The organism is Paractinoplanes pyxinae (assembly GCF_026626335.1).
GTDB classification, from domain to species: Bacteria; Actinomycetota; Actinomycetes; order Mycobacteriales; family Micromonosporaceae; genus Actinoplanes; species Actinoplanes pyxinae.
Window position 1 is genome coordinate 55560 of record NZ_JAPNTZ010000004.1, and the last position, 57671, is coordinate 113230.

At 71.9% G+C, this 57671-nt stretch carries 52 protein-coding genes and 1 pseudogene (2 of these 53 cut by a window edge); 33 read left to right on the forward strand and 20 right to left on the reverse strand.

What is annotated here, in order from left to right; genetic code table 11:
* Positions 1–291 carry the 3' end of a pyrroline-5-carboxylate reductase gene (gene proC, locus OWR29_RS11465; protein WP_267562675.1) on the forward strand. The gene continues 510 nt to the left of window position 1, outside the view, so only the last 291 of its 801 coding nucleotides appear in the window; the start codon falls outside the window, past its left edge; it ends in the stop codon at positions 289–291.
* Here the strand turns inward: proC and OWR29_RS11470 are convergent.
* Positions 278–943, reverse strand: coding sequence for a DUF429 domain-containing protein (locus OWR29_RS11470; protein WP_267562676.1), 666 nt, complete (start codon positions 941–943; stop codon positions 278–280). The genes proC and OWR29_RS11470 overlap by 14 nt on opposite strands.
* A 229-nt stretch (positions 944–1172) precedes the next feature.
* On the opposite strand from OWR29_RS11470, the gene OWR29_RS11475 reads away from it, so the two are divergent.
* From OWR29_RS11475 to OWR29_RS11490, 4 genes are all read left to right on the forward strand, one after another.
* The gene (locus tag OWR29_RS11475) at positions 1173–2654 is read left to right on the forward strand and encodes a glycosyl hydrolase family 18 protein (RefSeq protein ID WP_267562677.1); all 1482 of its coding nucleotides are present in this window, start codon (positions 1173–1175) and stop codon (positions 2652–2654) included.
* A 120-nt stretch (positions 2655–2774) separates the two neighbouring features.
* Positions 2775–4181, forward strand: coding sequence for a class II 3-deoxy-7-phosphoheptulonate synthase (locus OWR29_RS11480; protein WP_267562678.1), 1407 nt, complete (start codon positions 2775–2777; stop codon positions 4179–4181).
* Positions 4174–5199, forward strand: a complete 1026-nt coding sequence (locus tag OWR29_RS11485) for a threonine aldolase family protein (protein ID WP_267562679.1) — start codon at positions 4174–4176, stop codon at positions 5197–5199. Before OWR29_RS11480 ends, OWR29_RS11485 begins: the two co-directional genes overlap by 8 nt.
* Complete coding sequence (locus OWR29_RS11490; protein ID WP_267562680.1) at positions 5196–5690, forward strand: NUDIX domain-containing protein; 495 nt, start codon at positions 5196–5198, stop codon at positions 5688–5690. Before OWR29_RS11485 ends, OWR29_RS11490 begins: the two co-directional genes overlap by 4 nt.
* Here the strand turns inward: OWR29_RS11490 and OWR29_RS11495 are convergent.
* Positions 5671–6294, reverse strand: coding sequence for a thymidine kinase (locus OWR29_RS11495; RefSeq protein ID WP_267562681.1), 624 nt, complete (start codon positions 6292–6294; stop codon positions 5671–5673). The two genes, OWR29_RS11490 and OWR29_RS11495, sit on opposite strands and share 20 nt — an antisense overlap.
* 70 nt (positions 6295–6364) lie before the next feature.
* Between OWR29_RS11495 and OWR29_RS11500 the strand changes: the two genes are divergently transcribed.
* Complete coding sequence (locus tag OWR29_RS11500; protein ID WP_267562682.1) at positions 6365–6895, forward strand: SigE family RNA polymerase sigma factor; 531 nt, start codon at positions 6365–6367, stop codon at positions 6893–6895.
* On the forward strand, positions 6892–8259 hold the full coding sequence (locus OWR29_RS11505; RefSeq protein ID WP_267562683.1) for a hypothetical protein: 1368 nt from the start codon (positions 6892–6894) through the stop codon (positions 8257–8259). Before OWR29_RS11500 ends, OWR29_RS11505 begins: the two co-directional genes overlap by 4 nt.
* Here the strand turns inward: OWR29_RS11505 and OWR29_RS11510 are convergent.
* The 4 genes from OWR29_RS11510 to metF form a co-directional block, all read right to left on the reverse strand.
* Entirely contained in the window at positions 8216–9748 is a 1533-nt protein-coding gene (locus OWR29_RS11510) for an MFS transporter (protein ID WP_267562684.1), read from the reverse strand. The genes OWR29_RS11505 and OWR29_RS11510 overlap by 44 nt on opposite strands.
* A gap of 50 nt (positions 9749–9798) precedes the next feature.
* Entirely contained in the window at positions 9799–10266 is a 468-nt protein-coding gene (locus tag OWR29_RS11515) for a MarR family winged helix-turn-helix transcriptional regulator (protein ID WP_267562685.1), read from the reverse strand.
* Between the two features lie 301 nt (positions 10267–10567).
* Positions 10568–11215, reverse strand: coding sequence for a CDP-alcohol phosphatidyltransferase family protein (locus OWR29_RS11520; RefSeq protein WP_267562686.1), 648 nt, complete (start codon positions 11213–11215; stop codon positions 10568–10570).
* Positions 11216–11218: 3 nt separating this feature from the next.
* A complete protein-coding gene (gene metF / locus OWR29_RS11525) occupies positions 11219–12142 on the reverse strand; it encodes a methylenetetrahydrofolate reductase [NAD(P)H] (RefSeq protein ID WP_267562687.1) in 924 nt (307 codons plus the stop codon).
* Positions 12143–12180: 38 nt separating this feature from the next.
* On the opposite strand from metF, the gene OWR29_RS11530 reads away from it, so the two are divergent.
* Positions 12181–13248 (forward strand): polyprenyl synthetase family protein, encoded by a 1068-nt coding sequence (locus tag OWR29_RS11530; protein WP_267562688.1) that lies wholly within the window; start codon positions 12181–12183, stop codon positions 13246–13248.
* Here OWR29_RS11530 and OWR29_RS11535 read toward each other — a convergent pair.
* On the reverse strand, positions 13245–13595 hold the full coding sequence (locus OWR29_RS11535; protein WP_267562689.1) for an Rv2175c family DNA-binding protein: 351 nt from the start codon (positions 13593–13595) through the stop codon (positions 13245–13247). The two genes, OWR29_RS11530 and OWR29_RS11535, sit on opposite strands and share 4 nt — an antisense overlap.
* A 33-nt stretch (positions 13596–13628) precedes the next feature.
* On the opposite strand from OWR29_RS11535, the gene OWR29_RS11540 reads away from it, so the two are divergent.
* The 6 genes from OWR29_RS11540 (at position 13629) to OWR29_RS11565 (ending at position 20980) form a co-directional block, all read left to right on the forward strand.
* A complete protein-coding gene (locus tag OWR29_RS11540; RefSeq protein ID WP_267562690.1) occupies positions 13629–14339 on the forward strand; it encodes a hypothetical protein in 711 nt (236 codons plus the stop codon).
* 115 nt (positions 14340–14454) lie between these two features.
* Entirely contained in the window at positions 14455–16404 is a 1950-nt protein-coding gene (pknB, locus tag OWR29_RS11545) for a Stk1 family PASTA domain-containing Ser/Thr kinase (RefSeq protein ID WP_267562691.1), read from the forward strand.
* Complete coding sequence (locus tag OWR29_RS11550; protein WP_267562692.1) at positions 16395–17246, forward strand: deoxyribonuclease IV; 852 nt, start codon at positions 16395–16397, stop codon at positions 17244–17246. The genes pknB and OWR29_RS11550 overlap by 10 nt, the downstream gene beginning before the upstream one ends.
* 41 nt (positions 17247–17287) lie before the next feature.
* Positions 17288–17755, forward strand: a complete 468-nt coding sequence (locus OWR29_RS11555) for a hypothetical protein (protein WP_267562693.1) — start codon at positions 17288–17290, stop codon at positions 17753–17755.
* 60 nt (positions 17756–17815) lie between these two features.
* A complete protein-coding gene (locus OWR29_RS11560) occupies positions 17816–18991 on the forward strand; it encodes an MFS transporter (RefSeq protein WP_267562694.1) in 1176 nt (391 codons plus the stop codon).
* Between the two features lie 18 nt (positions 18992–19009).
* Positions 19010–20980, forward strand: a complete 1971-nt coding sequence (locus tag OWR29_RS11565; protein ID WP_267562695.1) for a hypothetical protein — start codon at positions 19010–19012, stop codon at positions 20978–20980.
* Here the strand turns inward: OWR29_RS11565 and OWR29_RS11570 are convergent.
* Positions 20959–22290: an FAD-dependent monooxygenase gene (locus tag OWR29_RS11570; protein ID WP_267562696.1), complete on the reverse strand. Its 1332-nt coding sequence runs from the start codon at positions 22288–22290 to the stop codon at positions 20959–20961. The two genes, OWR29_RS11565 and OWR29_RS11570, sit on opposite strands and share 22 nt — an antisense overlap.
* A 36-nt stretch (positions 22291–22326) precedes the next feature.
* On the opposite strand from OWR29_RS11570, the gene OWR29_RS11575 reads away from it, so the two are divergent.
* Positions 22327–22911, forward strand: coding sequence for a TetR/AcrR family transcriptional regulator (locus OWR29_RS11575; protein WP_267562697.1), 585 nt, complete (start codon positions 22327–22329; stop codon positions 22909–22911).
* 7 nt (positions 22912–22918) lie between these two features.
* Here the strand turns inward: OWR29_RS11575 and OWR29_RS11580 are convergent, their stop codons facing one another.
* The 3 genes from OWR29_RS11580 to OWR29_RS11590 all read right to left on the reverse strand — a co-directional run bounded on the left by OWR29_RS11580 (position 22919) and on the right by OWR29_RS11590 (position 26423).
* Entirely contained in the window at positions 22919–23665 is a 747-nt protein-coding gene (locus tag OWR29_RS11580) for a succinate dehydrogenase/fumarate reductase iron-sulfur subunit (protein ID WP_267562698.1), read from the reverse strand.
* Between the two features lie 81 nt (positions 23666–23746).
* A complete protein-coding gene (locus tag OWR29_RS11585; protein WP_267562699.1) occupies positions 23747–25693 on the reverse strand; it encodes a fumarate reductase/succinate dehydrogenase flavoprotein subunit in 1947 nt (648 codons plus the stop codon).
* A gap of 1 nt (position 25694) precedes the next feature.
* On the reverse strand, positions 25695–26423 hold the full coding sequence (locus tag OWR29_RS11590; protein ID WP_267562700.1) for a succinate dehydrogenase cytochrome b subunit: 729 nt from the start codon (positions 26421–26423) through the stop codon (positions 25695–25697).
* A 71-nt stretch (positions 26424–26494) separates the two neighbouring features.
* Between OWR29_RS11590 and OWR29_RS11595 the strand changes: the two genes are divergently transcribed.
* Positions 26495–27418, forward strand: a complete 924-nt coding sequence (locus OWR29_RS11595) for a LysR family transcriptional regulator (protein ID WP_267563247.1) — start codon at positions 26495–26497, stop codon at positions 27416–27418.
* 3 nt (positions 27419–27421) lie between these two features.
* Here the strand turns inward: OWR29_RS11595 and OWR29_RS11600 are convergent, their stop codons facing one another.
* Complete coding sequence (locus OWR29_RS11600) at positions 27422–28129, reverse strand: maleylpyruvate isomerase family mycothiol-dependent enzyme (protein WP_267562701.1); 708 nt, start codon at positions 28127–28129, stop codon at positions 27422–27424.
* 22 nt (positions 28130–28151) lie between these two features.
* Between OWR29_RS11600 and OWR29_RS11605 the strand changes: the two genes are divergently transcribed.
* Both OWR29_RS11605 and OWR29_RS11610 read left to right on the forward strand, forming a co-directional pair.
* The gene (locus tag OWR29_RS11605; RefSeq protein ID WP_267562702.1) at positions 28152–28907 is read left to right on the forward strand and encodes a class I SAM-dependent methyltransferase; all 756 of its coding nucleotides are present in this window, start codon (positions 28152–28154) and stop codon (positions 28905–28907) included.
* A 139-nt stretch (positions 28908–29046) separates the two neighbouring features.
* Positions 29047–30768, forward strand: a complete 1722-nt coding sequence (locus OWR29_RS11610) for a substrate-binding domain-containing protein (RefSeq protein ID WP_267562703.1) — start codon at positions 29047–29049, stop codon at positions 30766–30768.
* Between the two features lie 74 nt (positions 30769–30842).
* Here the strand turns inward: OWR29_RS11610 and OWR29_RS11615 are convergent, their stop codons facing one another.
* From OWR29_RS11615 to OWR29_RS11650, 8 genes are all read right to left on the reverse strand, one after another.
* A complete protein-coding gene (locus OWR29_RS11615) occupies positions 30843–32270 on the reverse strand; it encodes a phytoene desaturase family protein (protein ID WP_267562704.1) in 1428 nt (475 codons plus the stop codon).
* A 55-nt stretch (positions 32271–32325) separates the two neighbouring features.
* Entirely contained in the window at positions 32326–33417 is a 1092-nt protein-coding gene (locus OWR29_RS11620; RefSeq protein WP_267562705.1) for a glycosyltransferase family 2 protein, read from the reverse strand.
* Positions 33414–34202 (reverse strand): carotenoid biosynthesis protein, encoded by a 789-nt coding sequence (locus tag OWR29_RS11625; protein WP_267562706.1) that lies wholly within the window; start codon positions 34200–34202, stop codon positions 33414–33416. Before OWR29_RS11625 ends, OWR29_RS11620 begins: the two co-directional genes overlap by 4 nt.
* Positions 34189–34767 (reverse strand): GNAT family N-acetyltransferase, encoded by a 579-nt coding sequence (locus tag OWR29_RS11630; protein ID WP_267562707.1) that lies wholly within the window; start codon positions 34765–34767, stop codon positions 34189–34191. Before OWR29_RS11630 ends, OWR29_RS11625 begins: the two co-directional genes overlap by 14 nt.
* Positions 34768–34774: 7 nt before the next feature.
* Positions 34775–35416 (reverse strand): monooxygenase, encoded by a 642-nt coding sequence (locus OWR29_RS11635; RefSeq protein WP_267562708.1) that lies wholly within the window; start codon positions 35414–35416, stop codon positions 34775–34777.
* Positions 35416–35904 carry a YbaK/EbsC family protein gene (locus OWR29_RS11640; RefSeq protein WP_267562709.1) on the reverse strand — a complete coding sequence of 163 codons (489 nt, stop codon included), beginning with the start codon at positions 35902–35904 and terminating at the stop codon, positions 35416–35418. Before OWR29_RS11640 ends, OWR29_RS11635 begins: the two co-directional genes overlap by 1 nt.
* A 10-nt stretch (positions 35905–35914) precedes the next feature.
* The gene (locus OWR29_RS11645; RefSeq protein WP_267562710.1) at positions 35915–37177 is read right to left on the reverse strand and encodes a ferredoxin reductase family protein; all 1263 of its coding nucleotides are present in this window, start codon (positions 37175–37177) and stop codon (positions 35915–35917) included.
* Between the two features lie 74 nt (positions 37178–37251).
* Positions 37252–38049, reverse strand: coding sequence for an SDR family NAD(P)-dependent oxidoreductase (locus OWR29_RS11650; RefSeq protein ID WP_267562711.1), 798 nt, complete (start codon positions 38047–38049; stop codon positions 37252–37254).
* A gap of 40 nt (positions 38050–38089) precedes the next feature.
* Between OWR29_RS11650 and OWR29_RS11655 the strand changes: the two genes are divergently transcribed.
* From OWR29_RS11655 to OWR29_RS11725, 15 genes and pseudogenes are all read left to right on the forward strand, one after another.
* The gene (locus OWR29_RS11655) at positions 38090–38956 is read left to right on the forward strand and encodes a bifunctional helix-turn-helix transcriptional regulator/GNAT family N-acetyltransferase (protein ID WP_267562712.1); all 867 of its coding nucleotides are present in this window, start codon (positions 38090–38092) and stop codon (positions 38954–38956) included.
* Between the two features lie 148 nt (positions 38957–39104).
* Entirely contained in the window at positions 39105–40988 is a 1884-nt protein-coding gene (locus OWR29_RS11660) for a zinc ribbon domain-containing protein (RefSeq protein ID WP_267562713.1), read from the forward strand.
* A gap of 47 nt (positions 40989–41035) precedes the next feature.
* Positions 41036–42136, forward strand: coding sequence for a sensor histidine kinase (locus tag OWR29_RS11665; protein ID WP_267562714.1), 1101 nt, complete (start codon positions 41036–41038; stop codon positions 42134–42136).
* 2 nt (positions 42137–42138) lie between these two features.
* Positions 42139–42807: a response regulator gene (locus OWR29_RS11670; protein WP_267562715.1), complete on the forward strand. Its 669-nt coding sequence runs from the start codon at positions 42139–42141 to the stop codon at positions 42805–42807.
* Between the two features lie 76 nt (positions 42808–42883).
* Complete coding sequence (locus tag OWR29_RS11675; protein ID WP_267562716.1) at positions 42884–43996, forward strand: NAD(P)-dependent alcohol dehydrogenase; 1113 nt, start codon at positions 42884–42886, stop codon at positions 43994–43996.
* A gap of 1119 nt (positions 43997–45115) precedes the next feature.
* Positions 45116–45517 (forward strand): SAV_6107 family HEPN domain-containing protein, encoded by a 402-nt coding sequence (locus tag OWR29_RS11680; protein ID WP_267563248.1) that lies wholly within the window; start codon positions 45116–45118, stop codon positions 45515–45517.
* Positions 45518–45975: 458 nt separating this feature from the next.
* Positions 45976–46618 (forward strand): annotated as a pseudogene (gene imuA' / locus OWR29_RS11685) (DnaE2-dependent mutagenesis accessory factor ImuA'); the annotation flags it as partial.
* 1158 nt (positions 46619–47776) lie between these two features.
* On the forward strand, positions 47777–49579 hold the full coding sequence (locus OWR29_RS11690; protein WP_267562717.1) for a DNA polymerase Y family protein: 1803 nt from the start codon (positions 47777–47779) through the stop codon (positions 49577–49579).
* A gap of 8 nt (positions 49580–49587) precedes the next feature.
* Positions 49588–52947, forward strand: a complete 3360-nt coding sequence (locus OWR29_RS11695) for an error-prone DNA polymerase (RefSeq protein ID WP_267562718.1) — start codon at positions 49588–49590, stop codon at positions 52945–52947.
* Positions 52948–52982: 35 nt separating this feature from the next.
* Positions 52983–53360: an SSI family serine proteinase inhibitor gene (locus OWR29_RS11700; protein WP_267562719.1), complete on the forward strand. Its 378-nt coding sequence runs from the start codon at positions 52983–52985 to the stop codon at positions 53358–53360.
* Between the two features lie 32 nt (positions 53361–53392).
* Positions 53393–54127, forward strand: coding sequence for a methyltransferase domain-containing protein (locus tag OWR29_RS11705; protein ID WP_267562720.1), 735 nt, complete (start codon positions 53393–53395; stop codon positions 54125–54127).
* 31 nt (positions 54128–54158) lie between these two features.
* Positions 54159–55334: an alkaline phosphatase family protein gene (locus OWR29_RS11710; protein ID WP_267562721.1), complete on the forward strand. Its 1176-nt coding sequence runs from the start codon at positions 54159–54161 to the stop codon at positions 55332–55334.
* Between the two features lie 36 nt (positions 55335–55370).
* Positions 55371–56666, forward strand: a complete 1296-nt coding sequence (dinB, locus tag OWR29_RS11715) for a DNA polymerase IV (RefSeq protein WP_267562722.1) — start codon at positions 55371–55373, stop codon at positions 56664–56666.
* 100 nt (positions 56667–56766) lie between these two features.
* On the forward strand, positions 56767–57153 hold the full coding sequence (locus tag OWR29_RS11720; RefSeq protein ID WP_221376132.1) for an SCO2097 family morphological protein: 387 nt from the start codon (positions 56767–56769) through the stop codon (positions 57151–57153).
* Positions 57154–57342: 189 nt separating this feature from the next.
* On the forward strand, positions 57343–57671 hold the 5' portion of the coding sequence (locus tag OWR29_RS11725) for an STAS domain-containing protein (RefSeq protein WP_267562723.1). It continues 133 nt past the right edge of the window; 329 of the gene's 462 nt are visible here — the first part of the coding sequence; the start codon lies at positions 57343–57345; its stop codon lies off the right edge, out of view.

A 57671-nucleotide genomic window follows, 5' to 3' on the forward strand; every position in this document is an offset into this window, starting at 1 on the left:
CCGGCCTATCTCTACCTGGTGGTCGAGGCGATGGTCGAGGCCGGCGTCCTGCTCGGGCTGCCCCGCACGGTCGCCCACGACCTGGCCGTGCAGACCGCGGTCGGCTCGGCGGTGATGCTGCGCGACTCCGGCGAGCACCCGGCCCTGCTGCGCGAGTCGGTCACCTCGCCCGGGGGCACCACCGCCGCCGCGCTGCGCGAGCTCGAGGCCGGCGGCGTCCGGACGGCCTTCCTGAACGCCCTCGAGGCGGCCCGCGACCGGGCCCGGAGCATCGCCGCTAGTACCAAATAGCGATCTTGCTGCCGTTGTTCTCCTCGGGCGGGCTGGGGTGGCTCAGGGCCGTTCCGGTGGCCATGCGGTGGGCCGACCAGGCGACGGCGGCCGCGTCCAGAATGTCGTCCGGGGGCGCCTGGCCGGCCGGGCCGATCTGGTCGGGCAGCACGATGCCGTTGCGGGCCAGCAGTTCGCGGCGCCGGGCCTGACCGGTCCACGTCTTCTTCGCGTACTGCAGGGGTTCGCCCGCCATCGTGCGGAACGAGACCTCGGGGTGCGCCTCGAAGAGCAGGCCGGGGTGCCTTTCCCAGATCGCGTTGGCCTCGAGCAGCTTGGGCCGCAGGGCCCACGACTGCCGGCTCAGCCCGGCCCCGGTCAGCTCGCGGCAGAGCCGGTTGGCCGCGGTGAACTCGGGTTCCTGCCAGACGGCGCGCGGCGGCACCCGGAACACGCTGCCGCGGCGGGGGCCCAGCTGGTCGGCGGCCAGGGTGTCGGCGGCCCGCCAGCGGTCGGGCAGCATGCCCAGCGGGATGTCCACGCCGATGACCGAGGCGCCGGAGCTGCCGGCCACGATCTCGTAGAGCGTCGAGGCCAGGACGGCCCGGCCGAACGCGCCGTCGCGCAGCTCGACACCGACCCAGCCGAGGGCGTACGCATCGACTCCAATCACGCGAATGCTCATCGGCGGCGTGCGGCCTCGGTGACTACAGCGTCGGAGATGGTCATGACGGCAGACTACGCGCTGTGTCCGTCAGTGTGCACCCCGTAGCCGTCCGGGCGACAAAGTTAAGCGTTTGCGTTTTCCTGCCTGCGCATCTTGACGATCGTGAATTCCTATGACTACCGTCACTCCAACGAACTTTTTGGAAACTTTCCTAACTGTTCAATGAGGAGACCCAGTGCAGAAATCCCTCCGCCGCGCCACCTGGGCGTCGGCGATCGTGCTGGTGGCCGCCACCGGCGCGATCCCGGCCACCCAGGCCTCGGCCGCTGCGGCCTGTGCCCCCGCGTGGTCCTCTTCCGCCACCTACGTCAAGGACAACCAGGCCTCCCAGAACGGGAAGAACTACACCGCCAAGTGGTGGACTCAGAACGAGTCGCCGGCCACGCACAGCGGACAGTGGGACGTCTGGATCGACAACGGTGCCTGCGGCGGCGGGACGACGCCCCCCACGACCCCGCCCACCACGCCCCCCACCACCCCGCCGACCAAGCCTCCGACGACGCCGCCCACCACGCCGCCGACGACCACCCCGCCCGGCACGAGCGGCAAGAACGTCGTCGGCTACTTCGCCGAGTGGGGCGTCTACGGCCGCAACTACCACGTGAAGAACCTGGTCACGTCGGGCTCCGCGGCCAAGCTGACCCACATCCTGTACGCGTTCGGCAACACCACCGGCGGCCAGTGCTCGATCGGTGACTCGTACGCCGACTACGACCGCGCCTACTCCGCGGCCGAGAGCGTCGACGGCGTCGCCGACACGTGGGACACCGGCGCGCTGCGCGGCTCGTTCAACCAGCTGCGCAAGCTCAAGAAGCAGTACCCGAACATCAAGGTGATCTGGTCGTTCGGCGGCTGGACCTGGTCCGGCGGCTTCACCCAGGCCGCGGCCAACCCGACCGCGTTCGCCAACTCCTGCTACAACCTGGTCAAGGACTCCCGCTGGGCCGACGTCTTCGACGGCATCGACGTCGACTGGGAGTACCCGAACGCCTGTGGCCTGAGCTGCGACGCGTCCGGCCCGGACTCGTACAACAAGGTGATCAGCGCGCTGCGCACCAAGTTCGGCCAGAACTTCCTGGTCACCTCGGCCATCTCGGCCGACGGCTCGAACGGCGGCAAGCTCGACGCGGCCGACTACGCCTCCGGCATCGCGAAGCTGAACCTGGTCTTCCCGATGACCTACGACTACTACGGCGCTTTCGCCGCGCAGGGCCCGACCGCCCCGCACTCGCCGCTGACCTCGTACGCCGGCATCCCGAACCAGGGCTTCTGGTCGGACGCGGCGATCCAGAAGCTGAAGAGCAAGGGCGTTCCGGCCAGCAAGATGCTCCTCGGCATCGGCTTCTACGGCCGCGGCTGGACGGGCGTCACCCAGGCCGCCCCGGGTGGCTCGGCGACCGGCGCGGCGCCGGGCACCTATGAGGCCGGCATCGAGGACTACAAGGTGCTCAAGAACAGCTGCCCGGCCACGGGCACGATCGCGGGCACCGCGTACGCCAAGTGCGGCAGCAACTGGTGGAGCTACGACACCCCGTCGACCATCGCCGGGAAGATGGGCTACGTGAAGCAGCAGGGTCTCGGCGGAGCCTTCTTCTGGGAGTTCTCCGGCGACACCAGCAACGGCGAGCTGATCAGCGCCATCAAGAACAACCTCTGAACCTCCCGTCCAACCACCCCGACCACCGCCCCTGAAGCGGACTGAAGACGATATTCCTCCTCAGTGAGAAGCGGGGCACCGGCCGCAAGGCTGGTGCCCCGCTTCCGTACGCTTTCCCCTATGCAGCGAGAGTGGCACCAGCTCAGCTACCCGGGAGTGGGCAACTCGGCCCTGCAGACCTCCCGCCCGTCGACCGACTCCGCCGAGGACGAAGCGCTCGGCCTCGACCGCTGGCGCTCCCTGCCGCGGGTGCAGATGCCGCCGTGGGCCGACCTGGACGAGGTCGCGTCGGTCTGCCAGGTCCTCGACAACGTGCCCTCGATCGTGGCGCCCTACGAGGTCGACCAGCTGCGGGTCAAGCTGGCCGAGGTGTGCGAGGGCCGGGCGTTCCTGCTGCAGGGCGGCGACTGCGCCGAGACGTTCGACAACAACACCGAGAGCCACCTGCTGGCCAACGCGCGCACCCTGCTCCAGATGGCGGTCGTGCTGACGTACGGCGCCTCGATGCCCGTGGTCAAGGTGGCCCGCGTGGCCGGGCAGTACACCAAGCCGCGCTCGTCGCCGACCGACTCGCTGGGCCTGCCGGCCTACCGCGGCGACCTGATCAACTCGCTCGAGGCCACCGAGGCGGCCCGCGTGGCCGACCCGCAGCGCATGATCCGCGCGTACGCGAACTCGGCCGCGGCCATGAACATGCTGCGCGCCTACCTGGCCGGCGGCCTGGCCGACCTGCACGGGCTGCACGACTGGAACAAGGACTTCGTGCGCGCCTCGCCCGCCGGTGAGCGCTACGACGCCATCGCCCGCGAGATCGACCGCGCCCTCGACTTCATCCGGGCCTGCGGCATGACCGACAGCGAGGCCCTGCGGACGGTCTCGCTCTACTGCTCGCACGAGGCGCTGGCGCTCGAGTACGACCGGGCCCTGACCCGGGTGAGCGACGGACGCGCGTACGGGCTCAGCGGTCATTTCCTGTGGATCGGCGAGCGCACCCGCCAGCTCGACCACGCGCACATCGACTTCATCAGCCGGATCGCCAACCCGATCGGGGTCAAACTCGGCCCCGGCACGTCGCCCGAGACGGCGATCGAGCTGTGCGAGAAGCTGAACCCCGACAACATCCCGGGCCGGCTCACGCTGATCAGCCGGATGGGCAACGGCAAGGTGCGCGACGCGCTGCCGCCGATCGTCGAGAAGGTGACCGCGGCCGGGGCCAAGGTCGTGTGGCAGTGCGACCCGATGCACGGCAACACCCACGAGTCGTCCAACGGCTACAAGACCCGCCACTTCGACCGGATCGTCGACGAGGTGCTGGGCTACTTCGAGGTGCACCGCGGGCTGAGCACCCACCCGGGCGGCATCCACATCGAGCTGACCGGCGAGGACGTCACCGAGTGCCTGGGCGGCGCGCAGGGCATCGAGGACCTCGACCTGCCCGACCGGTACGAGACGGCCTGCGACCCCCGGCTGAACACCCAGCAGAGCCTCGAGCTCGCGTTCCTGGTTGCGGAGATGCTTCGTGGTTGATCTACGGTCCGACACCGTCACCCGCCCGACCCCCGAGATGCGCCAGGCCATGGCGTACGCCGAGGTGGGCGACGACGTCTTCGGCGACGACCCGACGGTGCTGCGGCTCGAGGCGCGCGCGGCCGAGATGTTCGGGCACGAGGCGGCCCTGTTCGCGCCCTCGGGCACGATGGCCAACCAGATCGCGCTGCAGCTGCAGGTGCCGTCCGGGGGTGAGCTGCTGGCCGGGGCGGACGCGCACGTCGTGACGTACGAGCTGGGTGCGGCGGCCGCGCTGGGCGGCATTTCCACGCGGACGTGGCCGTCGGTGGGCGCCGATATCGACGTCGACCAGATCGCGGCGATGATCCGGCCGGCCGGCTACCCGTCGGTGCCGACGCGGGCGCTGGCGGTCGAGCAGACGCACAACCTCGGCGGCGGCACTGTGGTGCCCCTGCCGGTGCTGCGGGCGCTGCGGGAGGTCTCGGAAAAAGCGGGCGTCGGTCTCCACTGTGACGGCGCGCGGATCTGGCATGCGGCCGTGGCCGACGGCGTTCCGCTTTCCGCGTACGGGGAACTGTTCGACACCTTGTCGGTGTGCCTGTCGAAGGGGCTGGGCGCCCCGGCCGGCTCGCTGATCATCGGCAGCCGCGAGAACATGGCGCGGGCGCGGGTGCTGCGCAAGCGGCTGGGCGGCGGCATGCGGCAGGTCGGCATCCTGGCCGCGGCCGGGCTGCACGCCCTCGAGAACCACATCGACCGGCTGGCCGACGACCACGCCCGGGCCCGACGGCTGGCCGAGGCGCTGGCGCCGTACGGCGTGGTCGACCCGGCCGCCGTGCGCACCAATATCGTGCTGCTCGACCTGTCCAAGACCACGCTGGACGCGCCTTCGCTGACCGCACGGGCGGCCGAGCAGGGCGTGCTGATCTCGCCCATGCTGCCCTCGATCGCCCGGATCATCACCCACCTCGACGTGGACGACGCGGGCGTGGACCGGGCGATCGACGTGCTGGGCGGGGTGCTCGGCTCGGCGTGAGGCTGCGTCATTCCGTACGCGGGCTGGTCGTCGACCAGGACGACCGGCTGCTGCTGTACGCGACGCCGCTGGGTGACGCCACGTTGTGGGTGCCGCCCGGCGGCGGGATCGAGCCGGGGGAGACGCTGCTCGAGGCGTTGCGCCGCGAACTGGCCGAAGAGACGGGGCTGGCGCTGGAGGGCACGCCCCCGCACGTCTGGCACCGCGAGACGCCCGGCGTCGACTACGTGCCCGGCTGGGACGGCGTGATCAACGACTATTTCCTGGTACGGGTGGCCGCCTTCACGCCGCGCGGCACGATGACGCCCGAGGAACTGGCGGCCGAGAACGTCGGCGAGTTCCGCTGGTGGAGCGTGGCCGGCATCGCGGCGTCACCCGACATCTTCTCGCCGCGCGGCCTGCTGGACCGGCTGCCGGCGCTGCTGGCCGGCGACCTGCCCGGAACACCCCTGGTGCTCGACGGCCGGCCGATCACGCCACCAGGCCGATGACCGGCGCGGGGGAGTAGGGGCGGCCGGCGCGGTGGTGGCGGCGGCACAGCACGACATAGCTGACCTCGGCGTCGGCATCCGAGTCGGTGTTGCCGACGACCACGGTGTCGCCGTCGCGCACCATCACGCCGTTGGAGACGCGGGCGTTCATCCGGGCCGGCTGGCCGCACCAGCACATCGGATAGACCTGCAGCGCCTCGACGATGTCGGCCAGCACGACCAGCCGGGCCGAGCCGGCGAACTGCTCGCCGCGGAAGTCCGACAGCAGGCCGAAGGTGAACACGTCGATGTCCTGGTCGTCGACCAGCCAGGCCAGCTGGTCGACCTGCTCGGGCGAGAGGAACTGGGCCTCGTCGACGATCAGGTGGTCGACGCGGGCGCCGGGATGGGCCATCACGACGTGGGCCAGGTCGGTGGCCGCGCCGAACTCGATGGCGTCGGCGCTTATCCCGATGCGGGACGAGACGATGCCCTCGCCGGCCCGGTCGAGCCGGGTCATCAGCAGCCCGTTGCGCCCACAGGCGGCGTACGTGTGCCGGTATTGCAGCACCATCGTGCTTTTGCCGCTGTTCATCGCCGCGTACCGGAAATGCAGTTGAGCCACGTGCCTTTGCCTCCCCCAGCCGGGGAGGAACAATACCTGCCCCCAACCTTTGCCGAGCCAGGAGGCGTTCTTGGGGGATGTGGGTGAGGATCAATATCCGGGGTTCCGCGACTTCGTGGCGGCGCGCGGGCCGGCGTTGTCGCGCGCGGCCTATCTGCTGACCGGCGACCATCACGCGGCGGAGGACCTCGTGCAGTCGGCGCTGGCCCGCGTGCTGCGGCACTGGCGCAAGCTGGGCGACGGCGACGCCGAGGGCTACGTCCGCCGCACCATGTACAACCTGCAGATGTCATGGTGGCGGCGCCGGCGCGTGCCCGAGAGGCTGGCCGCGGCGCCACCCGAGCCACCGGGAAGCGACCCCCACCGCACCACCGCCCTGCGGATGAGCCTCCAGCGTGCGCTGGCCGTGCTCAGCCCGCGGCAGCGGGCGGTGATCGTGCTGCGCTACTACGAGGACCTGACCGAGGCCCAGGCGGCCGACGTGCTGGACTGCTCGGTCGGCGCGGTCAAGCGGCACCACCACGACGCGCTGGCGCGGCTGCGCGCGACGGCGCCCCACCTGGTCGACGAACAAACTCCGGCGCTGAGGGGGCGGGTATGACATCCCGGCTGCGTGAAGCCCTGCACGAGACGGCGACCGAGGTTCCGGCGTACGAGCTCTGGGCGGGCGCCTTGACCCGGGCCCGGCGCCGTCGCCGGCGCACCCAGGTGGTCACGCTGATACTGCTGGTCGCGGTGGTGGTGCTCGTGCCGCTGGGCTGGCCTCGCCCGGACGCGATGACCGTGTCGCCGATCCAGAAGCAGCAGCAGCCCTCGCTGCCGGATCGGGTCGGTGCTCCCCGCTGGGGCACGGCGACCGCCGAGAAGAAGCCGGCCGGCCGGGCCAGTGTCGTCTTCGGCGCCACCGACTGGACGCCGCTCGGCAGCAAGGGGGAACTGGCCGTCGTCGGCGCCCTCGACGACACCTACCGCCTGGTCAAGAGCAACGATTTCCTGTACGCCGGTGAGCAGGCGCTGATCTCGCCGGACGGCACGAAGCTGGCGGTGCCGGGCTCGGTGCTGGACCTCGAGACCGGCCGGCGCAAGGCGTTCCCCCTGATCGAGGCCGATGTGGTGGTGCCCCAGGCGTGGTCGGACGAGGGCCGGTGGATCGCCGTGCTGGCGTACCGCGGCATCGACGAGCCCGTGCCGGCCGAGGTCTCGCTGCGGCTGATCGATCTCGTGGAGGGCACCGAGGAGTTCATCGCCCCGCTGAACCCACGGACAGTGGTCGACGGGCACACCGTTGCCTTCACCGGCAACCAGTTCGCCTATCAGGACGGCCGCCGCATCACCGTCCTGCGGCGATCGCTGGATACCGGGCGCCTGTTCAAGGTGCCGGGCGGGTTCGACGCGCCCGCCGGCGCCCGGTTGGCCGGCAAGGGCGCATTCCTGCAGGGCGGCAACCTGGCCCTGCTGAGCCGGCGCGACTGCTGCGCCGGGGACGCCTTTACCGCCCGCTGGCAGGTGACCTTGGTCCATGCGTACAACGGCGAGCCGCGGGACAGGAAGTTCCCCGAGATTCCCGGCCCGGCGGCGGTCCGTCTGCTCGGGTGGTCGCCGTGGGGTGAACCGGTGTACGCGGCGTTCACGCCGGCGGCGGGAGCCGAGCCCGCCGGTTTCGAGAGGGGCGCGGGCGCCCTCGGCCTGAGCCACCAGGGGCTGACCGATCCCGACCGCATCGGCTCGGTCGAGGTGCGGATCCTGGGTCAGGACGGCCGGCAGCGGACGGTGCTGGCGGCGGCCTCGGGCGACATGCAGTCGGTCGACGTCGCCGACAACGTGATCATCTCTGGGCGGATGCGGTACGGCCACCCGCCGTCCGGGCTCGGGCCGTACGCGTGGGGGATCGCCGGCGCGGGGGTGGCGCTGCTGGCCGTCGTCATCGCGCTGGGGGTGCGCCGGCGCCTCCGCAGGCGGCCGTGACCGGCGGCTCGGATCGCTGCGCCCCGGTCGTCCGGGATGGCTCGGCTTGTGAAGCGGCCGTGGTTGTCCGGGACGGCTCGGCTCGGGGAGCGGGTGTCGTGGTTCCGGAGGGCTCGGCCGGCTGGGCGGGGGCTCGGCGTAGCGCGAAAACGGTGATCAGCAGGGCGGTGAGGACGAAGCCGGCCGCCACCAGGAAAGCCTGGGTGTAGCCGGCGTGCAGCGCGACCGGTTCGGGGGCGCCGCCCCGGTCGGCTGTGCGGGCGGCGGCCACCGCGGCCAGCACGGCCAGGCCGAGGGCGCCGCCCGCCTGCTGGGCGGTGTTGCTGAAGCCGGAGACCATGCCGGTGTCGGCCGGGGCGGCGCCGGCCATGGCCAGCATGATGATCGCGGGGACGGTGACGCCCACGCCGAGGCCCATGACGACCAGGGGCGGGAACATGTCGGCCCAGTAGGACGGCGCGACCGGCAGGCGCCCGAGCAGCAGCAGGCCGGCGAAGAGCAGGGCCAGGCCGGTGATCAGCACTGGGCGCGGGCCGAAGCGGCCGGTCAGTCGGGGGGCCACGAAGAGTGACACGAGGCCGATCACGATGGGTGTGGGCAGGAAGGCCAGGCCGGTGCCGAGTGCGTCGTAGCCCATCACCCGCTGTACGAACAGGGCGTTCGTGAACTGGAAGCCCATGCCGGTGGCGAAGACCAGCACGACGGCGGCGTTGGCCACCAGCAGCCAGCGGCGGCCGAGGACGCGCAGAGCGATCAGCGGGCGCCGGGCCAGGTGCTGCCGCAGCACGAAACCGGCCAGGAGCAGCACAGCGGCGACGGCGGCGACGGGGGCGGAGCTGATGATCGCGTACACGGCCAGCGAGAGCCCACCGGTGATCAGCGCGGCGCCCGGCAGGTCGAGACCCCGGCGCAGGCCGGGGCCGGTCTCGCGGGGGAGGAGGCGGCGGCCGGCCAGCCAGACGGCCAGCCCGATCGGCACGTTGATCAGGAAGATGACGGGCCAGCCGAGCGCGTCGGTGAGCACGCCGCCGAGCACGAAGCCGGCCGCGGCCCCGCCGGCCTGGGTGAAGCTGTAGATGCCCATCGCGCGGGCCTGCTCCGCGGGCTGCGGGAAGAGCCGCACGATCATGCCGAGCACGACGGCCGCGGCCAGCGCCCCGCCCGCACCCTGCAGGAACCGCCCGGCGATCAACGCGCCCGCCGTGGGCGCCAACCCGCACAGCAGGCTGGCCACGGTGAAGACGGCCAGCCCGGCCAGGAAGACCCGCCAGGCTCCGACGAGGTCGCCGAGCCGGCCCGCGAACAGCAGCAGACCCGCGAAGGCGACCAGGTAGCCGTTGACCACCCAGGCCACGCCCGCGTCGGAGAAGCCGAGGTCGCGCTGGATGTCCGGGACCGCCACAGCCACGATCGTGCTGTCCAGAACGATCATCAGGGACATCGCGCACAGGACGGCCAGGGCGCTCGCGCGCTTCGAGAAAGCACTCATGGCCCGACCGTAACAGATAATCTGCTACCGGACTATCTGTTACGGGCGCTTCATCGGCCTCGAGCTCGGCGGACGGGCTGCGGGCCCGGGTCGCGGGTGGTGTCGGCCAACTGGCCCAAGGCTTCGACGAAGGCGGCCCGGGCGGCGTCGGGCAGGCTGCTGAGGGCGTCGGCGTGCACGCGATCGACGATGCGCTGGCCCTCCTCGGCAGCGAGGCGGCCCTTCTCGGTGACGGCGATGACGCGGGCCCGGCGATCGGTGGCCGACGGCTTGCGCTCGGCGAAGCCGCGGCTCTCCAGCTCGTCGACGGTGCTGACCATCGTGGTCTTGTCGAGGTCGGCCAGGGCAGCCAGCTGGATCTGGGTGCGCTCCTGCTCGAGGGCGTGCACCAGGACGCACTGCATGCGCGGCGTCAGGTCGACGTCGGCCAGGGCGGCCGCCAGGCGGTTGGAGAGGGCGTGGCCGGCCATGTTGAGCAGGCCGGTGACGTCGCGTTCGGTGCGTTCGGGGGCGGACACCGATCCAGGGTAACGCGGGATCATCCGGAAGCGGACGATTCGGGGCCGGGACGGTCGGCGGACCTGCCCCCGTGTCGGCCCGCCGCGCCGACCCGGCGGCTCCGATGTGGACAACGGTACGGTCCGTGTGGCGCCCGTTACAACCGATTTTCGATCACCGCGCCCTGTGGACAAGCCACCGCGGCATCCTGTGGATAACTGGCCGGTCCGCCCTTGACACGGCGTAAGTTCCCCCCACAACGCCCCGAGGTGGGAGGGGGCTAGGGATGGCGCGAGTTTGTTGGGCAAGATCAAAGAGCGGTCAGGCGGCCAGGGCGCGGCGGATGGCGGTCAGCAGCTGTACGCCGGCGATCAGGGCCAAAGCCAGCCACACGGCGGTGGCGACGGTGATCAGGGGGGCGTAGGCGAAGGCGGCCAGCAGGCCGAAGATGGCGACCAGGACTCGGGTGGGGCGTTCGGCCACCGTGACCACGCCGATCTCGGACATGCCGGCCGCGGTGGCCCGGGCTCGCGCGTACTCCTGCAGCCAGCTGGCCGCGCCGGCGGCGACGGCCAGCCAGCCGGGGGCGCCGGTCAGCCAGAAGGCGGCCAACCACGCGGCCTCGCCCACGCGGTCGGCCACGGAGTCGTAGACGTAGCCCAAACGGGTCGTCCGGCCGGAGATCACCGCCACCGCGCCGTCCAGACCGTCGGCCAGAGCGGCCACCAGCACCACGACCGCCGCCAGGAAGATGCCGACGCGGTCGAGCAGAGCCACCGAGAGCGGCACCAGCAGGCAGACGAACAGGCCCATGGTGGTGACGGCCATCGGTCCGATGCGGCGCGCGCTCAACCATGAGCCCACGCCGTAGGCGATGCGGACCCAGCCCCGTACGAGGAAATTGGCCTTTCGCGGGTCGAAGCCCCCGTGCAGCTCGGACCAGGCCGCCGCGTAGTCGTCCCAGAGCACGGGTCAGGCGGCCGCGGCCACGTCCGACGGCGCCAGCAGCTGCCAGACCTCGCGCGTCGCGGTCGAACGGTTAAGCGTGATGAAGTGGACGCCGGGGATGCCCTCGCCGAGCAGGCGGGCGCACATCTCGGCGCACATCTCGACCCCGAGCTCGCGCACCGCCGCCTCGTCGTGGGCCACCTTTTCGAAGCGGGCCAGCAGGGCGGGCGGGAAGGGAGCGCCGGAGAGCTGCGACGAGCGTTCGATCGTGGCCATGCGGGTCACCGGCATGACACCGGGGACGATCGGCGTGTCGCAGCCGGCCGCGGCCACCCGGTCACGCAGGCGCAGGTACTCGTCGGCGTCGAAGAACATCTGTGTGATGGCGAAGTCGGCCCCCGCGCGACATTTGCGTACGAAATTGGCGGTGTCGCTTTCGATGTCGGCCGACCGCGGGTGCTTGTACGGGAACGCGGCCACGCCCACGCTGAAATCGCCCGACTCTTTGACCAGGCGCACCAGATCCTCGGCGTAGGACACGCCGGACGGGTGGCGGACCCACTCGCCCATCGGGTCGCCGGGCGGGTCGCCGCGCACCGCGAGCACGTTGCGGATGCCCGCCCCGGCCAGCCGGCCGACCATGTTGCGCAGCTCGGCCACCGAGTGGTTGACCGCCGTCAGGTGGGCCATGGGCAGCAGCGTCGTCTCGGTCGCGACCCGCTCGGTGACCGCGACTGTCGTGTCGCGCGTCGTGCCGCCGGCGCCGTAGGTGATCGAGACGAAGCTGGGCCGCAGCGGCTCGAGCTCGCGGATCGCCTGCCACAGCAGCCGCTCGCCCTCGGGCGTCTTGGGCGGGAAGAACTCGAACGAGAACGTCGGCACGCCGCCGCGGATGAGCTCACCGATGGCCGGTGTGCCGGGAAGACGCGAAGGGAGTCCGAGAGCCACAACAAGACTGTACCGACGCCGTGGGTTAGCGTCGTCCCGTGACCTCCCCCCTCGAAGCCGCTGACCTGCGCGCCCGCGTGGAGAAGGCGCTCGCCGCCTTCCTGGCCGAGCAGCGTTCCCGCCTGACCGGCATCGACCCCGCGCTGGCGGCCGTGGCCGAGACGCTCGAGGATTTCGTGCTGGGCGGGGGCAAGCGGCTGCGGCCCGCGTTCGCGTACTGGGGGTTCCGCGGCGCCCACGGTCCCGACTCCGATCAGATCGTGGCCGCCGTCTCGGCGCTCGAGCTGGTGCAGGCGAGCGCCCTGATCCACGACGACCTGATGGACCGCTCGGACACCCGGCGCGGCGAGCCCTCGGTGCACCGCCGGTTCGAGGCGCGGCACACGGCGGCCGGCTGGCGGGGCGGGGCGGCCGCGTTCGGCGACAGCGCCGCCGTGCTGCTGGGCGACCTGGCCCTGGTCTGGTCGGACGAGTTGCTGCACACCTCGGGGGTCAGCCCGGTCGACCTGGCCCGGGCCCGCCCGGTCTTCGACGAGATGCGCACCGAGGTCACCGTCGGGCAGTACCTGGACGTGCTGACCCAGGCCACGGCGGACACGTCGCTCGACCGGGCCGGCAAGGTCGCCCGCTACAAGTCGGCCAAGTACACGGTCGAGCGGCCGCTCCTGCTGGGCGCGGCGCTGGCGGGCGCGCCGGTCGAGGTGTACGACGCGTACTCCGGCTTCGGGCTGCCGCTGGGCGAGGCCTTCCAATTGCGTGACGACGTGCTGGGCGTCTTCGGCGACCCTGCGCAGACCGGCAAGCCCGCGGGCGACGACCTGCGGGAGGGCAAGCGCACCTATCTGGTGGCGGCGGCCTTCGCGGAGCTGGACGACGCCGGCCGTGCGGAATTGGACGCGGGCCTGGGCGATCAGGGCCTCAGCCTGGACGGGGTGGCCCGGCTGCGCGCGCTGATCCGCGACAGCGGCGCGCTGGCCGCCACCGAGCGCCGCATCGACGAGCTCATGACGGCCGCGCTGGCTGCCCTGAAGTCGGCGTCGATCGACGGGGAGGCGCACGACGTGCTGCACCGCCTCGCCGACGCGGCCACCCGCCGTACGGTCTAGAAGCCCAGCGCCTGAGCGCGCCTCTTCACCTCGCGGGCGCGATGCCCGCCGAGGCCCTTCGCGGCATTCCCGTCGAGCGCCTCGTCCGGCTCGTACAGCCACCGGAGGGCTTCTTCGTCGTTGTACCCGGCATCGCGTAGCAAGTTGATGACGCCGGGGAGGTGCTTGAGCACCGTGCTGTTGGCCACCAGGTCGGCCGGGACCACGCGGACGCCGTCGCGGCGCACGGCCAGCAGATGCCCGTCGCGGATCATCTGGTGCACCTTGCTGATCGACACATCGAGCTTCGCGGAGACGTCGGGCAGGGTGACCCACTCGGCCGGTCCGGCGGTTACGGAATCGCTCACCCCTACAGCGTACGAGAGCGGAGAAGGAACCCGATGAGCCTGCTGCGCAGGACCCGTACGGAGATGGCCGGCGCCTGGCGTTCGCTGCGGTACGACCTGGGCCGGGCGCCGGCCCGGCCGCCCGCCGGAGGACCCGACGTGACGTCGACCGGAATGGGCACCTGGAGCCTGGACGGCCTGGTCGAGCAGGCCGGGCCCGATCCGGCCCCGCCGGCCCGGCGGCCCAGGCGGGCCGTGGCGGTGACCGCCTTCGGGGCGCTGACCGTGGTCGGGGCGGCCGCGGCGTACCTGGCCGTGGTGAACGGGCTGGGCTCGCTGATGGGCGAGACGACGGCCGCGGCCGGCACCTTCCCGCCGCGGGTCGTGGTGACCACCGGCGCCGGGGTCGCGCCCCCGACCCGTCCCGTCACTCCGCCCCGGTCGCCGGTGGCCACCCGGCGCGCTACCACCGCGGCCGTCCTGCCGCCGCCACCGGAGCCGCCCGCGGCCGCGGTGCCGCCGCCACCCGTCGAACGGACAAGTCCGATCCGGGCGACGAAGGCGACAAATCAGGAATGTCGCTGCCGGCCGCCGGTGCCGACGCCGACCGCGCCCATGTCGTCGCCATCGCCGACGCCGTCACCGTCCCCCTCGGAGTCCGCCCCGCCGAGCGCCGACCCGTCGCCGAGCGAGACCGCGGACCCCTCGGAATCGCCGTCGCCGAGCCGTTCCTGGGATGGGAAGCGGCACCGACGGCACCACTAAATCCGCTTTTGCCGGGGTGGTTCGGGCGCGGGTGACGTATGCCTCCGTACCCGTTTGGACTCAGCTGTGACATCCTGGACTGCCCCCACGCGAAAGACACATACACTTCACGCCGATGGACACCACAGTCGCCGACACGTTGATCGGCACGACGATTGACGGCCGCTACCGGATCACCGGTCGCGTGGCCCGTGGTGGCATGGCAACCGTCTACACCGCCACCGATGAACGGCTCGAGCGCACCGTCGCTCTGAAGATCATTCACCCGTCGCAAGCGACCAACGCCCACTTCGTGGACAGGTTCACCGACGAGGCCAAGACGATCGCCCGGCTCACCCATCCCAACGTCGTCGCCGTGTACGACCAGGGCCGCCACCAGGGCCTGCCCTATCTGGTCATGGAATATGTGCAGGGCCGCACCCTGCGCGACCTGCTCACCCAGCGCCGCCGGCTGAGCCCGGTCGAGGCGCTGGCCATCCTCGAGCAGATGCTCGCCGCGATCGCCGCCGCCCACCGGGCCGGTCTCGTGCACCGCGATGTCAAGCCCGAGAACGTGCTCGTCGCCGAGGCGCCCAGCGGCGGCGTGGCCAACCTGGTCGACGCCGTGGTCAAGGTGGCCGACTTCGGTCTCGCGCGCGCCGTCGAGGCGAGCAGCGCCGACGAGTCCGGCCAGCTCATGGCGACCGTGGCCTACGTGGCGCCCGAGCTGGTGACCGACGGCCACGCCGACGCCCGCACCGACGTCTACTCGGCCGGCATCGTGCTGTTCGAGATGCTGACCGGCCGGGTGCCGTTCGACGGCGACGACCCGGTGGCGGTCGCCTGGGAACACGTCGACAACGACGTCCCGGCGCCCTCCAGCCTGGTCAAGGGCCTGCCCAAGGCGCTCGACGACCTCACCGCGCGGGCCACCCGGCGCGACCCGGGCGCCCGTCCCACCGACGCCGGCGCCCTGCTGGCCGAGGTCCAGACGGTCCGCGACGACCTCGGCGCGGCCAACGTCGAGACGGCGCTGCTGCGCCAGGTGCCGCCGCCCGCCCGCGGCGCGATGGTCGACGCCACCACGGTGGTGCCCGCCGTCGGCGCCGGCGACCGGCCCTCGTGGGCGCGCCTGCCCAACCAGGCCGCCCCGCGCGGCCAGGAATACACGGCGGGCCGGATCCCCCGCTCGGCCAAGCGTGGCGCCGGTGGCACCGACCGCCGGCGCATCCTGCTCTCGGCTGCCGTGGCGGTCATGGTGCTGGTCGTCATCGGCAGCACCTGGTGGGTCACGCTGGGCCGCTACACCGACGCGCCCTCGCTGATCAACCAGACCAAGGCCCAGGTCGAGCTGAGCGCCCAGCAGCAGGGCTTCGAGCTGTTCTACGGCGACGGCGCGTACAGCGAGACCATCCCGAAAGACACGGTGGTCTCGCAAGACCCGGCCCCCGACGGCAAGGTCGTCAAGGGCGGCGTCATCACCGTGAACCTGTCGCTCGGCCCCGAGCGCTTCGCCGTGCCCGACCTGGCCGGCCTCGAACTGGCCGCCGCGCGCGGCGAACTCGAGCAGATCAACCTGAAGCTGAAAGAGGGCGAGGGGCAGTACAGCGACACCGTGCCCGAGGGGGCGGTGCTCTCGTCCAACCCCGAGACGGGCACGCAGCTCAAGCGGGGCGCCACGGTGACCGTGACGCTCAGCAAGGGCCGCGCCCCGATCCGGGTGCCCGACCTCAACGGCAAGAACATCAACGACGCCCGCCGGGAACTGGCCGAGCTGGGCCTGGCCGCGGTCGAGCGCTACAAAGACAGCGACCAGCCGAAGGACTCGGTCATCGGGCAGACGCCCAAGGCCGGCACCGGCGCCAACAAGGACGACCAGGTCACCCTCGACGTGAGCAAGGGCCCGCCGCTGGTCACCGTGCCCGACCTGACCAACCAGCCGTGCCAGCAGGCCAAGGCCACGCTCGAGGGCATGGGGCTGCGCGTGCGGGTCGATTTCAACCCCAACGCCTTCGTCCGCAGTCAGCAGCCGGGCGGGAACACGCAGGTCGAGCCGCAGACCGAGGTCGCCATCCAGTGCTTCTGAACCGGATCGGCTCGCACACCAAGACGTCGGGCGGGTTGGCCAAGGCCGCCCTCCCGTACGTCGACGCCGCGGGGTCCGAGACCCTTCAGGTGTACGTGTCCAACTCCCGCGGCTGGGCCATGCCCCCGGGCGACCCGAAGCAGGACGTGCTGTTCCGCGACGGCATCGGCGCCCGCGCGATCCCGGCCTACATCCACGCCTCCCTGCTCGTGAACCTGGGTTCGCCGACCGAGCTGACCGTCGAGCGGTCGGTCGCCGTGCTGGCCCACGCGCTCGAGCGGGGGAAGGCGATCGGCGCCACCGCCGTGGTCTACCACGCCGGCAGCTCGGTCGACGAGGCGCACGACGACAAGGCCTTCCACCAGCTGCGCGAGGCGTTGCTGCCGTTGCTCGACCGCGACGACATGCCGCAGCTGCTGGTCGAGCCGAGTGCCGGCGGGGGCCGCAGCCTGGCCTCCAAGGTGCAAGACCTCGCGCGTTACCTGGACGCCGTGGACAACCATCCCCGCCTGGGCGTCTGCTTCGACACCTGCCACGCCTGGGCGGCCGGGCACGACCTGGCCACCCCGGGCGGCATGACGGCCACCTTGGACGCCCTGGTCGCGTCCGTGGGCGAGGGCCGGCTGAAGCTGATCCACGCCAACGACTCGAAGGACGACTGCGGCTCCACCCGCGACCGCCACGAGACGATCGGCCAGGGCCGGATCGGGTCGGCGCCGTTCGCCGAGCTGCTGGCCCACCCGGCCACGGCCGGCATCCCGGTGATCGTCGAGACCCCGTCGGTCGAGCACGAGGGTCACGCGGCCGACATCGCCCTGCTGAAGTCCCTCCGCCCGGCCTGAGCATTGTCAACAAAACGTTGACAACTTGCTAGTCTGGCCGTGTGCCGGATCTGAGTGACCTGCGAGCCGTTCCCGCCGCGCGCGCCCGGCTCGACGCCGAAGAGCTCGAACTGATCGACCGGGCCCGGCGCGAGGGTGCGACCTGGGGCGAGATAGCCGACGCGCTGGGCCTGGGCAGCCGGCAGGCGGCCGAGCAGCGCCGACTGCGCCTGGTCCGCGCCGCGCCGGCCGCTCCGGACGAGTACGGCCTGGCTGATCTGCGGCAATGTGCCCTCGACCTGCACCGGCGGGTGGACGCCGACCGTCGCTGGGACCGTCGTTTCACCCGGGCCGTGCTCGTGCGCGAGACCCTGGCCGCGGTGCCCGGCGCGACCGGCGGCGCCTTGTTCGCCCTGGCCCAGGCGGTGGTGGCCGACCTCGACGGGGCCGAGCGCCCCCTGCCTGCGCCGACCCGCGCCGCCGCCGACCGACTACGGCGGGCGCTGGTCGCCGCGTCACCAGAACATTGACAGATTGCCGCTCAACTCTGAAGTATGTGAGTCCTCGCGACTCAAGGCTTCGGAGGCGTCATGCGGCGCAACGCGCTCCTGTTCGTGCTGATCTCGCTGCTGTCCGGCTTCGGCAGCACGGCCATGACCCTGGCCGCCGGCATCTGGGTCTTCGATCTCACCGGCTCGGTCAGCCTGGCCGCGCTCACCGCCATCTGCATCTACGTGCCCACGCTGGCCGCGCCGTGGCTGGGTGCGCTGGTCGACCGCCTGCCTCGTCGCCCCCTGCTCATCGTGGCCGACCTGGCCCTGGGCGCCCTCCTGCTGACCCTGCTGGCCGTCCGGTCGGCCGAGGCGTCCTGGCTGATTTTTGTTGTGCTGCTGGCCCGGGGCGTCAGCTACGTCGTGATCGACGCCGGCGAGACGGCGGTCCTGCCGTCGGCCCTGACGCCGAAGATCCTGGCCGACGTCAACGGCTGGCGTTCCAGCGCCCAGGAGGGCATGAAGCTGGTGGCGCCTCTGGCCGGCGCGAGCCTGTACGCCTGGCGGGGCCCCACCGCCGTCGTCCTCCTCTGTGCCGCGTTGCCCCTGCTGACGGCGGTCTGTTACGCGCTGATGCGGCTGACTCCGTCGGAGCCGGCCCGACGCGATTCGCCCGGTTTCCGGCCCGGCCTGCGGGCATTGTTCGGCGTGCCTGCCGTACGCGGGCCGGTGCTGGTCGCGGCAGCGGCGATCGGGGCGTCCGGCCTGAAGGACGCGGCCGTGCTGGCCCACCTCGTCCACGACCTGGGCCTGCCGGCGACCCGCCTGGGCTACCTCGGCACGGCGCAGGGCGCGGGATCGATCGTGGCGGGCGTGGTGGTGGGCCGGGTGCTGGCCCGCCTGACGCCGCTCACGGTGACGGCGGTCGGGGCGGCCGGGTTCGCCGTGGGTTGCCTGGTCCAGGCCCTGCCCTGGTGGCCCACGATGATCGCGGGCAGCCTGCTGATCGGCGTCGGTTTGCCGTGGGCGCTGATCGCCGCCGTCACCGCCGTGCAGACGCGGACGCCGGACCACCTGCTGGGCCGGGTCGCCGCCACCTCCAACACGGTCATGTTCGGCCCGGTGGCGCTCGGCATCCCGCTCGGCGCCGCCCTGATTCATCTGGGCGCCGTCCTGCCCTTGGTCATCGCGGCCGCGGTCAGCGTCTCGGCCGCCCTCGTCGTGCCGCGCACCGCTGTCGGTTCGCCCGTTCGGATGATCAACTCCGGACGATGACTGCGTATCCTTCCGCGCGTGCCTGCCCAGCGGAGTCTGATTCGTACTGCTCTTTCCGTCGCTGTCCTGGGTGGCGCCACCGTGGTCGGGTTCGAGCTCGCGACGGGTTCCGCCGCCGCCGACCAGGCGCGGGAGCTTCCGATCGGCTCGGTGGCCGACCTCGTGGTCGACGGCGCGCATCAGCGGATCTTCATCAGCGACCCGGTCGGCGGCAAGCTGATCACGACCAGCTACACGGGTGAGGTGCTGGCCACCAGCACCGGTCTGCCGGGTGTGCAGGATCTGATCCTGACCGACCGGCTCTACGCCGCTGTGCCGGGGGCGGGCGCCATTGTCGCGTTCGACCCGGCCACCACAGCCACGGTCGCCACCTACGCGATCGGTGGGGCGCCTCAGTCGCTCGCCGCGGCGGGCGGCAAGATCTGGTTCGGTGAGGACAGGCGGGGGCTCGGCTCCCTCGACCTGTCCGGCTCGGCTCCGGTGGTCACCCGGGGCGCGGAATTCCACGGCGATCTTCCCGCCGGCGCCTATTGGTGGCACGCTCCCCGGCTGGCCACCACGCCCGGCAGGCCGGACATCGTCGCCGCCGTCCAGACGGCGACCACCGGCGCCGAGTTCAGCCTCCTCGACGTCTCGACCGACCCGCCGACCCCGGTCGCGCGCCGCGCCTTCAGCAGTTTTGCCCACGACCTGGCGTTCAGCGCGGACGGCACCCGCCTGATCGTGTCGGCCGCGACGGTTCCCACGATGGCGTTGTCGTCGGACGATCTCTCGACGATCGAGGAGTACTCGACCACCACCTTCACCAGCGCTGTCGCGGTGCGGTCGGACGGCGCCCTGGCCCTGGCCAACAGCGGCGGGGCGGGCAAAGCCGTCGCGCTCTTCACCCCCGGGACCACCGTTGCCGCCAAGCACTTCGACTTGCGGCCGACCGAGCAGACCGGTACGAGCGTCATGTTTCTGCAGCCGGCCATGGCCTGGGAACCGGGTGGGGACCGGCTGTTCGGGGTGGCCGACCATCATCGCCGCTACTCGCTGCAGGTGCTGAACGACCCGGCCAAGGTTCCGGTGACCATCAAGCTCACCGTTCCGGCCACAACGCAGCCGGACAAGGGCTATCTCGTCCGGGGCACGTTCTCGACCCGGCTCGTCGAGGGCCGGCCTCTGGTGATCACCCGTACCGACGCGTCGGGCAGCCGGCGCGTCGGACCGGAGACGGCTGACGGCGCCGGCTTCGAGTTCGAGGACGTGCAATGGTCGGCCGGGACGGTGACCTACACAGTCAGCATCCCCGGTGACGACCACCTGGCCGCAGCGACGGCCACCGCGTCGGTGAAGGCCGCGGTGATTCCGTCGACCACGCTGACGCTCGACCGCAACGGCACGTCCTGGGCGTACGGCTCGACGGTGACCTTCACCGCCAAGCTCGGCCCCACCGGCCCCAACCGCGTCGTCGAGATCTGGGCCGACCCGTCCGGCAGCGACCAGCCGAACCGGCTGCTGCGCAAGCTGACCGTCGACGGCACGGGGCAAGCTGACCGCCTCGATCAAGCTGACCCGCAACACGACCCTGTCGGCGGTCTACCGCGGCGACGTGAAGACCCTGCCCAAGACCGTCAAGTCGTCCGTCGGCACAAGGCGAGCGTCAGCACGCAGGTCACCCGGCACTACAAGTACGCCAAGATCGGGTCGGTGCCGTACTACCACTTCCGCCGGACCGCGCACCCGGTGTTCAAGGCGACCATGAACCCGCACCCGGGCCGCAAGCAGTACCTGCAGATCGACGTTTACACGCGCGGCAAGTGGATCCTGTGGGGCTACTTCTACGTGCCGCTGGACGCGAGCGGCCGGTCCTCGAAGGAGCTGCGCACCACCCACTCCACCGGCGTCTTCTATCGGGAGCGTTCCGACTATCAGAACGGCAAGTCAGGCGACACGGCCAACATCTCCACGTACGGCCCCTACCACTACTTCACCTTCACGAAGTAGTCGGTGATGTCGTCCAGGGTGGACGCCGCGCAGCCGATGTAGTTGTCCGGGCGTACGAGAAAAAGGGTTGGCTCGGCGACGTCGTAGACCGCGGCCACGGCCGGGTCGGTGATGCGGTGGACGTGCCGATCGGGCGTCGCGGCGGGCAGGTCGCCGGGCCAGTGGAAGGCCAGCAGCGTCCAGTGCGGTCCGCGCAGCAGATCGAGGATCGGCCCCGGGGCGCGGTCGCCTGCCTGCACCGAACCGGGTGACTCGCGGCGCTCGGCCGAGAGCGGGCCGCCCCGATAGTTGACCCCCAGCTGCCGCAGCGCCGGGTCGTCGCGGCGCACGGAAGCCTGGCGGTGCAGGCGGGTGCTGATGCCCAGCACGTCGGCCGCCACCGGCAGGCGCTCCGCCTCGTAGGTGTCCAGCAGTTCCTCGTACGCGAGCTTCCACCCCAAGTTGTAGGCGTCCTGAATGCCCGTGTTGAGACCCTGCCCGCCGGCGGGGGAGTGCACATGAGCGGCATCGCCGGCCAGGAAGACGTTGCCCACCCGATAGCGCGACACCATGCGGATGTTCGCGCGGTACAGCGACGTCCACCCGATGTCGGTCACGGTCAAGCCGACCGACTCGACCAGTTCCCCGATCGACTGCGACGAGGGCGACGCGGTCAGCTGGAAGACGTCGGTGCCCGGCAGGGGGCACAGGCCGAGCCGGAGCGAGCGCTGATCCGCCCCCGGCCAGATGTGCCAGTTGTCGCGCGAGAGGCCCGGCACCCGCACGTCCGCGATGATCAGCTGTTCGGTCGGGAACGACTCGCCCTCGAAGGGAACGTCCAAGGCCTTGCGCACGGTGCTCCGCCCACCGTCACACCCGACGACATAGCGCGGCGTGACGGTCTCCCCGGTCGAGAGCGTGACGGACTCCTGCGACAGCGAGGTGACCCCGACGCCGTATTCGACCGGCACGCCGGAGGCCAGCAGCTCGGCGGTCCGCCACTGCGGCTGCATGAGCATGTTCGGGTAGGGCACGGCCGGCGTCGGGTCGTGCTGCTCGTCCATGCGCTGCGTCATCGTGCCGCCGTCGGGCAGGTGGATCAGCAGCTCGGGGTAGTCGCCGCCGGTCTCGAGAAACGCCGGAAGCAGACCTAGATCGTCGAGAACTTCCTGCGTACGCGGTTGAATGCCTTTGCCTCGGGAGCCTTCAGGCGGCACCGGCGACTGCTCGACGATGCGGAACGGCACCCCGTGCCGCTGCAGCACACGCGCCAGAGTGAGGCCGGTCGGCCCGGCGCCGACGATGAGAGTGAACTTAGATTCAGTGAACATGGATTCACCGTACGAGTGACTGATAATCTGCGTCAAGTGGCAGGGGTGCGGAAGCAGCAGGCGGCACAGACCGAGGCGGAACTCAAGGCGGCCGCCGTACGGGTCTTCGAGCGCATCGGCTATCTCAACGCCAAGATCACGGACATCACGGCCGAGGCGGGCCGCGCCACCGGTTCGTTCTACAAGCACTTCGCGAGCAAGGAGCAGCTGCTCGAGGCGCTGCTGGTCGACCTGCTCGCCGAGGGGGACGAGAGCGCCGCGGCCGAGGGGCACAGCGACGACTTCCGGGACCGGGCGGCGGTGCGCTATCACGTCGCGGCGTACTGGGACTTCTATCGCCGGCACCGCGCGGTGGTCGAGGCGTTGCGGCAGGCCGCCATCGTCGACGAGGGGTTCGCCGAGCGGTCCCGGCAGATGATGGAACCCGACCTCGCGCACCTCGCCGAGCACATCGCCAAGGCCGATCCGGCCGGGGACCCGTACGTGCTGGCCTCGATCTTCGCCACGCTGGTGTCGGGACTGGCCGAGCCGTGGGCGGCGGATGACGACGCCGTCGAGACGCTGACGACGTTCATACACAACGGAATCGGGGCCGGTCCCGTCCAGGACCGGCCCCGATGACAAAGCGTCAGATCTTCTTGCGTACGGCCTTGCGGTAGTCGCTGTTCAGGCGGCCGATCAGGGTGAGCGGGATGCCCTTGGGGCAGACCTGCGAGCACTCGCCCATGTTGGTGCAGCCGCCGAAGCCGGCGTCGTCCTGGGCCTGCAGCATGTCGATCACGCGGGTGTCGCGCTCGGGCTGGCCCTGCGGCATCAGGCCCAGGTGGGCCACCTTGGCCGCGGTGAACAGCATGGCCGAGCCGTTCGGGCAGGCCGCGACGCAGGCGCCGCAGCCGATGCAGGTGGCCGCCTCGAACGCCAGGTCGGCGTCCGCCTTGGGCACCGGGGTGGCGTGCGCCTCGGGGGCGGCGCCGGTGGGGGCGGTGATGTAGCCGCCGGCCGCGATGATCTTGTCGAGGTTGCCGCGGTTGACGACCAGGTCCTTGATCACCGGGAAGGCGGCCGCCCGCCACGGCTCGACGTCGATCTTGTCGCCGTCCTTGAAGTGCCGCATGTGCAGCTGGCAGGCGGTGGTGGCCTTCTCGGGGCCGTGCGCCACGCCGTCGATGACCATGCTGCAGGCGCCGCAGATGCCCTCGCGGCAGTCGTGGTCGAAGGCGATCGGGTCGTCGCCGTCGAGGATCAGCTTCTCGTTCAGCACATCGAGCATCTCGAGGAAGCTGGCGTCGGGGGAGATGTCCTTGACGTCGTAGGTCTCCATCCGGCCGTTGTCGGAAGAGTCCTGCTGACGCCACACGCGTACCTGGATGTCCATTGAGGTTTATTCACGACCTTCCGTGAGTTGCAGTGAGGGTGAGGTGAGGCAGATGGTCTCCACCGTCGTGAATAAATCTCACTACTTGTAGCTCCGGGTGCTCGGGTGGACGTACTCGAATTCGAGCTGTTCCTTGTGGAGGGTGGGCTTGGCGCTCTCGCCGGTGGCGTACTCCCAGGCCGCGACGTAGCTGAACTCGTCGTCGTGGCGCAGGGCCTCGCCGTCGGGGGTCTGCGACTCGGCCCGGAAGTGGCCGCCGCACGACTCGCGCCGGTGCAGGGCGTCGATGCACATCAGCTCGCCCAGCTCGAAGAAGTCGGCCACGCGGCCGGCCTTCTCCAGGTTCTGGTTGAGCTGCTCGCCGGTGCCGGGCACCTTGACCCGCTGCCAGAACTCCTCGCGCAGGCTGCGGATGAGCCCGATGGCCTTGGTCAGGCCCTCCTCGGTGCGCTCCATGCCGCAGTACTCCCACATGATGTGGCCGAGCTCCCGGTGGAAGCTGTCGACCGTACGGTCGCCGTCGATCTCTAAAAGCCGCTTGATCCGGCTCTCGACCGCCGTACGCGCCTCGACCACGGCCTCGTGATCCTGCGCGATTTTCTCGAACGGGCCGTTGGCCAGGTAGTTGCCCAGCGTCGTGGGCAGCACGAAGTAGCCGTCGCCCAGGCCCTGCATCAGGGCGGACGCGCCGAGCCGGTTGGCGCCGTGGTCGGAGAAGTTGGCCTCACCCACGACGAACAGGCCCGGGATGGTCGACTGCAGGTCGTAGTCGACCCACAGGCCACCCATCGTGTAGTGCACCGCGGGGTAGATGCGCATCGGGACCTGGTACGGGTCCTCGCCGGTGATCCGCTGGTACATCTCGAACAGGTTGCCGTACTTGGCTTCCACGGCCTTCTGGCCCAGCCGCTTGATCGCGTCCGCGAAGTCCAGGTAGACGCCCAGACCACCGGGGCCGACGCCGCGGCCCTCGTCGCAGACGTTCTTGGCCGCGCGCGACGCGATGTCACGCGGGACCAGGTTGCCGAACGAGGGGTAGATCCGCTCGAGGTAGTAGTCGCGGTCCTCCTCGGCGATCTCCGCCGCCGGCTTCTGGCAGTCCTCGGCCCGCTTGGGCACCCACACCCGGCCGTCGTTGCGCAGCGACTCGCTCATCAGCGTGAGCTTGCTCTGGTGCGTGCCCGACTCCGGGATGCAGGTCGGGTGGATCTGCGTGTAGCAGGGGTTCGCGAACAGCGCGCCCTTGCGGTGGGCCCGCCACGAGGCGGTGACGTTGCAGCCCTTGGCGTTGGTCGAGAGGAAGAAGACGTTGCCGTAGCCGCCCGAGGCGAGCACGACCGCGTCGGCCATCTCGGTGCTGATCTCGCCGGTGACCATGTCGCGCACGACGATGCCGCGGGCCTTGCCGTCGACGACGATCAGCTCGAGCATTTCGTGCCGGCTGTTCATCTCGATGTTGCCCAGGCCGATCTGGCGCTCCATGGCCTGGTAGGCGCCGAGCAGCAGCTGCTGACCCGTCTGGCCCCGGGCGTAGAACGTGCGGGACACCTGGGTGCCGCCGAACGAGCGGTTGTCGAGCAGGCCGCCGTACTCGCGGGCGAACGGGACGCCCTGGGCCACGCACTGGTCGATGATGTTGCGCGACACCGTGGCCAGCCGGTACACGTTCGACTCGCGGGCGCGGAAGTCGCCGCCCTTGACCGTGTCGTAGAACAGCCGGTAGATCGAGTCGCCGTCGTTGCGGTAGTTCTTGGCGGCGTTGATGCCACCCTGCGCGGCGATCGAGTGCGCCCGTCGCGGGCTGTCCTGATAGCAGTACGACTTGACGTGGTAGCCGGCCTCGGCCAGGGTCGCCGCCGCGGAGCCGCCGGCCAGGCCGGTGCCGACCACGATGACCGTCAGCTTGCGCCGGTTGGCCGGGTTGACCAGCTTGGCGCTGAACTGACGGCGCTCCCAGCGGGTCTCGATCGGGCCCTCGGGGGCGGCGGTGTCGGCGATCGGGTCGCCGTCGTTGTAGAAGTCCGGCATTTCAGTCCACCAATCCGACGAGAACCGCGAAGGGCACCGAGAGGTAGCCGACGACCAGCACGACCGACAGCACCAGGGCCGTGGCGCGGGCGTAGAACTCGCCGCGCGGGCTCTGCAGGCCGAACGTGCGGACCGCGCTCCACAGGCCGTGCCGCAGGTGGAAGCCCACCGCGACGATCGACAGCGTGTAGAAGAGCGTCACGTACCAGCGGCCGGGGGCGAAGTCCTCGGCGACGTTCCGGTAGACCTCGCCGTGCACGCCGTGCGGGTTCAGGTTGAGCGTGGTCAGGTCGAGGATGTGGTAGATCACGAAGAGCAGGACGATCACGCCGCCCCAGCGCATCGTGCGGGCGGCGTAGCTGCCCTGCACCTTGGGCCGGTGCACGTACTTGACCGGTCGCGCCAGCCGGGCCCGGCGGGCCAGGATCGTCGCCGCCACGATGTGCCCGACCACTGCCACGGTCAGCACAGCGCGCTGGATATAGAGGTACCAGGCCTCGGGCAGCAGCGGGGTGCCGATGGTCCGCAGCCAGTGCGCGTAGTGATCAAAAGTCTCGGCGCCGAAGAAGATCTTCAGGTTGCCGATCATGTGCACGTACAGGAAGGCGACGAGCAGCAGGCCGGTCACCGCCATGAAGAGCTTGAGGGCGACCGAGGAACGCCGCCGCGTCGTTTTGCCCGGCGCCGGCGAGACCGCCGGCGTCTTCCGGGTCGAAGTATCTACCGCCACACTCTGGACGGTAGGTTTCCGGCCACGATTCGTCTAATGCATGATCGACGCAGCGTTCATAGAGATAGGCTATCGAGGTGCAGCTCCAGCAGCTTCGCTACTTTCTCGCAGTCGAACAAACCCGCCATTTCACCCAGGCAGCGGACATTTTGGGCGTCTCTCAGCCGACTCTCAGTAAGCAAATTCACACGCTGGAAGCGACGCTCGGCGCGCCCCTGTTCGAGCGGATTCGTGGCGGTGTGACCCTCACAGCGGCCGGCCAGACCCTGCTGCCGCTCGCCCAGCGCATGGTCTCCGACGCCGACGCGGCTCAGGAGGCGGTCTCGGACATCGTCGGCCTGCGCCGGGGCGAGGTGCGTCTGGGGGCGACACCGAGCCTGTGCTCGTCGCTGGTGCCCGAGGTGCTGCGCACGTTCCGCGCCGACCACCCCGACATCCAGCTGTACGTCAACGAGGGCGGCTCGCAGGACCTGATCGAGAACCTGCTGGCCCACACGCTCGACCTGGCCCTGATCGTGCAGCCCGAGGAGGGTGTCGACGACTCGCTGAGCGCCGCTCCCGTGCTGCGCGAGAGCCTGGTCGTGGCCTCGGTGGCCGACGGCCCGCCGCCCACCGCCAACCCGCAGATCGCGCTGGCCGAGCTCGAGCACACCCCGCTGGTCATGTTCCGGGCCGGCTACGACATCCGCGGCGTCACCCTCGAGGCCTGCCAGCGGGCCGGCTTCACCCCGAAGTTCGCCGTCGAGGGCGGTGAGATGGACGCGGTGCTGGCGTTCGTCGAGGCCGGGCTGGGGGTGGCGCTGGTGCCGAGCATGGTGCTGGCCAACCGGCCGCTGCTGCGGGCCACGCCCCTCGCGCCGCCCGGCATGCGCCGGACCATCGCGCTGGCCCACCGCAAGCGCTCGGTGCTGCCGCACGCCGCCGAGGCGCTTCGTCGAACACTGCTCCATCACATAGCGACAGAAGAGCTGCCGCTCGGCGTGCGTCCTCTCTAGATCTCAGAAGCGGGAGGCGGTCAGCCACCGGTCCCACAGCGCCGGGTCGCCGTCGATCCTCGGGGCGGCGAGGCGGCGGTTCAGGATGAGGAGCAGGTCGCGGGCGGGGGCGGTCAGCGTCACGTCGGCCGCGTGGTCGCCGTCGGTCCACTTGATGCCGCTACTGGTGAGCGTGACGTGCCAGCTTCGGGGGATGTCGGTGGCGCTGAACTGCAGGGTCTCGCCGTCGCCGTTCAGGCCGTCGAACATCTCGAAGCTCAGCAGCAGGTCGGCCACCCCGTCGGCGGCCAGGTCGGGCGCCAGGTCGCCGTCCGGGTCGGCGTCGAAACGGTGGACGACCTGGTCGTGCACCATGCGTCGCAGCCAGAAGCCGGCCGTCTGGTGGCTCGGGTGCCAGGTCCAAGTCTCGCCGGTGAAGCCCACGGCCGCCACGGCCGCGTTCAGCCTCTGCGCGCCGTCGAGCAGCCACGGCGTCCAGACGTCCGGATCGGACGGTGCGCCGACCCGCTCGTACGCGACCGGGCCGCCCGCCTCGAGCACGTCGGCCGCGTAGCGGTGACCCGACCCGACGTGCGTGACCAGGTCGTGAATCGTCCATTCAGGGCAGTTCGGCACGATCGTGGTCACCGGCTGCCGGGCCGCCGCCGCGCCCAGCCGCCCCGCCTCCGCCTCGAGCTCCGCCGCGTACCGTTCCGGGGCCAGCCATTCCATGCCTGCAGACCCTAATGTCTGAATGGTGAACCGTGGGGAGTTCGAGGATCCGCGCCTGGTCGAGGTCTACGACGCGGAGACCGTGTGGGGCTGGGACGACGACCTGTTCATGGCGTTGCTGGCCGAGCGGGACGCGCCCCGCGTGCTCGACTTCGGCTGCGGCACCGGCCGGCTGGCCATCGCCATGGCGGCGGCCGGCCACGAGGTGACCGCGATCGAGCCGGCCCGGGCCGCGCTCGACGCCGCCCGCCGCAAGCCCGGCGCCGAAGCGGTGCACTGGATCGCGGGTGCGGTCGAGGCGGTGCCGTCGCGGGCGTTCGAGGCCGTTCTCATGACGAATCACGTGGCGCAGTCCTTCGTCAGTGACGAGCAGTGGTTGTCGACCTTGCGGGTGCTGCGCCGGGCGCTCGTCGCGGGCGGCCGCCTGATCTTCGACAGCCGCGACCCGGAGGGCCGCCCGTGGGTCGCGTGGAATCCCGCCGACTCCCGCCGGCCTGTCGTCCTGCCGGACGGTGACGTCGTCGACACATGGATGACCGTGGATTCCGTGAAGGGTTCAACGGTCGACGTAACTCGGCACTATGTATTTACTCACAGTGACGAGCGACGGAGCTCCACCACACTGCGCTTCCGGTCCGAAAGCGAGCTCCGGATCACCGTCGAAGCGGCCGGCTTCGATGTGGACAGGCTGTACGGCGGGTGGGCCCGCGAGCCTGTTGGCACAGGTGACGATGGGGAATTGATCGCAGTTGCGATGGCGCGGCCGCAGGGTAGGTGATGTAAGACTCTCTGTCTATCGGCAACCTGCCAATAGGGGGCGACCCGCGTCCCTCGCCGATATGTGATTACTATTCGCCACGTTGAAGCGAGGCCGCTCGATGGCCGGCGCGCCGGATCAAGAGGGAGAGGTGGGTGCGATGTCGGAGCTGCCGAGGGGCTACCAGGGGCCGGGCGACGAGCCGATCACCCACCACGGACCGCCCGGTGGCGGCGCCGGCCGGGTGCTGCTGGCCGCGGCCATCGTGGTGCTCCTGGTCGCCGTGGCCGGCGGCACGACCTGGTGGATGTACACCCGCGATCCGGCCCGCACCACCAACGACGCCACCGCGGCCACCCGCGCGCCGTCGGCCTCGCCCTGCCCGGGCGTCAAGCTGCGGGTCGCCGCCGCTCCCGAGATCGCGCCGGTGGTGAGCGCGGCCGCCAAGAAGCTCGACGACGACCCGGCCAACGCGTGCGACCCCATCTCGGTCGTCGCCGAGGAGCCCGGCTTCACCGTGGCCAACGCGGCCAAGCCCGACGTGTGGATCCCGTCCAGCAGCGCCTGGCTGGGCATCGCCAACGCGGGCGGCGCCGCCTTCACCGCCGAGGGCAAGCCGCTGGCCCACTCGCCGATCGTGCTGGCCGCCCCCTCCGTGGTGACCAACACCCTGGTCAAGGGCGGCCGGACGTCGTGGGCCCAGCTCACCGGGGCCGTGGCCACCGGCAAGGTGGCCGCCGTGACCATGCCGGACGCGCAAATCAGCACGGTCGGCCTGCTCTCGGTGTACGGCGTCAACGCGGCCATGGCCCGCACCACGCCCGACAGCGGCATCGCCCAGCTGCGCGCGCTGACCCTGCGCAGCCGGCTCAAGGAGGCCACGGCCGACCCGGCCAAGCTGATGGCCCGGGTCGCCGCGCAGTGGAACACCAACGGCGTGGTCTACGACGTCGGTGTCTTCCCGACCACCGAACAGCAGCTGCGTACCTACCAGCGGGGCAAGAACACGGTCCGGCTCACGGGCGGGTTCCCGGCCGACGGGCAGGTCGAGGCCGACTACCCGTTCGCGGTGGCCAAGAACAACCAGGACATCGAGCTCACCGCCCAGCTGCGCGCGGCGATCACCCGCTCGTCGCTGACCAAGGCCGGTTTCCGGCCGGCCCCGCTGCCCGGCACGCTGCCGCTGCCGGCCCAGCCCAGCGCGCTGCTGGCCCCGGCCACCATGTGGAGCGAGTACAAGTCGCTCAGCACGCAGGTGCTGCTGCTCATCGACGCGTCCGGCTCGATGAACAAGAAGATCGCGGCGCCCGGCGGCCGCACCACCACGCGGGCCGGGCTGCTGCGCGAGTCGGGCCGGTTCGCGGCCGAACTGTTCGCCGAGGACACGACGGTCGGCATGTGGTACTTCGGCCAGCCCACGCCGAGCAGCCCGCCGCACCGCGAGGTCGTCTCGTACGGCCCGATCACCGCGCCGGTCGACGGTAAGCCGCGCCGTGATGCGCTGGCCAAGGCCATGAAGGACTACCGGGCGGCCGACAACTCGGGCACGCCGCTGTACAAGTCCGTGCTCGACGCCGTGGCCGAGATGCGCGAGAAGGTCTCACCCGGCACGGTCACCCTGGTCGTGGTGCTGACCGACGGCGAGGACGGCGAGTCCACGTACAAGATGACCCACGCCCAGTTCATGCAGAAGCTGGCGGCTGAGCAGGACCCGAGCCGCCCGGTGCCGGTGCTGTCCCTCGGCTACGGCCCCGACGTCGACATGAAGGCCCTGACCGACATGTCCGAGGCCACCGGGGGCAAGGCGTTCCCGGCCACCAACCCGGCCGACCTCTCCTCGGCCATCGCGAAGGCGTTCCTCGCCGCCCACGCCCCGCGTTGAGCGCCGGCCGCGTTGAGCGTCGGCCGCGTTGAGCGTCGGCCGCGTTGAGCGTCGGCCGCGTTGAGCGCCGGCGGTCAGGCGGGGCCGATGCGGTCGGCGACCATCTGGGCCGAAAGGGTCACCATGGGCAGGCCGCCGCCCGGGTGCACCGAGCCGCCGACCAGGTGCAGGCCCTCGACCGGGCCGTGGTTGACCGGGCGCATCAGGCCGCCCGCGGTGCCGTAGATGGCGCCGCCGGGCGCGGCGGTCGCCTCGGCCAGGTCGTACGGCGTGCGGGTCTCGCGGAAAACCAGCCGGTCCCGTACGTCGAGACCGCGCCGGGCCAGCACGTCGAGCACATGATCGGCGTACCCGTCGGCCAGCCCGGGCCGCCGCCAGTCCACGGCTCGCCAGTCGGTGCCGTGGCGCGGCGCGTTGATCAGCACGAACCACGCCTCGCAGCCGGCCGGGTGCACCGCGGGATCGGCCGCGCGGGTGACGAAGACGGTGGGATCGCCGGCCGGCCGGGCCCGCCGCGAGGCCGAGCCGAAGATGTCGTCGAACTCGCCGTCGTAGTGCGAGGGGAAGAAGACAGTGTGGTGGGCCAGCTCGGGGGTCTCGCCCCGCACGCCCAGCAGCAGCACGAACCCGCCCAGGCTGCGGTCGGTGAGCCCGGCCAGCCGGCGCGGCGTCGGCAGCAGATCGCGGTAGACGGTCAGCGCGTCCACGTTCGACACCACGGCGTCGGCCGGCACGAATTCGCCGCTTCCCAGCCGTACGCCGGTGACCCGGCCGCCCTCGGCGGTGATCCGCCGGACCTCGGCCCGGACGATCCGCACCCCGGCCGCCGAACAGCGCGACTCCAGCGTGGTGGCCAGCGTGCCCAGCCCGCCCGGCACGTAGAAGCCGCCGAAGGCGAGCTCCGCGTAGGGGACGGCGGCCAGCGCGGCCGGCGCCCGGCGCGGGTCGGCGCCGGTGTAGGTCGCGTACCGGTCGAGCATGGTCCGCAGCCGCGGGTCGCGCAGATACTGCCGGCCCAGCGCGCGCAACGAGCGGCCGGGCGCGATCGCCGCCAGGTCGCCGACCCGCCAGGTCAGCCCGGCCAGCGAGGCCGGCGTGACCGGCTTGCGCAGCACCGACCGCCACGAGGCGTCCCAGACGCGCCGGGCCCGGTGCCAGAACCGGTCCCAGTCGCGGGCCGCCTCCGGGCCGAGGGCGGCCGCGATGCGGTCGAGGAATTCGGCGTGCACGGACGACGAGTCGAGCACCGTGCCGTCGGCGAAGACGTGCCGCACCACCGGGTCGAGCGGCACCAGGTCGGGCTGCGCCTCGGTGAACACCTGCGGCAGGGTGAGCAGACTGGGGCCGGTGTCGAAGCGGAAGCCGTCCCGCTCGTACACGGCGAGCTTGCCGCCCACCTGGCCGGAGCGCTCGAACACGGTCACCGAGTGCCCGGCCTCGGCCAGCCGCACGGCCGCCGTCAGCCCACCGACCCCGGCGCCGATCACGACGATATTGCTCATGTGGACTGCCCCGCGCTCACCGGGCCGGCGTCGGCGCTGGTCATGGCCATCGACCTCATACCGCGCGTCCGCGCCAGGTCAGGCCGCCGCGGGCGCGCAGGCGGAACGACTGGATGATCAGGCGGGCGAACAGCACGATCGAGATCGGGTGGGCCAGGGCGTCGGGCCAGGCGCGGCCGCCCGTGGCCGAGGCGGACACCGCACGCCCCGCGACCCCGAGGGCGTACGCGCAGAAGGCGAGGGCGGCCCACTCGAACGCACCAGCCACCGTCATCCCGAGAAAGGCAAGCGAGGGAAACGCGTACAGGAAAAGCAGCACGACCACGACGGCGGCCGCGCCGGACCGCGAGCCGAAGGACGCCCAGAGCGACTTGGCGTAGCCCGCGGTGAGTTCGCGCCACGAGTCGTACATGCGGCAGGTGGCCAGCCGCGAGCCGTCGGCCAGCGCGATGCGGCCGCCGGTGCGTTTGACCGCGCGGGCCAGGGCGATGTCCTCGAGGATCTCGGTGCGCACGGCCGCGTGACCGCCGGCCTTCCGGTAGGCGGCGGCGTCGACGACCAGCCATTGGCCGCCGGCCGCGGCCAGCGACGGGCGCGGCGAGCGTTCCATCGCACGCAACGGCAGGAAGGTCAGCCACGACCACTGCAGCAGCGGTTGCACCAGCCGCCCGGCGCCGACGATTTTCGGATACGGCGAGAGGAGATCGACCTCGGCCCGGCGTACCTCGGCGACGGCCGACGCGATCGCATCGGGCTCGAGCACCACGTCGGCATCCACGAAAGACAGCACGTCGGCGTCCGCCGCGGCGTCGGCCAGCTGCTGGCAGGCGTGCGGCTTGCCCAGCCAGCCGTCGGGCAGCGGCGCCCCGGTGAGCAGCCGCACCTTGTCGCCGGCCAGCGACCGCACCACCTCGGCCGTGCCGTCGGTCGATCCGTCGTCGAGCACGTAGATCGTCAGGTTCTCGGCGCCGCGCTGGGCCAGCAGCGACTCGAGGCAGGGGCCGACCCGCTCGGCCTCGTCGCGCACCGGGAGAAGGACGGCGATCCGCTCGCCGGTCGGCTTCGCACGAGGGCGGCGGAGCAGGAGCGCGTTGATGGCGGTGTGGGCGGTCAGGGCGGCCCACGGCAGCAGGGCCAGCCACCTCACGGGCTCTCCCCGCGTACGCCGGCAAGCGGTTTTGCCGTTTTGACCAGCCGTAACGCCACGGGCAGGACGGCCGCGCCCATCAGGACGCCGCCCCAGGCCGCCGAGGCGGGCAGGCTCAGGAACACCGCGTGGGCGAGCACTGAGGAAGCGTACGTCCAGAACCAGAGACCCAGCATGGGAGCGTCGCCGGCCCGGGGCTCGTGCACCCGCGAGAGGTAGCTCAGCGCCGTCATCAGCACGATCGCGAAGCCCAGCCAGCCCAGATAGTTGCCGACCGGGATGCCGGGCACGCCGGGCAGGGCCGGAGTGGGGGAGAGCCACCGCCAGTACCCCTCGGCCACCATCTGCGGGTCGAGGAAGAGATCCCAGGCGGCCAGGCCGAACGCGGCCAGGGCGACGCGGGCCCAGCGGGCGATCGGCAGGCGCTGCGCGGCCAGCCAGGCCGGCCAGGCCATCCACGTCCAGGCGAGCGGGATGATCAGCGGTACGCCGAGCAGCTTCGGCCCGAGCTGACCCGAGTAGTCGTAGGTGCCGAACGGGAAGCCGGTGGCCACGCCGATCGCCTCGACCGCGAAGCCGCCCAGGGTGGCCGTGCCGACCAGGGCGAGCGCGGCCCGCGGACCCCGGCTGAGCAGCGCGTGCGTCACCGACAACACGTAGCCGATCACCACGGTGGCCACGGTGAAGGCGGCCCGCGTCGCACCGGAGGTCAGCGGATAGCAGATCTGAGCGAGGACCAGGGCGCCGAGCAGAACCCAGGGCGCCCTTGCTTTAAAGACCGACAATGCCGGGTGCGTCTTCCGCGGGGCGCTCGACGACCGGCAGGTCGCGGCCGAGGATGGCGAAGGCGCGCTCGTCGCCGGGGAAGTGGAAGTGGCGCAGCACGTCGGCGAAGCCGAACCGGCGGTAGAGCCGCCACGCCCGCGACTTCTGCTCGTCGGCCTCGGGCGTCGAGAGCAGCACGGTCTCGCCGTCGGCCATGGCCAGCAGCGCGCGCAGCTGCCGGGCGCCGACGCCGTGACCCTGCGCGGCCGGGCGCACGTGCAGCTCGACGACCTCGAAGCAGTCGCTCAGCCAGCGCTCCCGGTCGTCGTCGCTGAGGTTGGAGCGCACCTGGTCGTGCCACCACTGGCCGGGGCCGGACGTGTAGCCGTAGCCGAAGCCGGCCAGCCGCCCGTCGGTGGTGAGGGTCGCGACCGCCCGGAAGCCGGCCCGGCGCACGTGGGCGCCGATGTACCCGCGGCGGGTCTGCAGCAGCTCCTGGCGGTAGCCCATCGCCTCGCCGTAGACGCTCACCACGTCGTCGAGCCGCCGCAGCAGGTCGTCCGGCTGCCACGCCACGAGCCTCATCGTCGAGTCACGCCCCTTTGTTCCAGCCGAGCACGTCGCGGTCGCCCGAGATGTCGTCGACCGCGAATCGGGCGAAAAGCTCCTCGGCGTACCACCCATCGGTCGGCGTCCGTGCGATCACCGCCCGATGCTCCGGCTGACGGTACGCGAATCGGGCCAGGTCCGCCGCACTGCGCCACAGGCTGATGGTGCCCTGGAAGCCGATCGGGGCCTCGCCGATGCCGAAGTGCGCCAGCAGGCCGGGCGCTTGATCCACTTCACGGGCCACCGGGGGGATGGCCTTCCAGAACGCCCGGGCGCGGGTCGGGCGGAGGCGGGCCCGGGTCAGCGCGAGCACCATACCGTCCGTTTTCCGATGTACCGGCTCAAACGGCTCCCGGCCCGACCAGGTGCCCCGGCTGCTCAGCGGGGTGAGGTCGATCCGGGCCTTGGCGACGGCCAATTTGTCCCAGTTGTGCAGGACGATCGGGCGCTCGCTGACCGTCACCGCCGCATATCGGGTCAGATCGGCATCGGTGGGGCCGAAGCCGTCGGCCGTGCCGAGGAACTTGGCGAAGCTCGTCCGGTGCGGGCCGGGGAAGGCCAGGCGGACCATCGCGACCCCCACCCGGTGGCGCGGCACCCGCCAGACGTGCAGCGTGACCGGCATCAGGCCACGTCGGCCGGGGTGCCGGCGGTGACCCGCACCAGCTCGGCGAAGGTGATCGGGAACACGGCCTGCGGCACCCCGCCGGCCGCCCAGATGTCGCGGTACTGCTCGAGTGCGGAGTCGACGAGCGTACGCACGGGCTTGGGGTGACCCAGCGGAGCGACCCCGCCGATCGCCTGCCCGGTGTGCTCGCGGACGAACTCGGGCGTGGCCCGGCGCAGCTTCGCGATGCCCAGGTCGGCGGCGACCTTGGCCGTGTCGACCCGGTGGGCGCCCGAGGTCAGGACGAGCAGCGGCTCCCCGTCGGCGTCGAAGATCAGCGAGTTGGCGATCTGGCCGACCTCGATGCACAGCGCCTGCGCGGCCGCCGCCGCGGTGTGCACGGCCGAGTCCAGCACGATCACCATGGACGGGGCGTCGTCGGCGGTGTGCGCGCCCGCGGCGTCCAGCGCGTCCTGCACGGCGATGACGTTGGGGTGTTCCCTCATCAGCCCATTCTCACCACCCGAACCGTTCCCGGTGCAGGCGGGCCGGGGGTACGCCCACCCGGCGGGCGGCCCGGAACACCGACGCGGCCCAGGCGTCGGGCCCGCAGACGTACACGTCGTGACCGGCGATGTCGGGGGCCAGCGAGCGCAGCGCCTCGGCGTCGTCGTAGTCGGCGTACTCGGCCGGCAGCCACGAACCCGCCTCGGCGCGCGGCCCGACCAGAGGCACCAGCCGCACGCCGCGGTGCTCGGCCAGCCACTCGAGCTCCTTGAGGAAGGCCACCTCGTGCGGATGGCGGGTGCGGTAGACGAGGGTCGCCCGGCCCGGCTCGTACGGCAGGTCCCAGAGCAGTGCCAGCAGCGGCGTCACCCCGGTCCCGCAGGCCAGCATCGTCACGGCGCCGCCGGCGTAGGTGGTCGCGGTCATCCGGCCGTACGGGCCCTCGATCAGCACCCGCGTGCCCGGGCGTAGCGCGGCCACCCGGGCAGTGCCGTCGCCGACGACTTTCACCGTGATCCGCAGGCTGTCGCTGCGCGGCGGCCCCGACAGCGAGAAGGGATGGCCGCGCAGGCTGCCCCGCCCGTCGAGGAAGCGCCAGACGAAGAACTGCCCGGCCCGCGCCGGCAGCCGGTCGAGCCGCCGCCCACTCAGATAGACCGAGACCAGACCGGGCGCCTCCGGGTCGACGTGCTCTACGGTCAGCCGGTGCCGCAGCGTGCGCCACGCCGGCAGTCCGAGGCGGAAGACGAGGATCGAGCCGGCGGCGATCGCGTACAGGCTCCACCAGTACGCCCGCGCCACGGGGGAGCGGAAGTCGCTGCCCAGCAGCAACATGTGCGGCAGGGCCAGGCCGATGCCCAGGTAGGCGTACAGATGCAGCAGGTGCCACGACTCGTACCGCAGCCGCCGGCGCACGCCCCGCACCGAGGTGACCACGACCAGGATCAACGCGATCAGAGCGGCATAGGCCCACAGCATCCCGGGGTCCGAGGCCCTCATCCCGTACGCGGTGACGGCGAGCACGACATGGCCGGCCAGCAGCAGGAACGACGCGAAGCCGGTCCACCGGTGCCACCGCGCGAGAGTGTCCTGGCCGTACGCCCGCTCGACCCACGGGATGCGCGCCAGCAGCACGACCTGGAGCAGCAGCAGGTCGGCCGACCACAACGCGGCCAGCCGCCCCCACGCGGCGAGCCCGGCCGGCGCGTCGTCCAGCCCGATCGTCCACAGTGCCGTGACGATGAGCAGGGAGAGGGCCGCCGTGATGCGCACCCGCCGGACCGTACGTTTCCGCCGGCCCCGGCGGCAGGGGCTCGTGAACAAGCCCTCGGTTCGCCGGATTTCCGTTATCCGCGGACGCCGGTGGCCTCTTCACTGGCGGCCCAGAGCGCGGCCGCGGCGGCCGGGTCGCTCGCGTGGGGCGCCGGCTTCCTGAGGCGGCGGCTCTCGTCGTAGTAGCCGCCGTTGGTCACGTTGCCGTTGGTCGCCAGCCAGACCAGCAGCGCGCCCGCCTTCTCGGGCGTGACCAGGAAAGGCGCGTACTTGTAGAAGAACCGGGTCGCCTTGCCCGCCCCGAAGTTGCTGCGCACGACGCCGGGGTGGAACGAGACGCTGGTGATGTCCGGCCAGCGGCGGGCGGCCTCGGCGGCGAACAGGATGTTGGCCGTCTTGGCGGCGCCGTACGCGGGGAAGGCGCGGTACTTGGCCGGGTCGCCGACCAGGTCGTCCGGGTCGGGCGCGCCGCGCATGTGGGCGCGGGAGGCCGTGTTGACCACGCGGCCGCCGCTGAGCCGGTCGCGGAGCAGGTGGGTGAGCAGGAACGGGGCCAGGTGGTTGCCCTGGATGGTGGCCTCGAAGCCGTCCTTCGTACGGCGGTAGTGCTCGACCATGCCGCCGGCGTTGTTGGCCAGGATGTCGATCTTCGGGTGCTGCTCTTTTATCTGCGCGGCGAGGTCGCGTACCTGGTCGAGGTCCTCGAAGTCGGCTTTCATGACCGTCGCGTTTTGTACCCTTCGTGCCGCTTGCTCGAGGCGCTCGGGCGTCCGGCCGACCAGCACCACCTCGTCGCCCGCGGCGGCGAACTGCTCGGCCGCCGCCAGCCCGATGCCCGAGCTGCCGCCGGTGATGACCACTGTCCGGCTCATGGTTCCCCCTGAAATATTTCTCTGACTATGGTCAGAGGTCGTGGACCAGATCGAGCTCGTGCGTGACTTCAACCGGTTCTACACGCAGCGCCTCGGCGTGCTCAACGATCATTACCTGGGGCAGGGCCGCCCGCTCGGCGAGGCGCGCCTGCTGTTCGAGATCGGCGACGGGGCCGACCTGCGCGAGCTGCGGTCCCGGCTCGGGCTCGACTCCGGCTACCTGAGCCGGATGCTGCGCTCGCTCGGCGCGGCGGGCCTGGTCACGGTCGGGTCCCATCCGTCCGACGGCCGGGTGCGCACAGCGACCCTGACCCCGGCCGGGCGCCGCGAGCGGGCCGACCTGGAGGCGCGCTCCCGCGACAGCGTGGCCGCGCTGCTCGACCCGCTCACCCCGGCTCAGCGGGAGCGGTTGCTGGAGGCGCAGGCCTCTGTGCGCCGCCTGACCCGGCTGGCCACCATCACGATCGAAGCCGTGCCGGACGACACCGCTTCCGCCCGGGCCTGCCTGCACGCGTACGCCGGGGAACTGGACCTTCGCTTCCCCGAGGGATACGACCCGGCCACGCTGATCGCGCCCGGAACGCTCACCGAGGGCGCGTTCCTGCTGGCCCGCGAGGCCGAGCAGCCGGTCGGCTGCGGCTTGTGGCAGGGCGCCGGGCCGATCGCCGAGATCCGGCACGTGTGGGTGAGCCCGGACGCGCGCGGCCTCGGGCTGGGACGGCGGCTGCTGACCGCGATCGAACAGGACGCGGCCGCCCACGGCATCACGACGGTCCGGCTGGGCACCCATCCGGTTCTGACCGAGGCGATCGCCCTCTATCGCGCCAGTGGCTACCGCGCGATCCCGGCGTACGGCTCGTCGCCCTACGATCAGCTGGCCTTCGAGAAACGACTGCAGGCGACGTAACGATTCTTGTCGGACCTCGCCGGTACCGTGTCCCAAGTCGATCCTGCGGGAGGTGAGGCTGGTGAAAGATGCACCTTTCGTTCGCCGGACCCGCGGGAGGTCCAAGGCTAAGAACTGGCGGCGCGATCGGGACGCACCCGTCGCGGTGATGCGGCTGGAACTCGATGCCTCTGATGCGCGAGCTCGCCGCCGGGTCGAAAAGATGTTCATGGCCGCGTTCCGGCTTCGTCGGGCGGCGCAGCTACAGGCCAGGTCGCGTGTGGATGCCCATTGGGCTGCGCCGCGCCTGCGCGCATCGGATGCCAAGGCGGCTCGAGCTCGGTTCGGTTTGTCGCGCAAGATGCTGGAAGCAGCGGTCTGTCGGCATGTTGAAGCAAGCAGGTGGATGCGCGAGCATCTGACCAAGGCCCTCGCCATGCATCTCGCTGACGAAGTGTGGGAGTCCTGCGACCGGCATCTTTTCCCGGACAGCAGCGGCCGCAGGCACGGCCGGCCCCGCGCAGGTCAGTGGTTCGACTTCACCCGGATTCCCGGCCGCGCGAAGTCGCACACGAAACCACGCACCTGGGAGACGTTTCGGCTCGTCGGAGCCCTCGACGGTCACGCCGCCGCGTTTCCGGCGCGACTGTTGGGATCCGCGGTCACCCAGCCTGCCGTCATGCCGCCGCCGGTCAAACCCGAGGGTGGCTGGTGGCAGTACGAGGGACCGCTCGCCGTTGTGTTCACGGGATTGCCCGCCGGAGACCTCGTCTTACCCGTGCGGCTTCCGCAGGGCGCGCGTCGATGGCCGCGGTTGCGCCACTTCCTTGCGGAGCCGTCAGTTTGGCACAAGATCGACTTGACTCGCGTGCAAGATCATCGCGCTCCTGGCGGCTGGCGCTATTACGCCCACTTGATGGTCCTCGCGCCAGGCTGGACGAGTTCAGCCGTGGCCGCCGACCGTGCTGCCGCGCCTCGGGACCGGGTTGCCGGCGTGGACGGCAACGTCTCGAATCTCGCCGTCGTGTCCATGCCTGCGACTGCTGGGGGCGACGTGGCCAGCAGCTATGTGACCGTGACCGCCCAACAGAGTACTGGCGCGCTGGATGCCGCGGCGACCGCACGGCGACGGCAGCGCGCATTGGATCGGTCTCGGCGCAACACCAATCCGGACCAATACCGGCCGAGCGTCCGGCAAGCCGTTCGAGCCGCGCGCCGTCAAAGTGCAGGCTTGCCGGCACGGACGATCGACACGCCGACTGGGGCGCGTGCGAGTGACACACTAGGCCGTCCGAAACGCGCGTACCGGCACGACAACTTGTCCGCGGCATACCGTCGGACGCGCGCGCTTCACGCCGCGGAATGCCGTGCCTTATCACAGGCGAAAAAGCACCGCGCTCGTGACATCGCCGGTCAGATCGTGCGCGTGCACGGCCCCAACTTGATTGTCGAGCACGTGAACATGAGTTCCTGGGCTCACTTGTGGGGACGCCGTATCGCGTTGTTCAGCCCCGGCATGCTCGTGACCGCGCTCGGCCGGGAAGCATGCGCGGCGGGCGGGCGGTTGGTGCGGGCCGGCACCGGCCAGACCGCCCTCTCCCAGCATTGTGTCTGCGGCCATCGCCAGAAGAAGCCCCTCGCCCAGCGTGTTCACCGCTGCGCCGCATGCGGGCTGGTTGCAGATCGGGATCTGGTGTCCGCGGCACTCGCCGCGTGTGTGCGCCTGACTGATCCAGATGATCCGCGCACAGCACGCTTGGACGTGACTCTCGTTGCTCTACTACGGCAACGAGTTGCAGGGCAGCAAGAGGCCCTGATCCGGTCAACCGCACCCGCCCTCGTCCCGGTATCCACGGGGAAGACGGTAGGGGCGGCAGCCACCCTTCGGGTGGCCTCTGCCGGACAAACGATCCCCGCAGACGGGTGTGCCACCCCCGATGAGATCCGTGCCGCACGCGGCACCGGGACCACGCGGACTCACACCCCCGTTGAGCGGAGTCGGTCGATCCAGGCCGGCGGTCAGAGCCGTAGGCGACTACGACTCGACTCTTAGTACTTTAGGCCGGTCCGATTCCAGGGCGTTCTTCGTACGATCGTGGCGTGCTCTCCTCGGTGTGGCTTTCGGTGTGGCGCGAGCCGCGGTCACCGGGCGCGCCGGTCCGCGTCCGGCGTGACTGGGTGCTGCTGGGCGTCGTGGTCGTCGCGACCGTCCTCGAAGGAGTGCTGACCTCGGCCTGGTCGGGCATGATTCTCGGGCTCGTGCTGGCGCCCACCCTGCTGTGGCGCCGCTCCCGGCCGTTCCTGATGGTGGCGATCGCGTTCCTGGTCTGCCTGTTCTGGTCCGATCCGGGTAACGGCACGCTGGCCTATCTGCTGATCCTGCCGTACGCGTTGTTCCGCTGGGGCTCCGGGCGCGAGGCGCTGGCCGGGGCCGCGCTGATCTTCGCCAAGATCTCGGTGTCGGCCGCCCTCGGCCACATCGGCGTGAGCGACATGCTGCTCGGCTTTGTGGCCATGATCGCGGCGTTCGCGTTGGCCACGACGTTCCGCTACCGGGCCCGGCTGCTCGAGCGCCGGCTCGGCGAGGCGAAACTGCTCGAACGCGAACGGCTGGCCCGCGACCTGCACGACACCGTGGCCCACCACGTCTCGGCCATGGCGATCCGGGCCCAGGCCGGCATCGCGGTGGCCCAGCGCCGGCCCGAGGCCGCGGTCGAGGCCCTGCGGGTCATCGAGGCCGAGGCGACGCGCGCCCTGGCCGAGATGCGCACGATGGTGCGCGCGCTGCGCCTGTCCGAGGCCGACGAGCTGACCCCCAGCCCCGGCCTGACCGAACTGAACGGCCTGGCCTCGTCGCCGGGCCTGCCCGTCTCGGTGGAACTGACCGGCGACCTCGACGGCGTTCCGGCCACCGTCGGCACCGCCATCTACCGCCTCGCCCAGGAGTCGGTGACCAACGCGCGGCGGCACGCCCGGCACGCCACCCGTGTCACCGTCCGCGTGGCCGCCGACGACTCGGTGGTGCGCCTGCACGTCAGCGACGACGGCGAGGCCACGCGGTCCTTCTCGGCGACCGGGTTCGGCCTGGCCGGCATGGCCGAACGGGCCGGTCTGCTCGGCGGCACGTGCGAGGCCGGGCCGGGCCCGGGTCGTGGTTGGACGGTCACGGCGGCACTGCCGCGCACCGGGGTGGCGGCCTGAGCATGCCGGCGGACATCCGCGTGGTCGTCGCCGATGATCAAGAGATCGTGCGTACGGGCCTGGTCATGATTCTCAACGCCGAGCCCGGCATTCGTGTGGTCGGCGAGGCACCCGACGGCCGCCGCGCCGTCGAACTGGCCCAGCGGCTGCGCCCCGACGTGTGCCTGCTCGACATCCGCATGCCCGGCATGGACGGCATCGAAGCCACCCGCCGCCTGGCCGGCCCGGCCGTGACCGACCCGCTGGCCGTCGTCGTCATCACCACGTTCGACCTGGACGACCACGTCTACGCCGCCCTGCGCGCCGGCGCCCGCGGCTTCCTGCTCAAGGACGCGGGCACGGCCCTGCTCAGCCAGGCCGTGCACGCCGCGGCCCGGGGTGACGCGCTGATCGCCCCCAGCATCACCACCCGCCTGCTCAAGGCGTTCGCCGACACCGGACCGGCCGGCCCCCGCCCGCAGCCGATCGACCCGCTCACCGACCGCGAGGAAGAGGTGCTGGCCGCGGTGGCGCGGGGCCGCACCAACGCCGAGATCGCGTCCGAGCTGCACATCAGCCTGAGCACGGTGAAGACCCACATCACGGCGCTGATGGCCAAGCTGGTCGTCCGCAACCGGGTCGAGATCGCCATGTGGGCCTACGAGACAGGCCGTACTTCCGGTCGGGCCTGACCCGTTCTTTGTGCCGGGTCGGCTCCGGCCGCTGCTCCGATGAGATCGGTCCTCGCCGGTGGCGACCATGAGCGGCATGAAGGCGATTGTGCAGAAACGATACGGCCAGGTGGAGCTCGCGGAAGCCCCCGAGCCCGACTGCGGACGAGGCTACGTGCGGGTCGAGGTGCGGGCGGCGTCCGTCAACGCCCGCGACTGGCACATGATGCGCGGCGACCCCTATCTGGCCCGGCTGCTGATGATGGGGGTCCGGCGGCCCCGTACGACGATCCGGGGCACTGATTTCGCCGGTGTGGTAACCGAAGTGGGCCCAGGCGTGGACCGCTACCGCCCCGGCGACGAGGTGTTCGGCGACCTGGGGAACGCGCACGGGGCCTTCGCGGCGTACGTGTGCGCCCCGGCCGGCGACATCGAGTTCAAGCCGGCCAACCTCAGCTTCGAGCAGGCCGCCGCCCTTCCCCTGGCCGGCAGCACGGCCCTGATGGGGTTGCGCGACGTGGGCCGCCTGCGCCCCGGCCAACGGGTCCTGATCAACGGCGCCTCCGGCGGGGTGGGCACGTACGCCGTCCAGATCGCCAAGGCTCTGGGCGCCACGGTGACCGCGGTCTGCAGCACCCGAAATGTCCCACTCGTCCGTTCCCTGGGCGCCGACGAGGTCATCGATTACACCGTCCAGGACTTCGCCCGGCCTCGCTCAGCGCCCGTCATTCCCTCTTCCTCGGCGCCCGCTTCCTCCGCGCCGTCCTCCTCCGCGCCTGCCGCTTCCTCTGCGGTCGCGTCGGCCGCCGCCTCCTCCGTGGGCTCGCCGTCCGTCTCCTCGGCGGCCGGGCCCTTCGATGTGGTGTTCGACCTGGTGGGCAATCGGTCGCTGGGGGATCTGAGGCGGGTGCTGGCGCCGGGCGGGATCGTGGTGCTCTCGGGCGGCGGAACCTTCCGGGGGCGACCGTCGGTGATCGGGCCCCTGCGGCTGATCATGGGGGCGCAGATCTCTGCGCGCTTCAGCCGGCGGCGGACGGTCGTGCTGGAGGTGCCGCCCAGCCGCACGCTGCTCGCGGGCCTGCGGGAACTGGTCGAGGCGGGCCGGGTGACCCCGGTGATCGACCGCACCTACCGGCTCGACGAGGTGCCCGAGGCGATCCGGTACATGGAGTCCGAGCACGCCCGGGCCAAGGTCGTCATCACAGTGTGAACTCTTCCGGTTCGGCTCGGGCTCGTCGTCTTGCGTTTTTGTCGTACGTCAGTGCTAGTCTTCTCCGTAGTTAGAACGGATGTTCGAACGCCTTCGAACTTCACTCGAACGACGAGGGCACGAGCCTCCGGGCTGACGACGGGAGCGGTGTTTCGCGGCACGGCTCTCAAGCGTGGCACCCGCGAAGTGCCGCGCGTGAGGCTCCGGGCATTCGCGGGCCCGGTGTCTTCAGACAAGGCAGGACCGTCGTCCGCCGCCCCCGACCCCCGGGTGGCGGGCGACGGACCCGCCGGCAGGTCCGGCCGGGTGTGGTGTGGGGAAGCTTCACACCCGGCCGGTCACCCACCACGGGCTGCTGCGCCTTCCTCCGCAGCGCCTCGGTTCGACCCGGCACGTCGGATGCGAGACACGCGAGGAGAAACCATGGCGAGCCACACAGCGCCAAGCCTTTGGCCGGCTCCCGACCTGGCCCCGGCCACCCGGCCCGGCCCGGCCGCCCCCAGCGCGGCCACCGCCGGCTCGGCGGCCCCGCCGGCCCGCACACCCACGCGCGCCCCGGCCTCCACCGCCCCCGCAGCCCGCGGCCCGGTCCCTGCCCACCCGCCGATCCCCGGCCTGGCGCAGACCAACGCAATCCACGCCGAGCCGGCCTCATACGCCGACCCGGCCCCGTACGCCCACCCGGCGCCATATGCCGACCCGGCCCCGTACGCCGACCCGGCCCCGTACGCCGACCCGGCCCCGTACGCCGACCCGGCTCCATACGCCGACCCGGCGCCATATGCCGACCGGGCCTCATATGCCGACCCGGCGTCACGCGGTTCCGCTTCCACCGGCTTCCCGGCCCCTCGCTCAGCTTCCGGCCCGGCAGTTTCCAGCCCCGCGGCTTCCCGCCGCTGGCCGGCCTCCGACGCGGTCCGCCCTGGCCAGACGTCTCCCGGCGTGGCCATGCCTCATCAGACGTCTCCCGGCGTGGCTGTACCTCGTCAGACGTCTCCCGGCGGGGCTGTGCCTCGTCAAGCCGTGCCTCAAGCGGTGGGTTCCGGCCCGGTTGTGCCCGGTCTGGCGCACGCGCCGACGGCGGCCGCCCGGGCCGACGCGCCCACCGTGCCGGCGCACATGCTGCCCCAGCGCACCCCCGCCCAGCTGCTCGCCATCGCCCGTGAGGGCCTGGCCGAGGCGGCGCGCACCAAGCCCGACGGCCTGCGTTACGCGGCGGCTCATCTGGCCGCCCTGCGCGCCGCGGCCGCCGTGCTCGCGGCCCGCGCGAGGCCCGCTCCGGCCAGCCGCCGCAGCCGGGTCACCAGCGTCTGGTCGCTGCTGGTCATGGTGGCTCCCGACTTCGGCGAGTGGGCCAACTACTTCGCCCTGGGCGCCTCCAAGCGCGCCGCGGCCGAGGCCGGCATCCCGCGCGTGGTCAGCCCCCGTGAGGCCGACGACCTCCTGCGCGCCGCCGAACAGTTCGTGGCCGTCGTCGAGTCCGCCCTGGGCCTGACCTACCAGCCCCCGCTGGCCGCCTGATCTTCCCCCACGCCTCGCCGGCCGACCCGGCGAGCCCGTGACCCTCCCGGCCGAGCGCTCGCCCCAACTTCGGCGAGCGTCCCGTCGTCATGCCCGCAAACGTCTCAAGCGGCCGTAACGGCTTACAGCCCCACGAAAGGCGGTGTGCACGTGCGAGCGGCAACGGTCGATGTTCTTGCCGGTCGCTCCTTGCCCATGCGCCTGGCGGGGGCGGATCTGGTCGGTTCGGCGGTCGTGCGGTGGTGGGTGAGTGGTTCTGGTGAGGGCGGCTGAGGTCGCTCAGAGGTGGCGAGGTTCGTGTGTGGATGGCGATGGCTTCGGAGGTGGGGGAGTGCGGGGCGGCTGAGGAGCCGGTCCGGGTGGTGGCGGAGAACGGGTGGACGGCCTGAGGAAGGAGGCCGGGGCCGGGGGGCTCGTGGCGAGCCGGCGGGAAACTGAGCAACAGAGCGAGGCAACACATGGCGGGACGCATGATCAGCGGTGCGGCCGCCCTGGCTGAACTGGTTCGGGCGGCGGGTGAGACGGAGACGGCGGGTCTGCACCGGACGCTTCCGGTGGCGCCCGAGCTGAGCTCGTTGCTGCCCGGTCACGGGCTGCGCCGCGGGAGCACCGTCGCGGTGTCGGCCGGGCGGTCCGCTACTGCCGCCGGTGGGACGTCTCTGCTGCTGGCGTTGCTGTCCGAGGCTTCGCGGACGGGTTCCTGGTGCGCGGTGGTCGGTGTGCCCTCACTGGGCGCGATCGCGGCCGCCGAGAGCGGCGTCGCCCTCGACCGGCTGGCCCTGGTGCCCGACCCCGGACCGGAATGGCCTACCGTGGTCGCCGCCCTCATCGACGGGGTCGACCTCATCGTCCTGGCCGTTCCCGGCGGCGTCTCCGCCTCGATCGCCTCCCGCCTGGTGGCCCGGGCCCGCCAGCGCGGCAGCGTCCTGGTCCCGTACGGCGAATGGTCCGGCGCCGACGTCACCTTGCGCGTTCTCGAAGGCCGCTGGGAAGGACTCGACGAAGGCCACGGCCGCCTGCGCCGCCGCCAGGTGCGAGTCCTGGCCCGAGGCCGCGGCGCCGCCGCCCGCCCCAAAGAGATCACCATGTGGATGCCCGGCGTCACCATCCGCCCCCTGACCCTGCCGCCCGCCCCCGGCCACCCCACCTCCACCGACTCCACCATGGACCGTCCCGCCCGCCCCCACCTGCCCTCCGTCCCCACCGCCGCTCCACCACCCCCTTCCCCGGCGGCCGACACCGACCGTCCGCGGCGGTCGACCCCACCGCCACCTGCTGCCGTTGCCTCGCAGCCTTCGCAAGGGGCCGACGTCGATCGCCCGTTGCGGCCGGTCTTGCCGTCATCTGCTGCCGTTACTTCGCAGCCCTCGCGGTCGGTCGACACCGATCGCCCGCCGCGCCCGGTCTCGCCCTCACCCGCTGCCGTTGTCTCGCAGCCCTCGCAGCCCTCGCAGTCGGCTGGCGCTGATTGCCCGCTGCGAGCGGTCCCGCCGTCACCTGCTGCCGTTGCCTCGCAGCCTTCGCGGGGGTCCGACGTCGATCGCTCGTTGCGGCCGGTCTTGCCGTCACCCGCTGCCGTTGCTTCGCAGCCCTTGCGGTCGGTCGACACCGATCGCCCGCCGCGCCCGGTCTCGCCCTCACCCGCTGCCGTTGTCTCGCAGCCCTCGCAGTCGGCTGGCGCTGATTGCCCGCTGCGGGCGGTCCCACCGCCACCCGCTGCCGCTGCCTCGCAGCTCTCGCAGCCTTCGCAGGGGTCCGACGTCGATCGCTCGTTGCGGCCGGTCTCGCCGTCACCCGCTGCCGTTGCCACGCGGCCTTCGCCGGGGGCCGACGTCGATCGCTCGTTGCGGCCGGTCCCGTCGTCACCCGCTGCCGTTGCTACGCAGCCTCCGCAGGAAGCCGACACCAACCGCCCGTTGCGGCCGGCGGCGGCAACCGCTGCGGCGTCGCAGTCGTCTCCGGGAGCGGCTGATCGTGCGTTGCGGCCGGCGTCGGACACGGGCTTGCCGGTGTCGTCGGTCCCGGGGGCGGGGTCGGATCGTTTGCAGGGATCGGTCAGGCGTTCCGCGGGTGATTCGCGGCAGTCGTCTTCGGTGGGGGCGGATCGTGCGGTTCAGCTCGTTCTCGTTCCTCCGGTCGGGGAAGCCGTTGTCGAATCCGATGTGGAGGGTGAGCGGGCGCCGGCGGTCGTGGAGGAGAAGTCTGATCGCCGGGCGGCGGTGAATTGAGGTGGCTTCGGGGGGTGTGGGTGGGCGGACCATGTTGCTGTGGTGTCCGGACTGGCCGGTGGTTGCTGCGGAGATCGTGCTGGGGGTGACGGCGGCTCAGCCGGTCATCGTTTTGCACGGGAATCGGGTGATCGCCTGCTCGGAGGCGGCCCGGCAGGAAGGCGTACGCCGGGGGTTGCGGCGCCGGGAGGCGCAGAGCCGATGCCCGCAGCTCACCGCCGTCGAGCACGACCCGGGGCGGGACGCTCGGGCCTTCGAACCGGTTGTGGCCGCCGTCGAGGAGGTGGCGGTCGGGGTCGAGGTGATCCGGCCCGGCGCTTTGGCGTTCGCGGCGCGGGGGCCGTCCCGGTACTTCGGCGGGGAGGAGGCCGCGGCCGAGCGGATCGTCGAGCAGGTGGCCCAGGCCTGTGAGGTGGAAAGCCAGGTGGGCATCGCCGAGGGGGTGTTCGCGGCGGGGCTCGCGGCCCGCGGCGGCCGGGTGATCGAACCCGGTGGCACCCCGGCCTTCCTGCGCGCCCAGCCGATCGAGGCGATCGAGCGGCCCGAACTGACCGACCTGCTCAAACGGCTCGGGCTCAAGACGCTGGGCGAGTTCGCGGCGCTGCCGGCCGGGGACGTGCTGACCCGGTTCGGCTTCGACGGCGCGCTCGCGCATCGGCTCGCCGCGGGGCTCGACCATCGGCCGCTCGCGGTGCGCCGGCCCCCGCCCGACCTGGAGGTTTCCGAGACCTACGACGAGCCGCTGGAACGGGTCGACGTGGCCGCGTTCGCCGGGCGGGCGCTGGCCGAGCGGCTGCACGACAAGCTGGCCGCGCACGGGCTGGCCTGCACCCGGCTGGGCATCGAGGCGGTCACCGCCAACGGGCAGGAACTGCACCGGGTCTGGCGGCACGACGGCACGCTCACCGCGGCCGCCATCGCCGAACGGGTCCGCTGGCAGCTCGACGGCTGGCTCACCGGCGCCCGCCGCGGCGCCCCCGCCCGTCCGACGGCCGGCCTGGTGCGTCTGCGGCTGATCCCGGACGGTGTGCTCGTCCACCTTGGACTGCAGCCCGGCCTGTGGGGCGACGCCGGCGCCGAACGCGAGCGCGCCCACCGCGCCTTCAGCCGCGTGCAGGGTCTGCTCGGCCCCGAATCGGTGGTCACTCCCGTGTTCAGCGGCGGCCGCAACGCCGACGACCAGATCCGCCTGATCCCGTGGGGCGACGAACGCGACCCGCACCGCCCCGCGGCCCCCCACGCCGACCCGGTCCCCGGCATCAAGACCCACCCGGTGCTGGCCTTTCAGAACGACGTACGCGGTGAGCACCCGGCCGGCGCCGCTCGGGAGTTGCGCCTCGTCGACCACGGAAGCCCGGCCGAAAGGCTCGTCGACCATGGAAGCCCGGCCGAAAGGCTCGTCGACCACGGAAGCCCGGCCGAAAGGGAGGACGAGAACAGCGTGACCGTGGTGGCGGTGCAGCCGGTCGGCCGGCGGCGGAAGCGGGCAGCGAAGCCCCCCGCCCTGCCGCCCTGGCCCGGCCGACTGCCCAAGCCGGCGCCCGCACTGGTCCCGGCGCGCCCTCTTCCCGCGGTGGTGCTCGACCAGGACGGCAACCCGGTCGGCGTGAGCGCCCGCCTGGAACTGACCGGCGCCCCGGCCGCCCTGATCATCGAGCGGACCCCGCCCGTGGCCATCACCGGCTGGGCCGGCCCGTGGCCCGTCGAGGAACGCTGGTGGGCCCCCGCCGAGTCGCGGCGGCGGGCGCGCTTCCAGGTGGTGCTGGACGACGGCCGCGCCTTCCTGCTGAGCCTGGCCGGCGGTCACTGGGCGGTGGAGGCGATCTATGACTAGGAGCCGGCGTGGGCTTTCATAACCCCAAGATGTCCTGGTCGGACCTCGAGAAGACGCTGTCCGGGGCCAACCAGGAAGAGCGGCACCTGCACCCGGTTGTCGACCCGCTGGCCATCGACGGGGACGGCGGCGATTCGCCCGCGTGGTCGCGGAAGCGGCAACCCTACGAGGCTCCAGCCCTGGTTCGGCGTGAGCACGTCACCCCGTACGCGGAATTGCACTGTCACACGAATTTCAGCTTCCTCGACGGCGCCAGCCACCCCGAGGAGCTGGCCGAGGAGGCCGCCCGCCTGGGCCTGAACGGGCTGGCCGTCACCGACCACGACGGCTTCTACGGCGTGGTCCGGTTCTCGCAGGCCGCCCGCGAGCTCGGCCTGCCCACGATCTTCGGCGCCGAGCTCTCGCTCGACCTGAGCAAGCCGCAGAACGGCGAGGCCGACCCCGAGGGCCGCCATCTGCTCGCCCTGGCGCACGGCCATGAGGGGTACGCCCGGCTGGCCGCCGTCCTTTCCCGGGGTCAGCTGGCCGGCGGCGAGAAGGGCAAGCCCGAGTACGGCGATCTGGAGGACATCGCCGAGACCCTGCGCGACCACGTGCTGATCCTCACCGGCTGCCGCAAGGGCCCGGTTCCGTCGGCGCTGGCCACCGGGGGTGTCGACGCCGCCGCGGCCGAGCTCGACCGGCTGGTCGCCCTGTTCGGCCACCCGAACGTCGCGGTCGAGCTGACCTCGCACGGCGACCCGTACGACGACGACCGCAACGACGCCCTGTTCGCCCTGGCCCGCAGCCGCCGGCTGGAGGTCGTCGCCACCAACAACGTGCATTACGCGACCCCGGCCCGCCGCCGGCTCGCCACCGCCCTGGCCGCGGTCCGCTCCCGCCGCAGCCTGGACGAGATCGACGGCTGGCTGCCCGCGGCCGGCGCCGCCCACCTGCGCAGCGGCGACGAGATGGCCCGCCGGTTCGCCGCCTATCCGGGCGCGGTGGAGGCGGCCGCGATGTTCGGCGAGGGTCTGGCGTTCGACATCGAGCTGATCGCCCCGCGCCTGCCCGACTTCCGGATCCCCGAGGAAGGGCACACCGAGATGACCTGGCTGCGCGAGCTCACCATGCGCGGCGCCCGCGACCGCTACGGCCCGCCCGAGGCGCATCCGAGGGCGTACGAGCAGATCGAATACGAGCTCCGCATGATCGACGAGCTCGGCTTCCCCGGCTACTTCCTGGTCGTGTACGACATCGTCCGCTTCTGCTGGGAGAAGAAGATCTACGCCCAGGGCCGGGGCAGCGCCGCCAACTCGGCCGTCTGCTACGCGCTGCGCATCACCAATGTGGACGCGGTCGCGCACAACCTGCTGTTCGAGCGCTTCCTGGCCCCGGAAAGGGACGGCCCGCCCGACATCGACGTCGACATCGAGTCGGACCGGCGGGAAGAGGTCATCCAGTACGTCTACGAGAGGCATGGCCGCGAGCACACGGCCCAGGTCGCGAACGTCATCTCGTACCGCCCGCGCTCGGCCGTGCGTGACATGGCCAAGGCTTTCGGCTTCTCGCCGGGCCAGCAGGACGCCTGGAGCAAGCAGATCGACCGGTGGGGGAGTGTGGCCACGGTCGACGTCGAGGACATCCCGGCCCAGGTGGTCGAGTTCGCCAACCAGGTGCAGAATTTCCCCCGCCACCTGGGCATCCATTCGGGTGGCATGGTGATCTGCGACCGCCCGATCATCGAGGTCTGCCCGGTGGAGTGGGGACGCATGCCGGGCCGCACGGTGCTGCAGTGGGACAAGGACGACTGTGCGGCAATTGAATTGGTCAAATTCGATCTGCTGGGCCTCGGCATGTTGTCGGCGCTGCGGTACGCGTACGAAATGATCGAATCGGATCTGGACATCTCCACCATGGACCTCACCGACGACGAGGTCTACGAAATGCTCTGCCGGGCCGATTCGGTCGGCGTTTTCCAGGTGGAGAGCCGCGCCCAGATGGCCACCCTGCCCCGGCTCAAGCCGCGCGAATTCTACGATCTGGTGGTCGAGGTGGCGCTGATCCGCCCGGGCCCGATCCAGGGCGGTTCGGTGCACCCGTTCATCCGGCGCAAGAACGGCCTGGAACCGATCACCTATCCGCATCCGCTGATGCGCAACGCGTTGGAGAAGACGCTCGGTGTGCCGCTTTTCCAGGAACAGTTGATGCAGCTCGCGATCGATGTGGCCGGCTTCGACCCGGCCGAGGCCGACCAGTTGCGCCGGGCCATGGGCTCCAAGAGGTCGGTCGAGAAGATGGAAAGAATCAAGAAGCGCCTGTACGAGGGGATGGCCGCGAACGGGATCGTCGGTGAACTCGCCGACGACCTGTTCCTGAAGCTTTCCGCCTTCGCCAATTACGGCTTCCCCGAGAGCCATTCGATGAGCTTCGCCTATCTGGTCTACGCCAGCGCCTGGCTGAAGCGGTATCACCCGGCCGCCTTCTGCGCGGCGCTGCTCAACGCCCAGCCGATGGGTTTCTATTCGCCGCAGTCGCTGGTCGACGACGCCCGCCGGCACGGGGTCGAGGTGCGCCGGCCCGACATCAATCTGAGCGACGCCAAGGCCACCCTCGAGTCGACGCCGAAGACCCGGTGGGGCGCTCTGCCCGGCGAGCCCCCGCATGCCTGGGGCCTGGGTGGCCCGGCCGTGCGCCAGGGTCTGGCCAGCATCCGGACGCTCGGCGAGGACCTGGCCGAGCGCATCGAGCAGGAGCGCCGCGCCAATGGCCCGTACACCGGGATGACCGATCTTTCCCGCCGTACGGGATGCTCCACCACTCACCTGGAGGCGCTGGCCACCGCCGACGCCTTCGCCGGGTTCGGCCTCACCCGCCGCGAGGCCCTGTGGGCGGCCGGGGCGGCCGCGCAGGACCGGCCCGACCGCCTGCCCGGCACGGTGACCGGCACCGACGCCCCGATGCTGCCCGGGATGAGCGCCGTCGACGAACTGGTGGCCGACGTCTGGGCCACCGGGTTGTCGCCCGAGACGCACCCGGCCCAGTTCCTGCGGGCCGAGCTCGACCAGGCCGGCGCGATCCCGATCAACAAGCTGGGCCGGGTCGAGGCGGGCACCCGCATCCGGGTCGGCGGAATCGTGACGCACCGGCAGCGCCCGGCGACCGCGGGCGGCGTGACCTTCGTGAACCTCGAGGACGAGACCGGGATGCTGAACGTGACCTGCTCGCCGGGGTTGTGGCAGCGCTACCGGCGGGTGGCCCGCACCAGTTCGGCGCTGATCGTGCGCGGCCGCCTCGAGAAGTCGGCCGAGAACGTGCTCAACCTGGTCGCGGACCGGCTGGAGGCGCTCACTCCGCCGGTGTCGCCGGCCTCCCGCGACTTCCGCTGAACATCGCTTTCGCCCGATTTTGTACCTTTAGTGGCATGCTCCCGCTTCTGCTCGCCGCAGCTCTGATCGGGCCCGTGCCCGATCCGCCGCCGTACGGCGCCCCGCCGCGCCCGGCCGACAACCAGATCACGCTCAGCTACCAGGCCCAGGCCGGCTTCGCCATGGCGGTCAAGCTCACCTGCGACCCGCCCGGCGGCGGCCACCCGCGCGCCGTCCAGGCCTGCGCCACCCTGGAGCGGGTCGACGCCGACCCGAGCCGGATCAAGCGCGCCTCGACGCTCTGCGTCCTGCTCTACCAGCCGGTCACCGCCACCATGACCGGCACCTGGCAGGGCCGTCAGGTCAGCTGGACGCACCGCTTCGGCAACACGTGCGACATGCGCCGCGCCACCGGCGACCTGTTCCGGTTCTGAGAGCCGCACCCGCCTGCCGTTACTCTGCCCGTGTGGAAAAGACTGCGCGCCCGCTCGTCTCCGCCCGCACCGCCGCCGTCTGGGCGGTGCTGCGCCGTGAGCTCGACCGGCACGCCGGCCGTGAGCTGACCGTCCTCGACGTCGGCGGCGGCACCGGCGGCTTCGCCGTCCCGCTGGCCGAGGCGGGGCACGCCGTCACCGTCGTCGACGCCAGCCCCGACGCGCTGGCCGCGCTGACCCGTCGTGCGGCCGACGCCGGGGTGGCCGACCGGGTGCGGGCTGTGCAGGGCGACGGCGACGCGCTGGCCGGCCTGGTCGCTCCGGGCAGCGTCGACCTGATCCTCTGCCACGCCGTGCTTGAGGTCGTCGACGACCCGGCCGGGGTGGTCGCGGCGATGGCCGGGGCGCTGCGGTCCGGCGGGGCGGTCAGTGTGCTGGTGGCGGGGCGGGCGGCGGCCATCCTGGGCCGGGCCATCAACGGGCATCTGCGGGCGGCCGGCGCAGTGGCGGCCGATCCGCAGGGCCGGGCCGGGGTGAAGGACACGCTGCGCCGGCGCTACGACGCCGGCAGCGCGACCGCCCTGCTCGAGACGGCCGGTCTGACGATCGAGCAGACCCATGGCGTACGGGTCCTGGCCGACCTGCTGCCGGCGGCGGTGGTCGAGGAGGATCCGCAGGCGCTGCTCGACCTCGAACTCGAGCTGTCGTCGCGCCCGCCGTTCCGCGACATCGCCTCCCAACTGCACCTGTTCGCCCGCAAGCCGTGACCGCCGCGCCGTCCGACGCCGGGCGATCCGCGTGACCGCCGCGCCGCTGGTCGTGCCGGCCGACCATCTGCCGCCGTCGGCGTTCGAGCCGGTGCGGCCCGCGTACGGGTCGGGCAGCCTGGCCGACGTGCTGCCCAGCGTTTCAGCGGTGCTGGGCGTTCCTGGCGCGCACGACGCCTTGGGGCTGCGGGCCGAGCTCGACGGGATCGAGCGGATCGCCGTGCTGCTGGTCGACGGGCTCGGCGCGCATCAGATTCCCCTCATTTCCCCGTACGCCCCGGTCCTGGCCGATCTGGCCGGGCGCTCGCGCACGTTGACCGCCGGCTTCCCCTCGACCACCCCGGTCAGCCTGGTCACCCTGGGCACGGGGGCGCCGCCGGGCGCGCACGGCGTCCTCGGCTTCACCACCAAGCGGCCCGACGGGCGGATCCTCAACCACATCCAGTGGAAGCACGACCCCGACCCGGCGCAGTGGCAGCCCGTGCCGACCCGGTTCGAGCTGGTGGCGGCGGCCGGGGTCGAGGTGACCGTGGTCAGCCTGCCCGAGTTCGAGGGCAGCGGGCTCACGGTCTCGGCCTATCGCGGGGCCTCGTACGCGCCGGCCAGTGACGCGCTGGCCGATCACATGCTGACCGCACTGGCCGCCGCCTCCGGCCCGGCCCTGGTCTATGGGTACTACGCCGACCTCGACCACTACGGCCACGGCGACGGCGTCGACTCGCCCCGCTGGCGGCAGGCGGCCCGCGACGTCGAGGCGCTGCTCGACCGGCTCGTGCACGGCCTGCCCCAGCGGTCGGCGCTGCTGGTCGTGGCCGACCACGGCCAGCTCAATGTGCCGTCTGACGCACGTTTCGACATGGCCGACATTCCGGATCTGCAAGACGGGGTGGTGGCGGTCGCCGGCGAGCCCCGGGTCCGCTACCTGTACGCCGCGCCGGGCGCGCTCGACGACGTGCTCGCGGCCTGGCGGGGCGTCTTCGGCGACGCGGCCTGGGTGCTGTCCCGGGACGAGGCGATCGACGGTGGGTGGTTCGGGCCGGTGCCGGCCGATCACCGGGACCGCATCGGCGACGTCGCCGTGATCTGCCAGGGCCGCACGATCGCCCTGGCCGGCGGCTGGGAGCCGCCAACGGTCGGGCGCCTGATCGCGTACCACGCCTCGGTCACCGCGGCCGAGATGGAGATCCCCCTGCTGCTCGCGCGCTGATCCGTTTTTGTCAGGGGGCCGGGCTAGCCTCCTGACGTGGGACGCAGCCAGGCACTGCCCAAGGGGCGCGACCCGCGCTTCGGCCCGGGCGCCGACGACGCGGGCTGCGACATCCTGCACGTCGACATGGACGCGTTCTTCGCCTCGGTGGCCGTCCGGGCCCGGCCGGAGCTGCGCGGCCGGCCGGTGATCGTCGGCGGCGTCGGGCCGCGCGGGGTGGTCAGCTCGGCCAGCTACGAGGCCCGCCGGTTCGGCGTGCGCAGCGCCATGCCCACCGCCCGGGCCCGGGCCCTGTGCCCCCGCGGCATCTTCCTGCCGGTCGACGGGCCTGCCATCGGCGAGGCCTCCCGGGCCGTCATGGCGATCTTCCGCGACGTCACACCGCTGGTCGAGCCGCTCTCGTCCGACGAGGCGTTCCTCGACGTGTCCGGCGCCCGCCGCCTGCTCGGCGCCCCGACCGAGATCGCCCACCTGATCCGCCGCCGCATGCGCGACGAGCAGCAGCTCACCTGCTCGGTCGGCGTCGCCCCGACCAAGTTCGTGGCCAAGCTCGGCTCCACCCGGGCCAAGCCCGACGGGCTGATCGTCGTCCCGGCCGGCCTGGTGCTCGAGTTCCTGCATCCGCTGCCGGTCGACGCGCTGTGGGGCGTCGGCGAACGCGCGGCCGAGACGCTGCGCCGCCTCGGCCTCACCACGGTCGGCGAGATCGCGCACGCCCCGGTCGGCATGCTGCGCGGCGCCCTGGGCGAGGCGGCCGCCGCCCACCTGCACGAACTCTCCTGGGGTCGCGACCCGCGCGGGGTCAGCCCCGAGCGGGAAGAGAAATCCATCGGCGCCGAGATGACCTACGACACCGACGTGGCCGACCCCGCGGTGATCCGCAAGAGCCTGCTGGCCCTGGCCGACAAGGTCGGCGCCCGGCTGCGCGGGGCCGGTGTCGTCGGCCGCACGGTGGCGATCAAGGTGCGTCTGGCCGACTTCCGGACGGTCAACCGGTCCCGCACGGTGCACACGAGCACCGATATGTCCCGTGAGATTTTTGAGATTTCCTGGGCGCTGTTCACCGCGCTCGGCGCCCGCGAACATATTCGCCTGGTCGGGGTCCGGGTCGAGGGCCTGACCCCCGCTGCCACCACATCGCGGCAGCTCAGCCTGGGTGAGCCCGAGCGTGGCTGGCGCGAGGCGGAGGCCGCGCGCGACGCCGTCATCGCCCGTTTCGGTCCCGCCGGCCTCGGTCCGGCCAGTCTTTTGGGACGAAGCGACCCACGCAGAACCGAAAATCACCCGCACTCGGCGGTCGTCCCGCTTTCCGACCCGCCAAGCCCCTCGTAGACTTGCTCGGTAAGGCAGCCAACGGCTGTCCCGCGCCACTTACCTTAGTGTCACCCCGACCCCGCCTGGGGGGTTGGATCTGCGCCCGGGGAGGAATGCCGTGCCGCTCTCGGAGCACGAGCAGCGGCTGTTCGATCAGATCGAGCGGTCGCTTGCCGAGGACCCCAAGTTCGCCTCGGCTGTGCGGGCCAGCGACCCGCGTTTTCACGCGCGACGCCGGCTCCTCGTCGCCGCGTTCGTCATCGTTCTCGGCCTGGCACTGGTCGTCTACGGCACGGTCAGCCGGACCACGCCGCTGGGCGTCGCGGGCTTCGTCGTCATGCTGGGCGCCGCCGCGTTCGCCATGCAGTCGCGCCGCAAGGGCTCGGCGCCCGACCTGCAGGCAGTGGGGGGCACGGCCACCCGCCGCACCCGCCAGACCCGCAAGTCCGGCTTCCTCGACCGGCTGGAGGACCGCTGGCGTCAGCGGCCCGAGGGTCACCGCTGACCGAACATCAGGCCCGCGGCTGACCAAGGCACCACCCCCAGCCGCGGCACCTGCACAAGCTCTTCGATGGCGGCCGCAGGCCGCCATCGGGCTTTTCCGCGTGCCAAATTGGCGTCTCCGCTAGTCCTTTCGGCCCATCCGGGTCACGATGAACGGTGGAAGCAGGCCAGCTCACCGTCAGGGGAGAGCATGGACGCCAGGGGAACGCCGGCACCGCGCGCCATCACCCGCGCCTCGTCCGAGCACGGTGACGCGATGCTGTCCGCGCGCGGCGCCTTCGACCGCGACAACCGCAACGAGCTGATCAGCGTCGTCGAGGCGAGCTTCGCCGACGGGCACCGCACGGTCATGCTGGACGTCTCGCAGGTCACCTTCATCGACGCCTCCGTCGTGAACGCCCTGGTCAACTGCGAGGAGGACGCGCGGGCCCAGGGCCGTACCCTGCGCCTGCTGAACCCCGGCCCGGCGACGGCGCAGATCCTGATCGACACCGGCACCTTCACCGCCCTGTGCGGCTA

Bases quoted from the DNA above. Each gene is read 5' to 3' on its own strand.
- OWR29_RS11560 (WP_267562694.1), top strand. From the start codon at position 17,816: ATGCGGCGCAACGCGCTCCTGTTCGTGCTGATCTCGCTGCTGTCCGGC.
- OWR29_RS11600 (WP_267562701.1), bottom strand. From the start codon at position 28,129: ATGGAATGGCTGGCCCCGGAACGGTACGCGGCGGAGCTCGAGGCGGAG.
- OWR29_RS11605 (WP_267562702.1), top strand. From the start codon at position 28,152: ATGGTGAACCGTGGGGAGTTCGAGGATCCGCGCCTGGTCGAGGTCTAC.
- pknB (WP_267562691.1), top strand. From the start codon at position 14,455: ATGGACACCACAGTCGCCGACACGTTGATCGGCACGACGATTGACGGC.
- OWR29_RS11680 (WP_267563248.1), top strand. From the start codon at position 45,116: ATGCTGCCCCAGCGCACCCCCGCCCAGCTGCTCGCCATCGCCCGTGAG.
- OWR29_RS11650 (WP_267562711.1), bottom strand. From the start codon at position 38,049: ATGAGCCGGACAGTGGTCATCACCGGCGGCAGCTCGGGCATCGGGCTG.
- OWR29_RS11615 (WP_267562704.1), bottom strand. From the start codon at position 32,270: ATGAGCAATATCGTCGTGATCGGCGCCGGGGTCGGTGGGCTGACGGCG.
- OWR29_RS11505 (WP_267562683.1), top strand. From the start codon at position 6,892: ATGACATCCCGGCTGCGTGAAGCCCTGCACGAGACGGCGACCGAGGTT.
- OWR29_RS11510 (WP_267562684.1), bottom strand. From the start codon at position 9,748: ATGAGTGCTTTCTCGAAGCGCGCGAGCGCCCTGGCCGTCCTGTGCGCG.
- OWR29_RS11640 (WP_267562709.1), bottom strand. From the start codon at position 35,904: ATGAGGGAACACCCCAACGTCATCGCCGTGCAGGACGCGCTGGACGCC.
- OWR29_RS11630 (WP_267562707.1), bottom strand. From the start codon at position 34,767: ATGAGGCTCGTGGCGTGGCAGCCGGACGACCTGCTGCGGCGGCTCGAC.
- OWR29_RS11570 (WP_267562696.1), bottom strand. From the start codon at position 22,290: ATGTTCACTGAATCTAAGTTCACTCTCATCGTCGGCGCCGGGCCGACC.
- OWR29_RS11585 (WP_267562699.1), bottom strand. From the start codon at position 25,693: ATGCCGGACTTCTACAACGACGGCGACCCGATCGCCGACACCGCCGCC.
- OWR29_RS11480 (WP_267562678.1), top strand. From the start codon at position 2,775: ATGCAGCGAGAGTGGCACCAGCTCAGCTACCCGGGAGTGGGCAACTCG.
- OWR29_RS11690 (WP_267562717.1), top strand. From the start codon at position 47,777: ATGTTGCTGTGGTGTCCGGACTGGCCGGTGGTTGCTGCGGAGATCGTG.
- OWR29_RS11675 (WP_267562716.1), top strand. From the start codon at position 42,884: ATGAAGGCGATTGTGCAGAAACGATACGGCCAGGTGGAGCTCGCGGAA.
- OWR29_RS11700 (WP_267562719.1), top strand. From the start codon at position 52,983: ATGCTCCCGCTTCTGCTCGCCGCAGCTCTGATCGGGCCCGTGCCCGAT.
- OWR29_RS11580 (WP_267562698.1), bottom strand. From the start codon at position 23,665: ATGGACATCCAGGTACGCGTGTGGCGTCAGCAGGACTCTTCCGACAAC.
- OWR29_RS11670 (WP_267562715.1), top strand. From the start codon at position 42,139: ATGCCGGCGGACATCCGCGTGGTCGTCGCCGATGATCAAGAGATCGTG.
- OWR29_RS11610 (WP_267562703.1), top strand. From the start codon at position 29,047: ATGTCGGAGCTGCCGAGGGGCTACCAGGGGCCGGGCGACGAGCCGATC.
- OWR29_RS11635 (WP_267562708.1), bottom strand. From the start codon at position 35,416: ATGCCGGTCACGCTGCACGTCTGGCGGGTGCCGCGCCACCGGGTGGGG.
- OWR29_RS11660 (WP_267562713.1), top strand. From the start codon at position 39,105: ATGCGGCTGGAACTCGATGCCTCTGATGCGCGAGCTCGCCGCCGGGTC.
- OWR29_RS11540 (WP_267562690.1), top strand. From the start codon at position 13,629: ATGAGCCTGCTGCGCAGGACCCGTACGGAGATGGCCGGCGCCTGGCGT.